A 55986-nucleotide genomic window follows, 5' to 3' on the forward strand; every position below is an offset into this window, starting at 1 on the left:
GTAATAAGGAGGTCAAGAATTCGTTAGGGGCTCGAAGCAACGGAATAGTTGCCCGAGCGCACGGGGTTCACCATGCACGCATCCCGCACGGATCACGTATCACCCCCTGCTCTCTGCTGCCCTGGAGGCTCCACCCAATGACCCAGACAACGACGGACCACCGCACGCGAAGGCCGAGCGGCAGCGGAATCGTCCCGGTACTGGCCTTCGCGGGCATCGTTGTCGCGGTGATGCAGACCCTGCTCGTGCCGGTCATCAAGGACCTGCCGGAGCTGCTGGGCACCTCGCCCAGCAACGCCACCTGGGTGCTGACCTCGACCCTGCTCGCGGGCGCCGTGGCCACGCCGATCATGGGACGCCTCGGTGACCTCTACGGCAAGCGGCGGATGCTGATCCTGAGCCTGACCGTGATGGTCGTGGGCTCGCTGATCGCCGGTTTCACAAGTGAGTTGCTCGTGATGATCGTCGGCCGCGCCCTTCAGGGCTTCGCGATGGGCGCCATCCCTCTGGGTATCGGCCTGATGCGCGACGAGCTGCCGCGCGAGAAGCTCGGCTCGGCGATGGCCCTGATGAGCTCCTCGATCGGCGTCGGCGGCGGTCTCGCTCTCCCGGTCGCCGCCCTGGTCGCGCAGAACGCCGACTGGCACGCGCTGTTCTTCCTCTCCGCCGGCCTCGGCGCCCTCTCGATCCTGCTCACCGTCCTCGTCGTACCGGAGTCCAAGGTCCGCGCCGAGGGCACCTTCGACGTCCTGGGCGCCCTCGGCCTCTCCGCGGGACTCGTCCTCTTCCTCCTGCCCATCACCAAGGGCAGCGACTGGGGCTGGACGTCGGGCACCACGCTCGGCCTGTTCGGCGCGGCCGCGGTCGTCCTCTTCCTCTGGGGCGTGATGGAGCTGCGGATCAAGGCCCCGCTGGTCGACCTGCGCACCACGGCCCGCCCCGCGGTGCTGTTCACCAACCTCGCCTCGATCATGGTCGGCGTCGCCTTCTACGCCGTCTCCCTCGTCCTGCCCCAGCTGCTCCAGCTGCCCGTCTCGACCGGTTACGGCCTCGGTCAGTCGATGGTCGTCGCGGGCCTGTGCGTGGCACCGCTCGGCCTGACGATGATGTTCACGGCGCCGGTGTACGCCCGGATCTCCGCCAGGTACGGCCCCAAGGTCACGCTGATGATCGGCATGCTGATCATCGCGATCGGTTACGGCGCCGGACTCGGCCTGATGAGCGCCGCCTGGCAGACCGTCGTCATCGCGGTCGTCCTGGGCGCGGGCATCGGCCTCGCGTACTCCTCGCTCCCCGCGCTGATCGTCGGCGCCGTCCCGCCGTCGGAGACCGGCGCGGCCAACGGCCTCAACTCGCTGATGCGCTCGATCGGCACGTCCGTGTCGAGCGCCGTCATCGGCATGGTGCTGGCGAACACGGCGAACAACGTGAACGGCGTCGCGATCCCCACGATGCACGGCTTCCGCGTCTCGTTCCTGATCGCCACGGGCGCGGTCCTGGTCGGCCTGCTGTTCGCGGTGTTCCTGCCGAGCCAACGGCAGGCGACCAAGCCTCGGCTGCGCGCCGCCAGCGAGGAGGACGCAGCGGTGGAGCGCGCGCACGAGGTGCTCGGAGGCTTCCGCGGCCGGGTCCTCGACGCCGAGGGCGGACCGATCGCCCGTGCCAAGGTCACGCTGATCGACCGTCGCGGCCGCCAGGCGGGCGCGACGCTCTCGGCGGAGGACGGCAGCTACGCGCTCGCCGTGCCCACCGATGGCGCGTACGTCCTGGCCGCCAGGGCCACCGGCCACGGCCCGCGCGCCTCGTCGGCGACGCACGCCGGCGACGACCGTCCGGTCGAGGTGGACCTGGCACTGCCGAGCGAGAAAGCAGGCGTACCCGCCTGACCGAACGGCGCCCCGCCTGACCGAACCTGCCCCTTCAGCACCCCCGCACGCACCCCCGCCGCCGACGCCGCGGGGGTGCGGTGCACCATGGGTCCCCACAGCCTCGAACCCGACGGAGGAACCCCATGCCCGCGGCACCCAAGCCGGAGATCCTCGCCGCCTTCGAGGCCGCCAAGGGGTTCATGCCCGTGGGCGAAGGGCTCGCGCTGTACGAGGCCGCCGTCGAGGCGGGCCGGCTGGGATTGCCGCTCCTGGAAGTGGGCACGTACTGCGGCCGCTCAACGATCCTGCTCGCCGACGCGGCGCGCGAGGCCGGGGTGACGGCGATCACGCTCGACCACCACCGCGGCAGCGAGGAGCAGCAGCCGGGCTGGGAGTACCACGACCCCACGACGGTCGACCCCGAGCTCGGCGCCATGGACACGCTCCCCACCTTCCGCCGTACGCTCCACAAGGCGGGCCTGGAGGACCACGTGGTCGCGATCGTCGGCCGCTCACCCCAGGTCGCCGACTTCTGGACCTCCCCCCTGGGCTTCGTCTTCATCGACGGCGGCCACACGGACGAACACGCGACCGGCGACTACGAGGGCTGGGCACCCCATGTCGCCGAGGGCGGCCTCCTGGCCATCCACGACGTCTTCCCGAACCCGACGGACGAGCTGACCGGCCAGGCCCCGTACCGGGTCTACCTCCGGGCCCTGGAGTCCGGCGCGTTCACCGAGATCTCGGCGACCGACTCGCTGCGTGTGCTGCGGCGAACGGGGGCGGGGATCTGAGCGCGCCGTTAGAGTCGCAGACGTGTCATACGTCGGCCCCGACTTCGATCCTTCCCGCACCCCGCGCCGCACCCTGCGCGGCCGCGGCCCGCTGACCGTCGCCGTCGCCGCGCTCGTGCCGGGCGCGCTGGCGGGCTGGCTGGTGTGGCAGGCGGTTGGGGACTCCGGTGGGGACGGTGACGGGCCGTCGGTGGCGCAGTCGGCGTCATCGTCCGGTGAGGCGGCCGGGTCCGGTGAGGCGGCCGGGTCCGGTGAGGCGGCCGGGTCGCCGAGTACCGCGGACGATGGCAAGGAGCCGAGCAAGTCGTCCTCGCCCTCCCCCTCGGCCGCGACATCCCGCCCCGCGGCCTCGGGCCCCCTCAAAGGCAAGGTCGTCGTCATCGACCCCGGCCACAACCCGGGCAACTTCCAGCACACGACCGAGATCAACCGCAAGGTGAACATCGGCACGAACTGGAAGGAGTGCGATACGACAGGCACGTCCACCAACGCCGGTTACACAGAAGCCCGGTTCACCCTCGACGTCTCGCGGCGCCTGCGCACGCTGCTCGAACAGCAGGGCGCCACCGTGAAGTTCACGCAGGACGGCGACCGCACGTGGGGCCCGTGCGTGGACGAACGGGCCCGGATCGGCAACAAGGCGGACGCCGACGCCGTGGTCTCGGTCCACGCGGACGGCTCGGCGAACGGCAACCGCGGCTTCCACGTGATCCTGCCCGGCTCGGTGACCTCCGGCGCCGCCGACACCCGGCCGATCGTCGCCCCCTCCCGCGAACTCGGCGAGCGCATCGCCGGCAACTTCGTCCGCGTCACCGGCAGCGCGCCCTCCAACTACGTCGGCGACGGCACCGGTCTCGACGTCCGGAAGGACCTCGGCGGTCTCAATCTGTCAACGGTTCCGAAGGTGTTCATCGAATGCGGCAACATGCGCGACAGCAAGGACGTGCTGCTGCTCACCAGTGAGGCCTGGCGACAGAAGGCGGCGCAGGGAATCTCTGCGGGAATCGTGAGTTTCCTGCGCGGGTAGTGATCAGCGGGTTCATCCGGGCGGACACCCGTGTGGGCCGGACGATAGTGTCCTTCCTACGATGAGGGGCCACCCCCGCGCTTCACACGGCGGCCTGACGGCGACATGGTGACAGCGATGCCTCCACCGATGACGAGACGACTGACGAAGGACGACCTGAAGTGAATATCCGCTCCCTCACTCGAGGCGACGGCGTGGTGATCGGAGCAGCGGTATTGCTGTTGATCGCGTCGTTCCTCGAGATCTATTCCGTCGACGGGGCCTCTGACAGCGCCGACATCCCGAGCGCCTGGGGCAGTGGCCCGGTCCTCATGAGCGTCACCCTGGCCGGCGTCATCGGCGCCGCGCTGATCGTCGTCTCCCACGGCCTGCCGCAGGTGCCGAAGGTCGCCGGTCTCGACCTCGGCCAGTTCGGCACCGCGTTCACGGTCTTCGCCGCGTGGAGCGCACTCGGGAACATCTTCGACCCGGCCGGCGGCTTCGACAACAACGGTGCGCCCGACACGATCGGCGCCGGCATGGGCCTCATCCTCAGCCTGATCGCCACCCTGGTCCTCGCCGGCGCCGCGATCGCCGCCCCCTTGGTCCCGGCCCTGAAGGGCCCCCTCCTCCCCGCCCCCAAGCCCCCCACCCTCCAGCCCTACGGCGGTCAGCCGCAGGGTGGTTACGGCTACCCGGGCGCCGGCGCCCAGCAGCCGGGTCAGCCTGGGCAGCAGTCCTTCGGCGGCCAGCCTCCCTTCGGCGGTCAGCCGCAGCAGGGGCAGCCGTTCGGTGCCCAGCCCGGTGGTCAGCCGCAGCAACCGCAGGCCCCCCAGGCGCAGCAGCCCGCCGGGGACTTCTCGCCGTTCTGGTTCGCCGTGCCGGTGCCGCGTCCGCTGTTCGCGGAGGACGGTTCGCCGACGCCGATCGCCGAACTGGCTCCGGGTACCTGGTACTTGGCCGTCGAGCAGCGCGGCCCGAGCCTGGTGGCGCAGACGCAGGACGGCCGCCGGGGCGTTCTTCAGGACACGAGCGGTATCCAGCGCGGCTGACGCCCCAGCTTCCCGTTCTCACGGCCCCTCACTTCGGAGCTCTTCCGAGTGGGGGGCCGTTCCCATACAGTCACCCGGATCCGGTCCAAAGTCTGACGATGCGTCAGGAGGCTTGCATGCGACTAGGTCTCGCACTCGGCTATTGGGGACGCGGCCCCTCCGCGGACCACGTGCCGCTGGCGCAGGAAGCCGAACGGCTCGGCTACGACTCCGTATGGACCGCCGAGTCCTGGGGCTCCGACGTCTTCACACCGCTCACCTGGATCGCCGCCCAGACGTCAAGGATCAAGCTGGGCACGGCGATTGCCCAGATGGCGGCCCGCTCCCCCACCACGACCGCGATGCACGCTCTCACCCTCGACCATCTCTCCGGCGGGCGCGTGATGCTCGGCCTCGGGCTCTCCGGCCCGCAGGTCGTCGAGGGCTGGTACGGGCGCCCGTTCCCGAAGTCGCCGCTGACCGCGACCCGGGAGTACGTCGATGTCGTACGCCAAGTCCTCAGGCGCGAGGCCCCGGTCGAGCTGGACGGACGCTTCCACTCGCACCCGTACCGAGGAGCGGACGGGACGGGACTCGGCAAGGCACTCAAGCCGATCACCCACCCCCTCCGGTCCCAACTGCCCGTACTCCTCGGCGCCGAGGGCCCGAAGAACATCGCGCAGACGACGCGGATCGCGGACGGCTGGCTGCCGCTGTACTGGTCGCCGCTGCGCACCGATGTGTACGAGGCCTCGCTCGACGCCGCTCCCGACGGCTTCCTCGTCGCCCCCATGGCCCAGGCCCGGGTCTGCGACGACGTCGCCGAAGGGCTGCTCCCCGTGAAGGCGATGCTCGGCTTCTACATCGGCGGCATGGGGCACGCGGCCCGCAACTTCCACGCCGACCTGATGGCACGGATGGGCTTCGAGGAGGAGGCCCGCCGCATCCAGGAGCTCTTCCTCGCGGGCCGCCGCGAAGAGGCCGTACTCGCCGTGCCCGATGCCTTCGCCGACGAGATCTCCCTCGTCGGCCCGCGTGAACGGATCGCGGAGCGGCTGGAGTTGTGGCGGAAGGGGCCGGTGACGGATCTGCTGGTGCTGTCTCCCGACCCGCACACGCTGCGCGTACTGGCCGAGCTCAACTCCTAGCCGCTCTCACGCTCGCGATCCCCGGTGGGTTTCATCCGGGATTCAAGGGCTACTCGCAGGGCATGTCCCCTCGATATCGCAATGGTGCAAACCAGGCCGGCTCGGTCATCGCCATCGTCGCCGACATCATGGCGGTCATCCTCGGCCTCTGGATCCTGATGTACCTGCTGGACGCCAACCGGGGCAACGACTTCGTCCAGTTCATCCAGGACGCGGCCCGCTGGCTGGCCGGTTGGTCACATGACCTGTTCACGTTCGACGAGGCCTGGGCACGCGTCGTCGCCGGCTACGGCCTCGCCGCCGTCGTGTACCTCTTCGTGGGGCACGCGATCGCCAACCGTGTGCACCGCCACTGACGTCGGCGCATCCCTACTGGCAGCAGTCCGGGTCCAGGCCCGTCGGCAGGCGGTCGCCGCCGAACACCGCGCAGGTCGCCTCGTCCCCGCCGAGCGCCGCGACGGCGAGGAGGAGGGAGCCGGCGGTCCAGGAGGTGAGTTCCTCGGGCCACATCGCCCGGTCGTCGAAGACGTAGCCCGTCCAGTACAGGCCGGTGTCCGGGTCGCGCAGACACTGGATCCACTGGAGGATCTCCAGGGCCCGGTCGGACTCGCCCACGACCCAGAGCGCCAGGGCGAGTTCGGCGGACTCTCCGCCTGTGACCCACGCGTTGGGGACGACGCACCGTACGCCGACTCCGGGGACCACGAAGCGGTCCCAGTCCTTCTCGACGCGGGCCTTCGCCTCGGCGCCCGTCAGCGCGCCGCCGAGCACGGGGTAGTACCAGTCCATCGAGTAGCGGTCCTTGTCCAGGAACCGCTCCGGGTGGCGGCGTATCGCGTGCCGCAGCGCGCCGACCGCCAGCTCCCAGTCGGGCTGCGCCTCTTCGCGCTGCTCGGCGATGGCGAGGGCGCAGCGCAGGGCGTGGTGGATGGAGGAACTGCCGGTCAGCAGGGCGTCGTTGACGGGCGTCCCGTCGTCCTCGCGCTTCCAGCCGATCTGCCCGCCGGGTTGCTGGAGTTCCAGGACGTACTCCACGGCCGCGTACACCGTCGGCCACATCCGGTCGAGGAACGTGTCGTCGCCGGTGGCCAGGTAGTGGTGCCAGACGCCGACGGCTATGTACGCGCAGAAGTTGGTCTCACGGCCGCGGTCGGTGACGTCGTGGCAGTCGCCGTCGGCGTAGGCCGCGTACCAGGAGCCGTCGTCGTTCTGGTGCCGGGCCAGCCACTCGTACGCCCGCCCGGCGGCCTCGTGCTCGCCGGCCGCGTCCAGCGCCATGGCGGCCTCGGTGTGGTCCCACGGGTCGAGGTGGTGCCCGCGGAACCACGGTATGGCGCCGTCCTCGTGCTGCACGTCCAGGATGCCCCGGACGGTCTGCGCGGCCTCTTCCGCGGTGAGCACCCCGGTCAGGACGAGGTGTTCCGTACGAGGGGTCGTCACGAAGCGTCCACCGAGGCGTCGGTCGAGGTGTCGGCGGCCGCGTCGGCCAGGCCCAGGCTGCCGGGCAGGTGCGGCTTGGTCGCGTACGCCACGAAGCTCTTGCCGATCAGCGGGTTGAGCGCCTGCTCGGCGACCTTCGTCGCGAGGGGCTTCTTCATGATGTCCCAGACCAGGAGCTTGTGGTACGCCCGCACCGGCAGCGCCTTGTCGTTGTCGACGCCGAACGCGCACTTGAGCCACCAGTAGGGCGAGTGGAGGGCGTGCGCGTGGTGGGTGCCGTACGGCCGCAGGCCCGCCTCGCGGATCTTGCCGAGCAGTTCGTCCGCCTTGTAGATGCGGATGTGGCCGCCCTCGACCTCGTGGTACGCGTCCGACAGCGTCCAGCAGACCTTCTCGGGCCCGTAGCGCGGGACGGTGATGGCTATTCGCCCGCCCGGCCTGAGCACGCGGACCATCTCGGCGAGTACGCCCTTGTCGTCCGGGATGTGCTCCATCACCTCGGAGATGATGACGACGTCGAACGACTCGTCGGGGAAGGGGAGTTGGAGTGCGTCGCCCTCCATGGCGGTGGCGGTGGCGCCCTCCGGGGCCTCACCCGCCTCCTTCATCGCGGCGAACCACTTGGCGACCTCGCGGATCTCCTCGGCGTTCTGGTCCAGTGCGACGACCTGGGCGCCACGCCGGTAACACTCGAAGGCGTGTCGGCCGGCCCCGCATCCGAGATCCAGCACACGGTCCCCCGGGGCGAGCGGGAACCGGGAGAAGTCGACGGTCAGCACGTGGCCCTGCTTTCACGGTGGGGGGTGTCAACTGCGGTGTCGGCAGTGTCAACTGCGGTGTCAGCGGTGGCAGTCGGTGCGGCGACGCCCATGTCCGGAGAGGCCGCGGGGCGGCTCGGAGCCCCGCCCGCGCCGGAGGACGCGATCGCCTCGCGGTACCGGGCCACAGTGCCCTCGGCGGCCTTGGCCCAGGTGAACCGTTCCAGCACGCGTGCGCGCCCGGCGGAGCCGAGCCGTACTCGAAGTGCCGGGTCACCGAGCAGCCGGCTCAGCCCGGTGGCCAACGCCCCCGCGTCGCCGGGCGGGACGGCCAGGCAGGTCTCGCCGTCGGGTCCGGTGACCTCCGGGATGGCCCCGCCGGTCGTGGCGACGAGGGGCGTGCCGGTCGCCATCGCCTCGGCGGCGGGCAGCGAGAACCCCTCGTAGAGGGAGGGGACGCAGGCGACTTCGGCTGACCGTATGAGGTCGACGAGCTCCGCGTCCGAGATGCCCTTCACGAACTCGACGGCGCCTTCGAGGCCGTACCGCTCGATGACCTGGGCGACCGGCCCGTCCTCGGCGCGCTTGCCGACGACGACGAGGTGCGCGGCCGGGTGCTCGGTGCGGACCTTGGCGAGCGCCTCGACGAGGAAGACAAGCCCCTTGAGGGGGACGTCCGCGCTGGACGTGGTGACGATCCGCCCCGGGATCTGCGCCACGGACGGATCCGGCGAGAAGAGGTCGGTGTCGGCGCCGATGTGGACGACGTGGATGCGGTCGTCTCGTACGCCGAGGTGGTCGATGATCTCCTGGCGGGAGGTGCCGGAGACGGTGAGGACGGAGGGGAGGCGGGGCGCGACCCGCTTCTGCATGCGGGTGAACCCGTACCAGCGCCGTACGGACGCCCGTTTCCGCCAGTCCGTCGCCGCGTCCAGCTCCAACTGCCGGTCCACGGTGATGGGGTGGTGGATGGTGGTGACGAGCGGGGCGCCCATGTCCCCCAGCAACCCGTATCCGAGCGTCTGGTTGTCGTGCACGACATCGAAGTCACCGCGCCGGGCGCGAAGATGGCGGCGGGCACGGAAGGAGAACGTCATCGGCTCGGGGAAGCCGCCGGTCCGCATCGTCCCGTACTCGACGGCGTCGATCCAGTCGCGGTACTCACCGGCCTTCGGGTTCCGAAAGGGGTCCGGGTGGCGGTACAGGTCGAGGCTGGGCAGTTCGGTGAGGGAGAGCCCGTCGAGGCCCTCTCCGGAGTCGAGCACCGGATAGGGCTGGGAGCCGATGACCTCGACCTGGTGACCGAGGCGGACGAGTTCACGCGAGAGGTGTCGTACGTAGACGCCCTGGCCGCCGCAGAACGGGTTCCCTTTATAGGTGAGGAGCGCGATGCGCAGCGCTCGGTCGCCGTCGGCGGCCGAGCCCTCCTCGGGGCCGGTCTCCATGGCCTCATGGGTCACTCTCGGCCCCCTTCTTCCAGCATGTTCCCGCGAGATTACTTCGGGACGGTAATCTAGAACAAGTTACAGACTTGATCGTTCAGGGAGCACTGAATGTACCGGCAGGTAGCCCCCATGTGAGCGGTGGATCAGGTGATTCACGCCACGACGAGGCCTGCTCTGCGATCACCCCATCCGCCCCACCAGCCCCAACCGACCGCTGTTGCACGAACGTCACGGAACGGGACCCATGCCTGCGGAAGCGAAGACTGCGGCGAAGGCCGCGCAGCCGGCGGTACGGGCCGCACAGCCGGCCACTCCCCCGCTCACCGAGCGTCAGGAGGCGCGGCGGCGGCGCATCCTGCACGCGAGCGCACAGCTGGCGAGCCGGGGCGGCTTCGACGCGGTGCAGATGCGGGAGGTCGCGGAGTCCTCGCAGGTGGCCCTCGGCACGCTCTACCGCTACTTCCCCTCCAAGGTGCATCTGCTGGTCGCGACGATGCAGGACCAGCTCGCGCACATGCACGGCACCCTGCGCAAGAAGCCGCCGGCCGGTGACACGGCCGCCGAGCGCGTCGCCGAGACCCTGATGCGGGCGTTCCGCGCCCTCCAGCGCGAGCCGCACCTCGCCGACGCGATGGTGCGCGCCCTCACGTTCGCGGACCGCAGCGTCAGCCCGGAGGTGGACCAGGTCTCCCGCCAGACCACGGTGATCATCCTGGACGCCATGGGCCTCGACGACCCGACTCCCGCCCAGCTCTCGGCCGTCCGCGTCATCGAGCACACCTGGCACTCGGCCCTCATCACCTGGCTCTCGGGCCGCGCCTCGATCGCCCAGGTCAAGATCGACATCGAGATGGTGTGCCGTTTGATCGACCTGACGGACCCGGACACACAGAGTTAGACCCTGTCGCCAGGAGTGCCACTGCGACAGGGCCGGACACGCGAAAAAACCACGAGACGCACGCGAAGCGCCGACCGGCGCACGCGAAGGACCTACGAGACGGGTTCCCTTCGCCGGCATTACCCGGATCAGGTCACTGGGGGTCGCCTTCCAGTCTTCCGACCTTTCGGTCTTCCGACCTTCCAGCCTCTCAGCCCGACCGTCGACGTCGGCCCCAGCGGATGCCGAAGCGTCTCGCCAAAGTCGGCTACTCCGGTCGAACTCCCTCACTCGTCCCGTAGGCCACTTCCCATAATAGGACATTTGCCCGTGGATGAAACCCCCTGAATAGTGATTTTTTACGCGCTACTCCTCGGGCGGGAAGACCGCCTCCCCGCTCCCCAGCAGCGCGATCGTGATCGCCTCCACCGGGCAGCCCTCCGCCGCCTCCAGGATCTTCTCGTTGGCGTCCGTTTCGGGGTCCACCGGGTGGGACTGCATGGCGGAGTCGAGGCGGAAGGCGTCGGAGGCGTGGTGGGTGCACTGGGCCGAGCCGATACAGAGGGAGCGGTCGACCTCGACGTGCCAGCGGTCGCCCATTCCGCTACGCCTCCCAGCCCGCGGGGAGATGGATCATCTTGTGTTCCAGGTACTCGCCGAAGCCCTCGGGACCGAATTCCCGCCCCAGGCCGGAGTTCTTGTAGCCGCCGAACGGGCCGAGCATGTCGAGGCTGAAGGTGTTGACGGAGTACGTGCCGGTGCGGACCTGGCGAGCGACGTCGATGCCGTGGGCCACGTCCGCGGTCCAGACGCTGCCGCTCAGGCCGTAGTCGGAGTCGTTCGCGATCTTCACCGCCTCGGCCTCGTCGCCGTACGGGAGCAGGCAGATCACCGGGCCGAAGATCTCCTCCCTCGCGATCCGCATGGAGTTGTCGACGTCACCGAAGAGCGTCGGCTCGACGTACCAGCCGCGGTCCAGGCCGGGTGGGCGGCCGCCGCCCGTGAGGATCTTGGCGCCTTCCTCCTGCCCGATGCGGATGTAGTCGAGGTTGCGCTGCTGCTGCCGCTTGGCGACCAGGGGGCCGACCTGCGTCGCCGGGTCCAGCGGGTCGCCGACCACCAGCGCGCTCGCCGCCGCGGCGAAGGCCTCCGCGAACTCGTCGTAGCGCGAGCGGGGTACGAGGATGCGGGTCTGGGCGACGCAGGCCTGGCCGTTGTTCATCCAGGCCGCGGAGGCGATTCCCGGGACGGAGGTCTCGATGTCCGCGTCCGGCAGGACCACCGCCGCGGACTTGCCGCCCAGCTCCAGGGTCACGCGCGTGAGATTGCGGGACGCGACCTCCATGACGCGCCTGCCCGCGGCGACCGAACCGGTGAAGGAGACCTTGTCGATGCCGGGGTGCCCGACGAGGTACTCGCTGACCTCGCGGTCCGCCGGCAGGATCGACAGCACGCCCTCCGGCAGCCCGGCCTCCTGCGCGATCTCGCCGAGTATGTACGCGTCCAGAGGCGACTCGGGCGAGGGCTTGAGCACGACCGTGCAGCCGGTCAGCAGGGCCGGCGCGAGCTTGGCAGCCGCCACGAACTGCGGGACGTTCCAGGGGACCACGGCCGCCACGACTCCCACCGGCTCACGCCGGACGAGGATGCGGCCGAGCACTCCGTCGCGCGTCTCCTCGTACGTGTAGTCGCGTGCGACCGTGATCGCCGCGTCCCACACCATCATCGCGCCGAGGGCCTGCGCGAGGACGCTCCAGGAGTACGGGGAGCCGTTCTCGGAGGAGATGACGCGGGCGATCTCCTCGTGACGTACGGCGATGGCGTCCTTGATCCGGGTGACGACCTCGATGCGCTCGTCGAGGGACATCCGTGGCCAGGGGCCCTCGTCGAACGCGGTCCGCGCGACGGCGACGGCGCGGTCGACGTCCTCCCGCGAGGCGTGCGGCACCCGGCCGATGACCTCTTCGGTGTGCGGGGAGATCACCTCGATGACGTCGTTGCCCAGGGGAGCGGCCAACTCCCCGCCGATGAACAGTTGTCCGTGTTCCACGAGATCGGTCATGACCGACTGCCTCTCCGGGGAGACTCTCTGAATTCTCTGGTCGCTGGTTCTCTGGTTCTCTGGCTTCTCTGGTTCCCAGGTCTTCCTGACGGTGCATCAGGCACTGGCACTGAAACTGATACCAGTTCTAGTTGGAGGAGTCCACGGACCTCACACCAGTTCGCCTGGTTGACTTGGGCTTCCAATGGAACTGGTTCTAGTTATAGTGGCGGGAGGCCGGCGACAGGGGAGCCCATGGCACAGGTGACCGACCACGGTGGGGGCGTACGATCCATCGAGGTCCCCATCCCGGACAATCCCCTCGGGTACACGCTCGTGTACGTCGTGGACACCGATCGCGGGCCGGTGCTGATCGACACGGGCTGGGACGACCCGGCGTCCTGGGACGCGCTCACCGAGGGGCTGGTCGCGTGCGGTACGTCAGTCGGCGAGATTCACGGTGTGGTGATCACCCATCACCATCCCGACCACCACGGCCTGTCGGCCCAGGTGCGGGAGGCGTCCGGCGCGTGGGTGGCCATGCACGCCGCCGACATCTCGATCGTGCGGCGGGCGCGTGAGACGAGGCCCGAGCGCTGGTTCGCGTACATGGCGGTCAAGTTGACCGCGTCGGGCGCGCCCGAGGAGCATGTCGCGCCCCTGCGCACGGCCCGCTCCCGCAACCTGCCCGGCCTCTCCCCCGCACTCCCCGACCGTGAGATCGTCCCCGGCGAACTCCTCGACCTCGCGGGCCGCCGTCTCCGCGCGATCTGGACACCGGGCCACACGCCCGGCCACGTCTGCCTCCACCTGGAGGAGACCCACCCGGACCAACTGCGGGGCCACGGCCGCCTGTTCTCCGGCGACCACCTGCTCCCGAGGATCACCCCGCACATCGGCCTCTACGAGGACCCGAACGACGACTCGGTCCCGGACCCCCTCGGCGACTACCTCGACTCCCTCGAGCGGATCGGCCGCCTCGGCCCGGCGGAGGTCCTCCCGGCCCACCAGCACACGTTCATTGACGCACCGTCCCGCGTACGGGAGTTGCTCACGCACCACGAGTCCCGCCTCACCGATCTCCTCTCCCTCCTCACCACCCCGCTCACTCCCTGGCAGCTCGCGGAACTCATGGAGTGGAACCGCCCCTGGGACCAGATCCCGTACGGCTCACGGAACATCGCGGTCTCGGAGGCGGAGGCCCACCTGCGCCGACTGGTGAAGCTGGGGCGGGCGGAGGCGGTGACGGGGAGCGATCCGGTGACGTATGTGGCGGTGTGACGGGGCACCACGCATGTGTTCCGCGCGATCTTGGTGACATGCAGCGGAACGTCGGTAAGCGTGCTGGTAACACTTCGCGTTCAGGGATACGAATTCGACGCGACGCCCATTCAGCGAGCGTCCACCCCTGGACGCCGGAATCTTTCATCGGATCGGCGCCTCTACGTCGCCGTCAACGCGGCGACCAACTCATCCAGGCTCTTTGGGCGCCAATCGAAGGTGTCGGTCCTCTTCGGAGGATCCCCACCTGGTCGCTGAACGTAGGCGGTTCGCATTCCCACCGCATGAGCTGCGCGAAGGTCCCAGGCGTGGGCGGCGACCATCAACACGCGCTCTGACGGACATCCTGCCGCGTCCACCGCGAGCTGGTAGACCTCCGGTGCGGGTTTGTAGGCCTGAGCGTCTTCGGCGGACAAGGCCTGGTGCCAGCGCAGCCCGGCGTATGCGTTGAGACGGAGCAGCGTCGCGCGACTGGCATTGGAGAGCCCCAGTACGGGAAATCGCCGCGCGAGGCGCGTGAGTCCGGCGATGGAGTCGCCCCAGGGCTTGAGGCGCCGACCCGCGGTAGCCAGTCGCTCGATGGCCACCGGGTCGGTGAGCCCGGCACAGTCGGCTACGCGCTGAGCTGCCTCGCGGTCGATGATCTCAGTGTTGGCGTATGCCCGGCCTTCCATCTCGATGCGTTGTTGCGCGTGCTCGACATGCTTTTGCCACACCGTGAGCAGCTGGTCGACAGACGCATCGTCGGACGCGGGCACAGCCTCGCGAACGGCCGCTCGAAGTCCACCTGGCTCGTCGACCACCGTTCCGAGAACGTCAAAGACGACAACTTCGATGTCACATGCCTCGGCCATCCGGTCTCCCAGTCCTAGTCGCGTCGCCGGTTCAGCAGGTGACGATTGTCGCTCGACCTAACATCACCGGTCAAGATGGTGACGCAGCATTCGCATTCGTGAGTGGCAACCCAGATCGGCGGGGGCGGCTTTGAGCAGCAGCTCAAACCACTCGAAACAGGGAACGCCGGGCCAGTTCGAAACACCCCTAGGACAACATGCCGCATATCAACTGCTCGGCGTCACCCAGGACTTCGAGCTCCCGTGCCGTCATGGTCCGATTGGCGGCCCGCCGCAGGCGTGCCTCTACTAGGCCCTCCTCCGTCACCTCGTGCGCGTTGCCGTCCAACAGTGCGGCGAGCATCGCTCCGGCCGGCTCCGCCAACGGTTCGTCGCCGACCGCGACCTGGGCGAGGATCACAGCCGACGTGCCCCAGTCCAGACCGGGCGGGCCTTCCTCGGAGTTGTCCCAGTCGATCACGTGGGGGCCGTCCGGGGTGAGCATCACGTTGTCCGGGTGCAGGTCGAGGTGGAGGACCCGGACGGCGGGATCGGTGGAGAGCCGGGCCGGCAGCGCGTGCAGGTCACGCAGCAGGCGGGCGAGCGTGGCTCCGGCATCCCGGGGCCCGAGCCGACCACCGCCGAACGCCTGCAACATGGTCGGCCCGGACAGCCGCTCCATCACCAGGTCCGTGCCGCGCGTGTCCGCCGACCGCACGCGCGGTACCGGGTAGCCGTGGCCGCGTACGTGCTCCATGACGGCCGCCTCGGCGCGCGCGTCACCGTAGCCGTCGTCCCGGTACCGGCGGAGCACCCAGCCCTCGTCCGCGTCGTCCGCGTCGCCTTCCAGGGCGTAGACATCAGCCGTACGGCCCGATCCGAGTAAGCCGCCGACCCTTAGATGGCCTAGATGTCGGTCTGGATGGCCGTGATGACTGCCCATGACGCGAAGTTACCGGCCCTCACAGCCGGGACTCAGCGTCCTGGCTACGGACCAGTAGAGTGAACAGGTCGTCATCACACCCGTACGGGGGGAAGCCGGTGCAAATCCGGCGCTGACCCGCAACCGTGTGCCGCCCGCGGTCCTGTAGCGGGCGGTGAGCCGGAATGCCCCGTGCGGACGTGACCGGCTCGCGTCACCGGGACCGCCGGTGACCGGCACCGTCGAGGCACACGGAGCCGAGCCGCCCGGGCATCTGGGCTGCCCGCTCCCCGCAGGGAGGCATCCGCCGATCATGTTTGTCCGCCGCAGCGCCGCGGTACTGGCCGCCACCGCCGTGATCGGCTCGGCGTTCGCGTCGGCCGCCCTCGCCGACGAGTCCCCCGGCGCGGCCCCTTCGCAGGCGATTCCCTCGGGCCTTTTCGGCAGCACCGACCCCACGTACGACGGCGTCTGGCGGCAGTCGCTCGCGCTGCTCGCCCAGCACACCGTGGGCGTGAACCCCGCCGCGAAGGCCGTCGACTGGCTCGTCGGACAGCAGTGCGCGAACGGGGCCTTCGCGCCCTACCGCGCCGACGCGACCGCGAAGTGCGACGCCAAGACCATGGTCGACACGAACGGCACCGCCGCCGCGGTGCAGGCCCTGGAGGCGCTCGGCGGGCACGACTCCGTGACCGGCGCGGCCGTGAAGTGGCTGAAGTCCGTACAGAACGAGGACGGCGGGTGGGGGTACGCCCCCGGCGGCGCCAGTGACGCCAACTCGACGTCGGTCGTGATCGGGGCCCTCCAGGCGGCGGACACCGACCCGGAGGACGTGCCGTCGAAGGGCGACAACACACCGTACGACGCGCTGCTCGCGTTCTCCGTCCCGTGCGACGAGGACGGCGGCGGCGCTCTCGCTTTCCAGCCCGACAAGAAGGGCGGGCTCGCGGCGAACGCGGACGCCACCGCGGCGGGTGTGCTCGGCGCGCTCGGCAAGGGGCTCGTCACGGAGGCCGGGGACGCCGGGGACACTTCGTCCGCGGACGAGTGTGCCGGCGGCGGCTCCCTCACGCGTGAGGACGCGGCGGCCAACGGTGCCGCGTACCTCGCCGACTCGCTCGCCAAGGACGGCTACCTGAAGTCCGCCCTCGCCGGTGCCGAGGACCAGCCCGACCACGGCAACACCGCCGACTCGGTCGTCGCGCTCGCCGCCGCGGGCCGGCCGGCCGGCGCCGGGAAGCCGCTGGCCTGGCTGGAGAAGAACTCCGGTACCTGGGCGGCGAAGAGCGGCCCGGCCGCGTACGCGCAGCTGATCTTCGCGGCGCACGCCACAGGCACGGACCCGCGTGACTTCGGCGGCGCCGACCTCGTGAAGCAGCTGGGCGCGACCGGCCCCGCGGGCCGGACATCCGACTCCACCTCCGACTCCTCGGCCGTCCCGAGCGACCAGGCGAAGGACGAGGAGGAGGACGACGACGGCGGGGTCAGCGTCTGGTGGATCATCGGCGTCGGCCTCGTCGGCGGCATCGGCGTCGGTTTCCTCATCAGCGGCCGCAACAAGAAGCAGCAGCCGTGACCCGCCACCGCCGCCGCCCGGCTCTGCTGGTCCTGGCTCTTCTGCTCGCCGTACTCGGAACGACGGCCGCGGCGGGGCAGGCCCAGGCGGCCGGCTACCGCTACTGGTCCTTCTGGGAGCGGGATTCCGACAGCGGTTCAGGAACAGGTACGGGTACGGGTACGGGTACGGGTACGGGTACGGGAGCGTGGGTGTACGCGACACAGGGGCCGTCGACCGCACGGCCCTCGGACGGTGACGTCCAGGGGTTCCGGTTCTCGGTGAGCGAGGACTCCAAGGACTCGGCGAAGCCTCGGGGCGAGGCGGACTTCGCGACGATCTGCGCGAAGACGCCCGCGCGGGACGGTTCGAAACGGGTCGGCCTTGTCCTCGACTTCGGCACGGCCTCGGACGCCCCGTCCGGCGAGACGCCGCCCCGTCCGCGTACGGCCTGCGCCCGCGTCGCCGCCGACGCGACGACGGCGGACGCGCTGGCCGCGGTCGCGAAGCCACTCCGGTACGACTCGAACGCTCTGCTGTGCGCGATCGCCGGTTACCCCCGCACGGGCTGCGGCGAGCCGGTCTCGGCCGACGAGCCGAGGGCCACCGCGTCGCGCCAGGGGGAGGGCGATTCCGGTGGCAGTGAATCCGGGAAGGGTGAGTCCAGGGAGGGTGGTTCCGAGGATCGTGGGCCGTCGGCGGGGTTGGTCGTCGGGGTCGCGGCGGTGGCCGCGCTCGGCGCGGCAGCGATCTGGCAGGCGCGTCGGCGCCGAGGCTGACGGGACCACCGCGATGACCCCCGACACCAACGGTCAGCCCGCCGCTACTGCCGTGCCCACGACTCCGGCCACCGTTTCCGACAAGGCCCAGCGAAAACTCCGCGCCCCCGAGGCCATCCGCTCCAACGCCCTGCACTCCGGCGCCTGGTGGCTCTGGGCCCTCGGCCTGGGAACGGCCGCCTCCCGCACCACGAACCCCCTCCTCCTGGCGCTGCTGATCGGCGTGGCCGGATACGTGGTGGCGGCCCGCCGGACAGCAGCCCCCTGGTCCCGCTCCTACGGTGCCTTCGTCAAACTCGCCCTCGTCGTACTCGTCATCCGCCTCGCCTTCGCCGTCCTCCTCGGCTCGCCCATCCCCGGCACGCACATACTTGTCACCCTGCCCGAACTCCCCCTCCCCGACTGGGCCCAGGGCATCCGCATCGGCGGACGGGTCACCGCGGAAGGCCTCGTCTTCGCCCTGTACGACGGCCTGAAACTCGCCACGCTCCTCGTCTGCGTGGGCGCGGCGAACGCCCTCGCGAACCCGGCCCGCCTCCTCAAATCCCTCCCAGGAGCCTTGTACGAGGCGGGAGTCGCCGTGGTCGTCGCGCTCACCTTCGCCCCGAACCTCATCGCGGACGTCCAGCGCCTGCGTGCCGCGCGCCGTCTGCGCGGCCGTCCCGACAACGGCATGCGCGGCCTGCTCCAGGTCGGACTCCCGGTCCTGGAGGGCGCGTTGGAGCGGTCTGTCTCCCTCGCGGCGGCGATGGACGCGCGCGGCTACGGCCGCAGCGCCGACGTACCGCCCACCGTCCGCCGCACCACCGCCGCGCTCACGCTCGGCGGCCTGGTCGGGGTCTGCGCGGGCACGTACGGCCTGCTCACCGCGGAAGGCGGCAGCTACGGCCTGCCCGTACTGCTCACCGGACTCGCCGCGGCCCTCGCCGGACTGTGGCTCGGCGGCCGCCGCTCGCTGCGCACGCGGTACCGGCCGGACGCGTGGGGCGTCCGCGCGTGGCTGGTCACCGCGTCCGGCGTGGCGGTCGCGACGACGCTGATCCTGTACGCCTCCTACGACTCCGCGGCCCTGCACCCCGGCGTCGTCCCCCTGACCGCGCCGACCCTCCCCCTCTGGCCCGCGGCGACGATCCTGCTCGGTCTCCTCCCTTCCTTCGTCGCCCCGAACCCGAACCCCAGCCCAAACGCCAGCCCGACCCCTGCCCCGCCCCCGCCCCTGAACCCCAAGGAGCAGCCCTCATGATCCGCTTCGAGGACGTCTCCGTGACGTACGACGGGGCGGCCGGACCCACCGTCCAGGGCATCGAACTCACCGTGCCCGAGGGCGAGTTGGTGCTGCTGGTCGGACCTTCCGGCGTTGGGAAGTCGACGGTGCTGAGCGCGGTGAGCGGACTGGTCCCACACTTCACGGGCGGCACCCTGCGCGGACGCGTGACGGTCGCGGGCCGTGACACGCGGACGCACAAGCCGCGTGAACTCGCCGACGTGGTCGGCACGGTGGGCCAGGACCCGCTGTCGCACTTCGTGACGGACACGGTCGAGGACGAACTCGCGTACGGAATGGAGTCGTTGGGCCTGGCTCCGGACGTGATGCGCCGCCGCGTCGAGGAAACCCTGGACCTGCTCGGCCTCGCCGACCTTCGCGACCGCCCCATCTCCACGCTCTCCGGCGGCCAGCAGCAACGCGTCGCGATCGGCTCGGTCCTCACCCCGCACCCCAGAGTCCTGGTCCTCGACGAACCGACCTCGGCCCTCGACCCGGCCGCCGCGGAGGAGGTCCTCGCCGTTCTCCAGCGCCTCGTCCACGACCTCGGCACGACGGTCCTCATGGCCGAACACCGACTGGAACGCGTCATCCAGTACGCCGACCAGGTCGCCCTCCTCCCCTCCCCGGGCGCCCCGCTGGTGCTGGGCACACCGTCCGAGGTCATGGCCGTGTCTCCGGTGTACCCGCCGGTCGTGGCCCTGGGCCGGCTCGCCGAGTGGTCGCCCCTGCCGCTGACGGTGCGGGACGCGCGGCGGCGGGCGGCGGCGTTGCGGGAACGGCTGGAGGGGGTCCCGTACGAGGCTGCGGGCTCGGGCATGGGCGCGGGAGCGGGCACGGAAGGAGGCGGAACGGAGGACGTACGCGGAACAGAACACACCGCCCCGTCTCCCCGCCGCACGCGACTCTTCCGTAAGCGCACTCCCGAGTACCCCCCAGCCCCAACTCCCCTGCGGCCGGCGGTGGTCGACAACCTCGCCGTCCGCCGAGACCGCACCGAGGTGCTCCACCACGTCACCCTCGCCGTCGCCCCCGGCGAGACCGTCGCCCTCATGGGCCGCAACGGCGCCGGGAAGTCCACGCTGCTCTCCGCGCTCGTCGGCCTGGTCGCGCCCGCGGCGGGATCCGTACGAGTCGGTGGCGTCGAGCCCCATCGCACGGCTCCCCGTGACCTCGTCCGCCGCGTCGGCCTCGTACCCCAGGAGCCCCGCGACCTGCTGTACGCGGACACGGTGGCCGCCGAGTGCGCGGCGGCCGACGGTGACGCGGGCACCGAGCCGGGCACGTGCCGGGCCCTGGTGTCCGAGCTGCTTCCGGGCATCGAGGACGACACGCACCCGCGGGACCTCTCCGAGGGGCAGCGGCTCGCGCTGGCGCTGGCCGTCGTCCTCACGGCCCGCCCGCCGCTGCTCCTTCTCGACGAGCCGACCCGCGGCCTCGACTACGCGGCGAAGTCCCGCCTGGTCACGGTCCTGCGGGGCCTGGCGGCCGAGGGTCACGCCATCGTCCTGGCCACCCACGACGTGGAACTGGCCGCCGAGCTCTCCCACCGGGTCGTCATCCTCGCCGACGGCGAACCCGTCGCCGACGGCCCGACGGCCGCGGTCGTCGTCGCCTCCCCGTCCTTCGCGCCCCAGGTCGCGAAGATCCTCGCCCCGCAGAAGTGGCTCACGGTGACCCAGGTACGCGAGGCGCTCCGCGCGCCCGGACGGGAAGAGGGAGCGAACCTGTGAGTCGGCCTCAAGCACCGCTGATTCAGCCCCAAGCCCGTCCGAGTCAGCCCCAAGCCCGCCCCATCCGCCTGGGCCCCCGCTCCCTCGCCACCCTCGCCCTCGTCAGCGCCATCGGTCTGGCCGCACTCACCTGGCCCTTCTTCAGCGGGCCGACCTCCCAGGTCGGCGCGCACTCGAAGGACGCGCCATGGCTCTTCGCCGGGCTGCTCGTCCTGCTGGTCGGGGTCGTCTCGGCGGCGATCTCCGAGTCCGGGCTGGGTCCGAAGGCCGTCGCCATGCTCGGTGTGCTCGCCGCGACCGGTGCCGCGCTGCGGCCGATCGGGGCCGGGACGGCGGGGATCGAGCCGATGTTCTTTCTGATGGTGCTGAGTGGGAGGGTGCTGGGGCCGGGGTTCGGGTTCGTGCTCGGGGCGGTCACGATGTTCGCGTCCGCGCTGCTCACGGGCGGGGTCGGGCCGTGGATGCCGTTCCAGATGCTGTCCATGGGCTGGTTCGCGATGGGCGCGGGGCTGCTGCCGGGTCCCGACCGGCTGCGGGGCCGGGGTGAGCTGGTCCTGCTCGCCGCGTACGGATTCGCGGCCGCCTTCGCGTACGGCACGTTCATGAACCTGGCCGGCTGGCCCTTCATGGACGCCTTGGCGTCGAACGTCGCCTTCGACCCGCACGACGGCGTGGACACCAACCTGGCCCGCTTCGTCGCGTACTGCCTGGCCACCTCCCTCGGCTGGGACCTGGGCCGGGCGGTGGTGACCGTCGTCCTGACCCTCACTCTGGGCGCGACCGTCCTCAAGGCGCTGCGCCGGGCCACGCGGAGGGCGGCTTTCGAGACCCCGGTCACGTTCGAGCCGAGCTGATCCGCGGCCCGCGTCACACGCGGGCAGACAGTTCGCGCACGCCCTCGCACGGTCCGTTACGAGAGGCGTGAAGCACCCCACAGGACGTGGATCACATACGAAGCCGGATCGTAGACCCATGAGCGTGGCATGTACGCGCCCGCACCCACTCTGACCTGCGAATTGAGACGCGCATCACAAACTCGACTTTCACCCCACATGCGACCACAACTAGTAAAAGGGGTGATTGCGGACGCGGCGCGAGCCTGTTTCTCTGGAGGAGTCGCAAGGCGCCGACGTGCCCACCCGGGCCTCGGCGCCGACGCATGCCGGGCCCGTGTCACGAGCCCATGTCACGAGTCCGTGTCACGGCGTACGAGCGGCCGCCCCGTCCCCGAAGAAAAGGTTCTACGTGTCCATCTCCACCCGCGTCCGCCGCATCGCCACTCCGAAGAAGGCCCTCACCGGTGCCGCCGTGGCCGCCGCCACCGCCGGCATGGTGCTCGCGGCGGCCCCCGCCGAGGCCGCGACCCCCACGGCGGCCTCGGCCTCCTCCACCTCGGCCAAGGCGATCGCGCACAAGATGATCCCGAACGCCGCGCAGTTCGCCGCGTTCAGCAAGATCGTCGAGCACGAGAGCGGCTGGGACGTCGACGCGACGAACTCCTCGTCCGGTGCCTACGGTCTGGTGCAGGCGCTGCCCGCGTCGAAGATGGCTGCGGCGGGCTCGGACTGGAAGACCAGCGCCGCCACGCAGATCGAGTGGGGCCTGGACTACATGAACGACCGCTACGGCAGCCCGATCGGCGCCTGGAACTTCTGGCAGGCGAACGGCTGGTACTGACCGGCCCGCACGGCACCGCACACGCGAAGGCGGCGGCCCCCATCCCGGGGCCGCCGCCTTCACCGTATGAGAGGGCAAATTTTTCCAGGCCTTCATGATGGTGCGGTCAACCACCTTTCCTCGTCGTCCCGTTGTTGTTCTGCAACCGCCGATTCACCAACTGGGCGGGCGCGCCGGCAACCGGCTCCGCTGCCCTTCCGCCGTGGTGGCCTGAATTTCCGGACTGCCAGTCAACCCTCCGCCTTTAATTCAGACTTCGTCGTCGGCCGCGAAATTTGGTCCGTCATCCATCCGGTAGCCCCTGGCTGTTGGGACGATGGGGAGACCGGGATGTGCGCATCGAGGAGGCGACCCGGGCCGCCGCCGCCCGGGGCTCGCGGTATCCGCGGCGCGGTGCCCGCCGCCAGGCAATGTATCGCGGGTGGGGCCAGATCGGCTTACGCGGGCAGCGTGCGCATGGCGAAGCTGGACGCGATGGTGACACCGGCGATCCAACTGGCCGTCAAGGCCTCGTTCATCGTCGTGCTGCTCATCGGCGGCATACGGGTCGCCGACCGGCAGGGATCGATCGCCGATCTCGCCGCCTTCCTGCTGTACATGATCTATCTGGTGGAGCCGATCGGCACGCTGTTCCAGTCCCTCAGCACCATGGAGCAGGGCATGGGCGCATACCGGAGGGTGATGGAAGTGCTGGACCTGCCCACGGAGCAGGACGCCGCATCCGGATCGGGGGCTCAGGCGTCGTACCGAGCTGACGGCAGCGGCGGGCGGCCGCGGGAACCCGCACTGGAGTTCCGGGACGTGTGGTTCGGCTACGAACCGCGACGCCCCGTCCTGCACGGCGTGACCTTCGCGGTGCAGGAGCACTCCCATGTCGCTCTGATCGGCAGCTCAGGGGTCGGAAAATCCACCGTCTTCGCACTGATCGAGCGGTTCTACGACCCGGATCGCGGCCGGATTCTCTTCGACGGCCGTGACGTACGAGCGATCGGCCGAGCGGACCACCGGGCCCGGGTAGGCCTGGTGGAGCAGCATGCCCCGGTGCTGTACGGCACGCTGCGGGAGAACCTGACGTACGCCGTCCCGGACGCCGGACAGGACGAGCTGGACCGGGTGGTCGAGCTGGCGCACCTCACGGACCTGATCGACCGTCTGCCACAGGGCCTGGACACCGACGCCGGGGAGCACGGCATGGCGCTCTCCGGCGGCGAACGCCGGCGGATCGCGATCGCCCGTGCCCTGCTGACCCGGCCGCGCCTGCTCCTGCTCCTGCTGGACGAGCCGACGGCCCATCTGGACGCGGTCAACGAAGTGGCGCTCCGCAGGTAGATCCGGGAGACCACGGCGGAGTGCACGCTGCTGGTGATCGCGCACCGCATGTCGACCATCCGCGCCGCGGACCTGATCATCGTCCTCGACGCGGGCCGGGTCGTCGCCACGGGCACCCACTGGGATCTCGTCGACACCAATGAGCACTACCGGTCGCTCGTCAACGCCCAGCGGACTGGAGACGTTCGCGTGCCGCGCACGTCCTGAGCCGCCACGTCCTGAAGGCTGCCGACAGGCCACGTCGCAGTGATCGGCGGCCCCGGCGCCGGCAAGTGCCCCGCCGAGCCGGAATCGGGCTACTGACGCAGTTCGAGGGAGATGTGCGGGGACAGCGCGCGGAGGAAGTCGGGCGCGTCGAAGATCTCACCGGCGGAGGCCACGCCCACCGTCCTGGTCTGTCCCGTGAGGACCCGGTGGACCGCTTCCACGACGAGCGGGGCGGTGACGGCGTAGATGTCCTGGCCCCTCGCCACAGCGCGCCGTTCCTCGTCACCCGAGCGCACGACGACGTCGACGAGGAAGGTCTGCGTGGACCGCCCGCGCTCGTCGACCGTGGTGGGCGCCGGTGTCTCCGGGGCCGACACGTCCCTGGCCGCCTCGACCGTCATGTACGTGCGCACCTCAGGGATGGACAGGTGGCTGGGGACGGTGACGACATCGGCCATGGTGAACTCCCCGATGACGGCCCGGACGCCCATCGGGTCGGGGAAGGCCCACTTCAGGGTCGGCGGGGCGTCGTCGCGGTACTCCAACTGTCCGTTCGTGTAGCGGACGCGCCGGCCGTTCCGCCGCTGTCTGGCGACCTTGCCCGTGGTGCGCGTGCCGGCGGTGGGGTGCCAGTTGTTCAGCCCGTACGCGATGTGCGCCTCGTCGGCCGCGGTCCAGTCGCCCATCGCCGCGGTGACCAACAGGTCGCCCAGGCCGCCGTAGAAGGCCATCGCGGGGACGATCACAGTTCCCGCGGCGCGGGCGCGGTCCGTGAAGTGCGCGAACGTGTCGGCGTTGACCTCGATCTCGGCTGCCACATCCACATACGGGATCCCGGCGCGCAGTGCCGCCTCGATCACCGGGGCGGCCGTCGCCTCGAAGGGCCCGGCGCAGTTGATCACGGCTGCCGCGCCGGCCAGCGCACGGTCCAGTGAGGCCGGGTCGTCCGCGGCCGCCGGCCGGGTTTCGAGCCCCGGATGGGACGCCGCCAGTGCCCCCAGCTTGTCGGCGTCGCGGCCGGAGAGAACCGGGACGAACCCGCGATTCCGCAGCTCGGCCACCACAAAGCGCCCGGTATGCCCGTACGCGCCGAACACCACTACCGTCTGAGCCGATCCCATCAGTTCCCCCAGTTCCCCGCCGTGCTCGAATGATCCGCTGTGGACATCCTGACGATGTCGGCCGACCAGCACGAGTGTCCGGAACGCCATGGCCCGTACAATTTCGGACATGGGCACTGTCGCACTGGCCGTCACTGACGGAATGCTGCACTTCGAACTGTCCCTGGCGTACGAGGTGTTCGACGCCGCGCCCGTCGGCGTGACCGTCCCTTGGTACGACGTCGCCGTCTGCGGGTCGGGCGCCGCGCGCGTCGGCCGGTTCCGGCTGGAGCCCGACGGCGGGCTCGACCAGCTCGCGCGCGCCGACACCGTGATCGTCCCCGCGTGGGCCGATGTCGACGAGGACCCGCCCGCCGACCTGGTCGACGCGGTGCGCGCGGCCCACGAGGCAGGCGCGCGCGTGGCCTCCCTCTGCACGGGCGCGTTCGTACTGGCCGCCGCCGGCCTGCTGGACGGTCGGCGCGCGACCACGCACTGGGCGCACACCGAGGCCCTGGCCGCCCGCTACCCCCGGGTGGAGGTCGACCCGGACGTGCTCTACGTGGACAACGGCCGCGTGCTCAGCTCCGCAGGCAAGGCCGCGGCGATGGATCTGTGCCTGCACCTGGTCCGCCTCGACCACGGCTCGGCGGTCGCCAACGCGGTCGCCCGCCGGCTGGTCGTGCCACCGCACCGGGCGGGCGGCCAGGCCCAGTTCGTCACCACTCCGGTGCCCGCCCGGGACGACCACCCGCTCGCCGCACTGCTCCCCTGGGTGATCGAACGCCTTGAACACCCGCTGACCGTGGAGGACCTGGCACGCCAGGCACGGATGAGCTCGCGCAACCTGGGCCGTCACTTCAGGGCGGCGACCGGCACCACCCCTCTGCGATGGCTGCTGACTCAACGGATCCGCCGCGCCCAGGAGTTGCTGGAGGCCACCGACGCGAGCGTCGACGCCATCGCGGAAGCCACCGGCATGGGCACGGCCGCGACGCTGCGCCGACATTTCAACCGCACGGTCGGCGTACCCCCGGACACGTACCGCCGCACCTTCCGTTCCAGGGGAGACAGCGAGCCGATTCCTCCGTCCCGGTAGTAGGGAAAGCCGGTGCCGGGCACCCTTGCAGGGCAGCGGTAGTGGCGTCAGGGGAAGGGCACGGGGACAAGGATGCGCACGGGGACGCGGCAGCGCGGCGCCGTTCTGGGCATGGCGGCGGTCGCGGTCGCGATGCTGTTGTCCGGCCGCCGGTGATCGTGGACGATCAGATGGGGCCGGTGGCGGCGGCCTGTTCCTGGCGAGAACCATGCACCTCCGTGGTGGACTTGAGTGCACCGGGCGCGTCCCGCTGCCCGGAGGCCCACGTCGGTCGGTCACTACGTCACCGCGTACACGATGCCGTTCACGCTGCTGATGTAGACCGCTCCGTCAGCGAAGGCCGGCGTCGCGTTCACGGGGCTGCCGGTGCGGAATTTCCACTGCTGTTTGCCGGTGCCGGCGTCCACGGCATACAGGTGGCCGTCCCCGCTGCCCACGTAGGCCACCCCGTCGACGACCGTCGGCGCGCTCACGAACTCGGCTTTGCCGATGCGGCTTTTCCATCGCTGCTTGCCGGTGCCGACGTCCACGGCGGACAAGTGGCCGTCCCCGCCACCCACGTAGACCGTCCCGTCGACGACCGTCGGCGCGCTCACGTATTTGTCGGTGGCGAATTTCCATCGCTGCTTGCCGGTCGCGGCGTCCAGCGCGTACAGGTTGCCGTCCTCGCTGCTGACGTAGACCACGCCGTCGACGACGGCCACGGCTGCGGTCAGCAAGCCGCGGGTGGTGAATTTCCACCGCTGCTTGCCGGTGCCGGCGTCCACCGCATACGCGGTGCCGCTCACACTGCAGGCATAGACCACGCCGCCGACAACGGTCGGCGGCTCCTCGACTCGGCTGGGGGTGGTGAACTTCCACCGCTGCTTGCCGGTGCCGGCGTCGACCGCGTACACATAGCCCTCTTTGTAGTCGCTGCCGAATCCCTCGGGGCGGGACGTGACGTCGACCCCACCGCCCACGTACACCACACCGTCGACGACAGTCGGCGACGAGCTGCCGTTCTTGCCGGTGAGGAATCTCCACCGTTGCTTGCCGGTGCGTGCGTCCACCGCGTACAGGTAGCTGTCCACACTGCCCACGTAGACCGACCCGTCGGCGACAGCCGGCTCCGAATACACGTCCGCACCGGTGGTGAACGCCCACCGCTGATCGCCGGTCAGGATGTCCAGCGCGTACAGCTTGTCGGTGCCGCTGCCGATGTAGACGACGTCGTCGGCGACGATCGGTGACGCGTACACGAGGCCGCCCGTGACGAAACTCCACTGCGCCACGCCGACCACGGTGGCGCGAGTGGGTGTGGGCGTGGGTGTGGGCGTAGGGGATGCGCTGGGTCTTCGGCCGGAACCGGGCGGGGCCTCGGATTCCTTGGCGGAGGAGTCACGGTCGCTGAACTTCCAGCCGGCGAAGCCCAGTCCTGCGGCGGCGGCCCCGCCGAGGCCGAGCAGGGCGCGCCGACGGGTCAGGCCGGCCGGGAGCCCGGCCGGGCCGGCACCGGTTACTGCCACCTCCGGGCTCTTGGGCGCGGGCTCGGATTCGGGTGTCTCGGATTCGGGCGAGACGGATTCGGATGAGGCGGATTCGGGCGAGGTGGGTGTCTCGGATTCGGGTGTCTCGGTCAGTGCCGGAGCCGGAGCCGAGGTGGGAGCCGGTACGGGAGCGGGGTCGGGCTGCCGTGCTGGTGCTGGTGCTGGTGCTGGTGCTGGTGCTGGTGCTGGTGCTGGTGCTGGTGCTGGTGCTGGTGCTGGTGCTGGTGGGACCGTAGGCCCGTGCGTGGTGGTGCGTGAGTGCAGGGTCGCGGCGACCGGTGCGGGGAGCCAGCCGGGCTGGGTGGGTGTATGGGTGACGGCCTCCCCGGAGGCGGCCCCTCCGGCGGCCTCAGCCTCCCCGGTCTCCTCAGCCTCCCCGGTCTCCTCTGCGGCAGCCTCCGCCAGCTGTTCCAGCAGCGTCGCCACCGTCGGGCGCCGGTCGGGTTGCTTGGCCAGGCAGCGGGCCACCACGGACCGCAGAGCGGGCGGGAGTTGGTCCAGGTCGGGTTCCTCGTAGACGACGCGGAAGCTCAGGGCATGCCCCGAGCCAGTCCCGAACGGCCCCGATCCCGTCGCGGTGAACGCCAGCACCGCCCCGAGGGAGAAGACATCGCTGGCGGGCCCGATGGGCTTACCGGTCAGCTGCTCGGGGGACATGAACCCCGGCGTGCCCACCACCATGCCGGTTCGGGTCAACGCGCTGGCCTCATGAGCCACCGAGATCCCGAAATCGATCACCCGTGGTCCGTCCGCCGCGAGGAGGATGTTCGACGGTTTGAGGTCCCGGTGGACCACATCGGCCGCGTGGATCGCCTCCAGCGCCTCGGCGAGGCCGGCGCCGAGCGCCAGCACCGGGCCCTGCGGCCAGGGCCCGTGCGCGGTCACGGCATCGCCCAACGCGACGCCCGGCACATACGCCGTCGCAAGCCATGCCGGCGACCCGTCCGGATCGGCGTCCACAACACCGGCGGTGAACATCCCGTTGACTCGTCGGGCGGCGGCCACCTCCCGGGCGAACCGGCGCCGGAACTCGCCGTCCTCGGCCAGTTCGGAGCGCACCACCTTCACCGCCACCGCCCGGCCGCCGGGCGAGCGCCCCAGATACACCCGGCCCATTCCGCCCGCACCCAGCCGCGCCACGATCCGGTACCGCCCGACCTGCTCCGGATCCCCCGCTTCCAGCGCCTCGAACGCCTCCACCCGCAACCCCCTGCCCTGCCCCACGCCCCGGGGGCCCTGCCGAAGATCCCACATCATCCCCGACTCGCCCGTCCCCCGCACTACCGTCAGCCGCTGTCGTCACCCCGGCACTGGAACCACACCGTCCTGCCACCCCCGGCCTCCGGCCACACTCCCCACTTGGCGGCCATCACATCGAGCAGGACGAGCCCGCGTGCGCCCTCCCACTCCCACGACAAACCGGCTGGGACGAAGGGCAGTTGGGGCGAAGCCATCCGCGACCTCCATCCGAATCCCCGCCGACTGCCGTAGCAACAGCAAGTCGCAGCGCGGGTCCGGGACATGGCGTACGACATCGGTGACCAGCTCGGTCACGCCCAGGACCCCGGTGCTTCGCCGCTCGACTACGACGGGTTCGAGCTGCGCCGACACCTGAGGCGGCCGGCCTGACGCAGGAACAGCTGGGCAGCGTCATCAACTACACGGGCTCGATGGTCGGACAGATCGAGACGGCACGGAATGAAGCTGCCGACACCGGAGTTCAGCGAGCGTACGTGACACGGGCGGCGACTGCACCGAATGCGCGCCCCTCGGCCCCCCCTGGGGCAAGTCGACGTAGAGCGGCGGCACAGGCGGCTCGTGCGTAGAGATCGCCGAAACCCCCAACGCCCACCAACGCCGTACGCGACTCAAAGAACCCGGCGGGGCCTCACCTCACCCTCGGCCCCACCGCCTTCACCGCGTTCGTCGGTGCCGCCGCGCGTGGCGACTACAGCCGCTGAATGATGGTGCCGGTGGCCAGCCCGCCACCGGCACACATCGTCACCAGCGCGAACTCCTTGTCCGCCCGCTCGAGTTCGTGCAGGGCGGTCGTGATGAGCCGCGCTCCCGTGGCACCCACCGGGTGCCCCAGCGCGATCCCGCCCCCGTTCACGTTCACCTTCTCCAGGTCCCGCTCGAAGACCTGCGCCCAGCTCAACACCACTGAAGCGAACGCCTCGTTGATCTCCACCAGGTCGATGTCCTTCAGCGACATGCCGGCCTTCCCGAGTACGGCCTTCGTCGCGTCGATCGGTCCGTCCAGGTGGAAGTGCGGGTCCGCGCCGACCAACGCCTGCGCCACGATCCGCGCCCTCGGCCTCAGTTTCAGCGCCCGAGCCATCCGTTTCGAGGCCCACATGATCGCCGCCGCGCCGTCGCTGATCTGCGACGAGTTGCCCGCCGTGTGTACGGCCGTCGGCATCACCGGCTTGAGCTTCGCCAGTGCCTCCATCGACGTGTCGCGCAGCCCCTCGTCCCGGTCGACGAGCCGCCACATGCCCTGTCCGGCCCGCTGTTCGTCCTCCGTCGTGGGCACCTGAACGGCGAACGTCTCGCGCTTGAAGCGTTCCTCGGACCAGGCGATGGCGGCCCGCTCCTGGGAGATGAGGCCGAGCGAGTCGACGTTCTCACGGGTCAGACCTCGATGGCGCGCGATCCGCTCCGCCGCCTCGAACTGGTTGGGAAGGTCCACGTTCCACTCGTCGGGGAACGGCTTCCCGGGCCCGTGCTTGGACCCGGATCCCAGCGGGACCCGCGACATCGCCTCGACCCCGCAGCTGATCCCGACGTCGATCACCCCCGCCGCGACCATGTTGGCCACCATGTGTGAGGCCTGCTGCGAGGACCCGCACTGACAGTCCACGGTCGTCGCGGCCGTCTCGTAGGGCAGGCCCATGGTGAGCCAGGCGGTGCGCGCGGGGTTCATGGACTGTTCGCCGGCGTGCGTCACGGTGCCGCCGACGATCTGCTCGACGCAGTCGGCCTGGATGCCCGTGCGGCCGAGGAGTTCTCGGTAGGTCTCGCCCAGGAGGTAGGCGGGGTGCAGATTGGCGAGCGCGCCACCGCGCTTGCCGATGGGGGTGCGTACGGCTTCGACGATCACGGGTTCCGCGGCCATGGGGAGTTCCTCTCCTCGGGTCACCCGCGCGGCGCGGGCGTCCCGGCCCACCCGCCACGCAGAACTAGTACGCGTTCTAGTTCTCCTTGCAGTCTGCTGACGAGTCGCCCGTCTCCGCAAGGGTCATGCAGCCTCCGAACTTGTGATCTGCACGAATCCCGCACGCAATTCGACCCGTCGCGCCTCTTGCCACTTGTAGAACCCGTTACTACCTTCACGGCAATTCCCGGTTCCTGATGGGCCGTCAGAAGCAGACGGCCAGAAGCAGACCGTCAGAACCGCAGGCGTCAGACCTGGAGTTGCCGATGCCCTGTCCAGCGCTGCCCGACGGGTTCGATTTCACCGACCCCGACCTGCTGCACCACCGCGTGCCTCTCCCGGAGTTGGCCGAGCTGCGCCAGGCCGAACCGGTCCACTGGATTCCTCAGCGGCCCGGCATCGCCGGATTCCAGGACGAGGGCTACTGGGCCGTCACGCGGCACGCGGACGTCAAGTACGTCTCCACGCACCCGGAGCTCTTCTCCTCCTACCTCAACACCGCGATCATCCGCTTCAACGAGCACATCCCGCGCGACGCGGTCGACGCCCAGCGGCTGATCCTGCTCAACATGGACCCGCCCGAGCACACCCGGGTCCGCCAGATCGTGCAGCGCGGCTTCACCCCCCGCGCCATCCGCGCCCTCGAAGAGAACCTGCGCGCCCGTGCGGGCCGGATCGTCGAGACCGCACTCGCCGGCGTGGGCCCCGGCGGTTCCTTCGACTTCGTGACGCAGGTCGCCTGCGAACTGCCCCTTCAGGCGATAGCCGAGCTGATCGGCGTCCCGCAGGAGGACCGGACCAAGATCTTCGACTGGTCCAACAAGATGATCGCGTACGACGACCCGGAGTACGCGATCACCGCGGAGGTCGGCCAGGAGTCGGCCACCGAGATCCTCGCCTACGCGATGAACATGGCCGCCGACCGCAAGCAGTGCCCGGCGAAGGACATCGTCAGCACCCTGGTGGCCGCCGAGGACGAGGGCAACCTCACCTCGGACGAGTTCGGCTTCTTCGTACTGATGCTGGCCGTCGCCGGCAACGAGACGACCCGCAACGCCATCACCCACGGCATGCACGCCTTCCTCACCCACCCCGACCAGTGGGACCTCTACAAGCGGGAGCGCCCGGCGACCGCCGCCGAGGAGATCGTCCGCTGGGCGACCCCGGTCTTCTCCTTCCAGCGAACGGCCACCCAGGACACCGAACTGGGCGACAAGCTGATCAAGAAGGGTGACCGCGTAGGCATTTTCTACTCCTCCGCGAACAACGACCCCGCGGTCTTCGACGCCCCGGAGGTCTTCGACATCACCCGCGACCCGAACCCGCACCTCGGATTCGGGGGCGGCGGCCCGCACTTCTGCCTGGGCAAGTCCCTCGCCACCCTGGAGATCGACCTCATCTTCAACGCGGTCGCCGACGCGATGCCCGACCTGCGACTGACCGGCGATCCGCGCCGGCTGCGCTCGGCCTGGATCAACGGCGTCAAGGAACTACAGGTCAGCGCCGGCTGACCCGGTAGCCGGTGCCGCTTGATCTGTCATTGATCTGCGTTGATCCGTCGTTGATCTGCGTTGATCTGTCGCGCGGGAGGCAGGGGCATCCCCCCTACGCTCCGCCCCTGCCTCCCCCGGGACCCAAGGCAGTCGAAAGCCGAAACCCGGTGAACGTTTCTGAACCGTTTCGCGTCTTCACAGGTGGCACAGCCAATTCACACCTTCGAAGACTTCGAACGGATACGCCGAGCCGTGGTCACTGCCGACCTGTCCGACCCGTCCCTCACCCGGCCGGACCACACGGCCGGGCCCCGGAAGCGGGACCTCCGCCCGGTTTGGGTACGTCACCGCGTTCCGCTCCTCGCCACCCTCCCGACGGTTCCGCTGTACGTGGTGTGGTGGCTGCTGCTCGCCACCGGCGGCGGGGACCTCGCGGCACAGGAGGCATGGGCCGACTTCGCGTCCCGGCACGGCGGTTCGGCGTACAGCCTCTTCTGGTACGGCGGCATGCACACCGCCAACTACAGCCTGATCTCCCCCTACTTGATGGCCGCCTTCGGCGTGCGCACGGTCACCGTCGCGGCCGGGCTGCTCGCCGCCTGGCTGGCCTCGGTCCTCATCGTCCGTACGGGGATCCGCCATCCGCTGGGCCCGGCGCTGCTCGCCTCGCTCGCGCTGTGGTGCAACGTCGCGTCGGGACGTACGACGTTCGCACTCGGTGTCGCCCTCGGGCTCGCGGCCTGTGTGCTGCTGACGCGGGAACGGCGCGTACCGCTCGCGGTGGCGTACGCGGCGCTCGCGACCATGGCCAGCCCGGTGGCCGGGCTGTTCCTGGTCGTCGCGGGCGCCGGGTACGCCCTCGTACGGGACCGGGCGCGGGCCGCCGCGCTCATCGTTCCGCCGTTCGTGGTGGTGGGCGCGACAACGCTGCTGTTCCCGTTCACCGGCGAGCAGTTGATGCCGGCGGCCCGGATCTGGCCGCCCGTCCTCATCGGCGTCGTCGTGCTGACCCTCGCGCCGCGCGGCTGGCGGGTGCTGCGCTGGGGCGCCGTCGTGTACGCGGCCGGGACGGTCCTCACGTACCTGATCCCCTCGCCGGTCGGCACGAACGTGGAGCGGCTCGCGGAACTGTTCGCGCCCGCCGCGCTACTGGCGGCGCTGCTCGCGGTGCCGGGTCGGTCGCGGCACACCGCGGAGCCGCAGGGGCGCGCCGGGGGCGAGGGGAGATGGGGGTCCCCACGCTCATGGGGGTCCCCCCGCTCGATCGAGGCCGAGAGTGGGGGAGAAGCCGAGAGTGGGGAAGCGCGGAGGCCCGAAGGGTCGAGCACGGTCGTCCCCTCGCCCCCGGCTGAGGCGCCCCGGAGGCACAGCAATCAAAGACGCGTCGCGCTCATGATGGCGCTGGTCTTCTCGGTGGGGTGGGTGGGCAAGAAGACGGTCGACGACCTGGCGGTGTCGACGCGGGTACCGGCCTGGGCCGCCGACACGACCAGTGTCGTACGCGCCCTGGACCGGCTCGGCGCCGACCGCGCCCGCGTCGAGGTGGTCCCGGCCCGCAACCACCGCGAGGCCACCGCGCTGGCCCCGCACGTGAACCTGGCACGCGGCTGGAACCGACAGCTGGACATGAAGCGGGGCCGGCTCTTCTACGACGGGACGTTCTCGGAGACGACGTACCGGGCCTGGCTGGACCGGTGGGCGGTCGGCTACGTCGTGCTGCCCTCGGGGAAGCCGGACGGGTTCGCGGAGGACGAGGCACGCCTGGTCAGGAGCGCGCCCGCGTGGCTGGACCTGGTGTGGCAGGACGCGAACTGGCAGGTGTACCGGGTGGGCGACGCGGTACCGCTGGTGTCGCCGCCCGCCGCTGTCGTCCATGCCGACAGCGCCGAGGTCGTCGTCCGGGTCCCGCGGGCCGGCTCGGTGACCGTGCGCGTCGCCTTCTCACCCTGGCTGTACGCCGAGGGCGGCTGCCTGGAGAAGCAGGGCGAGTTCACGCGGCTGACGGTGACCGAGCCGGGCGAGTACCGGATCAGCTCGGGGTACGGTCCTTCGCCGGGGCCGGCTCCACGATGCTGATCTCGGCCTCGGCGTCGACCTTCGCGTCGACCTTGGCCTCGATCTCCGCGTAGCCATCGGCCTTGGCCTCGACCTCGGCGTCAGCCTCCAACCTGGCCGGTTTCGCGAGCGACCGGGGGCGCGGCCCCTGCAGCAGGTAGGTCAGCGTGAAGCCCGCGCCGACGACGGCCGCGCCGCCCGCCGCGTCCAGGATCCAGTGGTTGGCGGTCGCGACGATCGCGGAGACCGTGAACAGCGGGTGCAGCAGGCCGAGGGCCTTCATCCACCACTTCGGGGCGAGGATCGCGATGACGAGCCCGCACCACAGCGACCAGCCGAAGTGCAGCGACGGCATCGCCGCGTACTGGTTGGTGAGCGCGGTCAGCGTCCCGTAGTCCGGTTTGGAGAAGTCCTGCACGCCGTGCACGGTGTCGATGAAGCCGAGGCCCGGCATCAGCCGCGGCGGCGCCAGCGGGTAGAGCCAGAACCCGACCAGCGCGAACAGCGTGGCGAAACCGAGCGCCGCGCGGGCCCAGCGGTACTCGGCGGGGCGCCGGACGTAGAGGACCGCGAGGACGCTCAGCGGCACGACGAAGTGGAACGACGTGTAGTAGAAGTCGAAGAAGTCCTGCAGCCAGCCGGTCTTCACCACGGCGTGGTTGGCCCAGCGCTCGATGTCGATGTGGAGGAACTGCTCGATCGAGTAGATCTGGTCGCCGTGCTTCTCGGCGGTGGCCCGACCCTCCGTGTTGCTGCCACCGGTCGCGGCGAGCCTGACCTGCTGGTACGCGGAGTAGCCGACCCGGATCAGCAGCAGTTCGAGCAGCAGGTTCGGGCGGGTGAGGACCCGGCGCAGGAAGGGGAGGAGGGGGACGCGGCTCCAGCGGGTGGGGACCGGTTCCGCGTACCGCGTGGGGACCGGCGACTGGTAGTACTCCGACGTACGGGACAGGAACGGGACGACGGTGGCGGCGGCGAGGGCGGCGAGCAGGACGACGTTGTCGCGCAGCGGGTAGAGCGCCGCCATGTTCGGCAGCATCATCTTCGCCGGGAGCGTGATCACCAGGATGACGGCGACCGGCCATACGTACCGGTCGCCCGCCTTCTTCCCGACCCGGCCGACCAGCGCGAGCAGTACCCACAGGAGCTGGTGCTGCCAGGTGGTCGGGGAGACGGCCACGGCGACACAGCCGGTGATCGCGACGGCGAGCAGCAGCTGTCCGTCGCGCGCGTAGCGCACGGCGCGGCGCAGGCCGAGGACGGCGACGGCCGCGCCCAGCGCGAGGAAGAGCGCGATCTCCAGCGGCCCTTCGAGGCCGAGCCGCAGCAGCGCGCCGTGCAGGGACTGGTTGGCGAGGTCGTCGGCGGGTCTGCCGAGCCCGACTCCGGCCATGTGGTGCACCCAGTACGTGTACGAGTCGTCCGCCATCGCCGCCCAGGCGACCGCGGTGCAGGCGGCGAAGGTGATCCCGGTGGATACGGCGGCCCGGCGCCGGCCGGTGAACCACAGCAGCGGCGCGAAGAGGAGCACGGTGGGCTGGAGGGCCGCCGCGAGCCCGATGAGCAGCCCGCTCGCCCGCTCCCCGCGCACGGCGAAGCAGCCGAGGAGCACCAGCAGCACGGGAATGACGCTGGTCTGGCCGAGATGAAGGGTGTTGCGCACGGGCAGCGACAGCATCAGCAGGCTGATCGCGACGGGCGCGGCGAGCAGGGCCGTACGGCGGCTCACGGGCTGTGGCAGGGCGCGCGCGGCGACCAGGCCGAGGGCGACGACCAGCAGTAGCGTGCCGAAGGTCCAGCCCCAGCCGAGAGCCTGCTCGGCCGCGCGCGTGAGGGGTTTGAGGACGAGTCCCCCGAACGGAGTGCCCGTGAAACGCGTCGAGTCGTACAGCGACCCGTTCACGTGCAGCACACCGTTGGGACCGACCCACGTCTCCAGATCCGTCAGCCGCTCCCCTTTCGGGGTACTCAGGACGACGGCCACCTGCCGTACCGCCAGGACGGCGGCGATCAGCCAGAGGCCCGCGCGGACCATTCCCAGCCGCGCCTTCGCCGTCCCGGGCGCCGCCGCCCCGAAGGCATCCCCTGGTCGTCCACCGTGCTCCACGTTCGCCACGCGCCGTCGGCCCTCCCGCCCCGTTCGTCCCCTGTTGTCCCATGGGGTCTCGTGCGTCTGTTTCCTGTTTGAACCCTAAGAGGCTCGCACCCCCTTCGCGGTGAGACGCAGGCAACCCCCTCTTCACCTGACGTCCTTCAGCCTTTCGTCGGGCTTTTGTCGGGATGGAGGTGTTGTCAGACCTGTGTGGTTCCACTGTGTCCTGGAAACGAGCGCCCAACCAACCGAATACAACGAGCGAACCAAGCGGTAACGGGTTATATTCGACAGAACTAGTTAGCTCACCTAACTAGGCAGACGAAAGGTATACGGCATGACCGAGCCGCAGCTCTGGCACGACGTGGACGACTACTTCACCGACCTCCTCGCCCCGCCGGACGCCGCACTGACCGAGGCGCTGCGCGACAGCGACGCCGCCGGACTGCCGCACATCAACGTCGCCCCGACCCAGGGCAAGCTGCTCCACCTCCTCGCCGTGATCCAGGGTGCGACCCGCATCCTGGAGATCGGCACCCTCGGCGGCTACAGCACCATCTGGCTGGCCCGCGCCCTCCCCCAGGACGGCCGGCTGATCACCCTCGAGTACAGCGAACGGCACGCCGAGGTCGCCCGCCGCAACCTCGCCCGCGCCGGCCTGGACAAGATCACCGAAGTCCGCGTGGGCCCGGCCCTGGAGTCGCTGCCGAAGCTGGCCGACGAGCACGACGGGAAGACGGCCGCCCCCTTCGACCTGGTCTTCATCGACGCGGACAAGGTGAACAACCCCCGCTACGTGGAATGGGCCCTCAAGCTCACCCGCCCCGGCAGCCTGATCATCCTCGACAACGTCGTCCGCGGCGGCGCCGTCACCGACGCCACCACCGACGACCCGAACATCCGGGGCACCCGCGAGGCCCTCGAACTCTTCGCCGCCCACCCCAAGGTGACCGCCACGGCGATCCAGACGGTAGGCGGCAAGGGCTACGACGGGTTCGCGCTGGCGCGCGTGCTGCCGTAGCCCTCACACGTCAAGGACATCGGGCGTTCGGAGTATCCGGGATATCGGAGGTATCGGAGGTCGGGAGCTCGGGGGTATCCGGGGCCCTCACACCTCGTGATACCAGGGCTCTCACGCCTCGTGATAAAAGCCCACATTCACGCTCCGCGGCCCCGTGCGGTCCTGGATGACCAGCTCGCCGGCACCGCCCAGGGGCAGCCTCGCGGTCCCGCCGTACGGGAGTGTCTGCGGGGCCCCGCCGACCAGCGCGAGCCGCACCTGCGACGACGGGTCGTCGTGCGAGCCCCGCAGCCAGGTCACCTGCCAGGTCCCCTCGGGCCCGCACAGGAATTCCAGGTGCACCCGCGAGACGAACAGCCAGTCGTCGGGCGTCGCGAGGCGGCACGCGCCCCGGTCCCGCCCCACCCGCAGCACGGCACCCGGCTCGCTCGGCGCGTCGGCGAGCTGCATACCGGCCGTCGCCCCCGCGTCCGACCCGGACACCGTGGCCATGGTGAGTTCGAGCACGTGCGCTCCTTCGTTCCCGCGCGTTCCCGCGGTGCCAATTGTCCCGCGCCAGGATGTGGTTGCCGCCCCAGCGACGTATCGCCGCCGAATAATAAGGCGCCCGGACGGCTGACGGGTCACGCGGCCGCATATCGTCCGGCACAGTCACATACCGTCCGGCACAATGGACTCATGACCGAGCGCAAGCCACCTGGTGTCAGCTTCGAGTCCTGGGTCGACAAACAGATCCGTGAGGCGGAGGCCCGCGGCGACTTCGCCGAACTCCCCGGTGCGGGCAAGCCGTTGCCGAGCGGTTCCGACACTCAGTACGACGAACTGTGGTGGATCAAGCAGAAGATGGCCCGAGAGGGTCTGTCCGTGCTGCCGCCGACCCTCGCCCTGCGCAAGGAGGCGGAGGACGCGCTGGCGCGAGCCGCCGAGGCGCCGTCGGAGCGGGTGGTGCGGCAGATCGTCACGGAGATCAACGCGAAGATCCGCGAGATGATGTTCAAGCCGCCGCCCGGCCCGCCGCTGGGCCTCAAGCCGTACGACGTGGAGGAGATCGTCAGGGAGTGGCACGAGCGCCGCGCCCGCTGACGCGCCGCCGCATCTCCCTCGTCGTATGACAGTCGGCGGTCGTGAGACGTCGTGAAGCGGGGCCCTGTCCCGGGACAGGGCCCCGCTTCACGACGTCTCACGACGCAAGTCGCCTATCGCGTACGCGAGTTCACATTCGCAGCATCCGCTCCGCCAGCTCACGGTAGTCCCGGAGCACCAGCCGCAGCTGCTCGGTGTCGGCCTTGTCGTCGCCGGCGGTCTGCCAGGACGTACGCAGGGTGCGGCGCCGCTGGGTGACGGCGTCGGAGAACCTCTCCGTGACCTCCTGGAGCACCTGGTCGGCCTCTTCGACCGACTCCCGCGGTCCGTCGACGAACCCGGCGACCGCGTGCTGCAAGCGCAGGGTCCACTTGTCACCCTCGTCGCGCGACATCAGCCGCCCGCCGGGGCCTCCGGCGCCTCCGGTTGCACCGATTCCTCCGGCGCCTTCACGAGCCGCCGCGCCCTGACCGCTCGGGAGGACGTCCTCACGCGCACCCGAGGCCGACCGGACCGGGACGCCTTCGGGAGCCCGTGAGCCCTCGGCGCCTTCGCTCGTGCCGAAGCCTTCTCCACCTTCGCGTGTGCCGCCGAAGCCTTCTCCGCGGGCCTCGCTCTCACGGCCTGGCTCGCTGCCGCCGCGCCTCTCCATCGGCTCCGTCGGCTCCATCGGCCGCCCGGCCGCCGCCTTGTCCGGCATAGGTCTCAACTCCCCTTCGCGTGGTGGCGCCTGTTGAACGCCAACGGCGAGTGCAGGCGGCCGCGGGAGCCGTCGGCCCGGGCGTTGGCGGGCGCTTCCTCGGTGTCCGTCCTGCGGGCCATCGCCCGGTCCTCGCGCCCGGGTGCCGTCAGGTCCTCGAAGAGCGCGCGGGCTTCGACCAGGGCCTCGCGCAGTTCCTCCGTACCTGCCGCGGTCGCGTCGGCGGCGGTCGTCGGCGCGTGCGCGGCCCGGTGGATGCGCCGGTAGCCGTGGACGTGGTGGGGGTGGTGCACGGAGAGTGCGGCGAGCTGCTCGTCGTAGTGGCCGCTGTCGGGGAAGCCGCGGGCGCCGGCCAGTTCGCCGAGGAGTCGGTCCGCCTCGATGACGGCCTCGCGCGGCTCGTCGACGAACCGCTCCTGGACGGCGGTCCAGCGCGCCGAGTACGCCTCGCGCTCCGCGGGTTGCAGCGGTCGTGCGCGCAGCGACCCGTGCCGCTTCACTCGCTCGTCGAGCTCGCGTTCGGCGGCCCTGGAGTCGCCGTCGTGCCGGGCGACCGCCCGGTCGTACTCGGGTCCGAAGCGCCGCTTCAGGCCCCGGCCGCCGCCCGCCCCGCGGGCCATCACGAACCTTGCGACCACGGCTCCGATGATGAGCACCGCGACCACGATCAGAACGATGATCAAGCCTGTGGACATGGAATGCCTTCCGGGTTCTGGGCCCAGTGGGCCGTTTCACCGGCCGAGTTGCCCGCAGGACGGCGCCCAAACTGCGCCCGTGTCATCGGTGGGGCAGCAGGTCGCCGGTACATCGCTTGCGGACGGCGTACGGATCCTCGTGACAATGCCCGTCATGACCACCCCTACGACCCGTACGACCCGTACGCCGCCATCCCCTGGGCCGTCGCCCCTGAGCCCTTCGCCTCCCCGGCCGCGGCCGCCCTCTGGCGCGCGTACTACACGGAGGTGAGCGACCGCTGGTACCGGCTCCACCGCGGACACGCCACCGGCCCGCCGACCTGGAACGCGAGATCGCCGCCGACACCGGGTCCGAACTCGCCCCGCCCACCAGGGCCTTGTTCATCGCTCGGTACGACTGCGAACCGGCCGGCACGGCAGGCGTACGGCTCCGGGACGCGACCACGAGCGAACTCGGGCGGGTCTTCGTACGCGAGGACCCGCGCGGCAAGGGCGGCGGCGCCGTCCTCCTCGCGGCGGCCGAGGCGGCGGCGCGCGAACTCGGCGCCGGGCGGCGATCGGCCGCGTCCGACTAGGCCACCCTGCCGACGACCGGCTTCGGCACCCGCTCCTTACGGGGCATCTCCGTGTCGGAGCCGCACATCTCGGCGTTCAGCTCCTCGACGAGGTGGGCGAGGTCGGTGGGCCGGTCCGGGCCCCACCAGTCGCCGAGGAGCTCGGCGAGGGACTCCTCGCGGGCCGTGGCGAGTCTCCCGGCGGCGACGCGGCCCTCCTCCGTGAGGACGAGGTCGAGGCCCTCGCGTACGGCGAGGTGCCGCTCCTCGACCTGGCGGGCGGCCTCGATGACGACCTGCAGGGGCACGGTGATGCGTTCGGCGAGGACGGCGGGCTCGGCCCAGCCGTAGCGCCTGATACGCAGCAGCAGCCAGCTCGCGGCGGGCAGCAGGTCGTACCCGGCACGCTCGGTGATCTTCTCGTAGATCTCCCGCCGCCCCTCCCGCGTGCCGAGCACGGACAGCGCGCGGCACACCTCGTCGTACGAGGAGCGTTCCACGGGATTGCTGGCCAGCGTCTGCGTCGCGTCGGGGGCGGTGACCGAGCCCCGCAGCTTGTCCTCGCGCAGGAACCAGGCCAGCACGAAGCCGACGAGGGCGACCGGGGCCGCGTACAGGAAGACGTCCGTGATGGACGTGGCGTACGCCTCGATGACGGGCGGCCGCAGCGCCACCGGAAGTTCGGCGATGGTCTTCGGGTCGGACTCCAGCGCGTCCGTGCCGAGGTTCGGCGGGAGCTGCTGGCCGGCGAGCGCCTCGGTCAGCTTGTCGCCGAGGCGGCTCGCGAAGACCGTGCCGAAGATGGCGACGCCGAACGAGGCGCCGATGGAACGGAAGAAGGTGGCACCGGAGGTCGCGACACCGAGGTCCTCGTACGAGACGGCGTTCTGCACGATCAGGACGAGGACCTGCATGACCAGGCCGAGACCGAGGCCGAACACGAGGAAGTACGCGCTCATCTCGAGCGTGGGGCTGTTCACGTCGAGTTGGTGGAGCAGGAGCAGGCCGAGGGCGGTGACCGCCGTGCCCGCGACGGGGAACACCTTCCAGCGGCCCGTACGGCTGACGATCTGTCCGGAGACGGTCGAGGAGAGCAGCAGTCCGGCCACCATCGGCAGCATGTGCACGCCCGACATGGTGGGCGAGACGCCCTGGACGACCTGTAGGAACGTCGGGAGGTACGTCATCGCGCCGAACATCGCGAAGCCGACGATGAAGCTGATCACCGCGGAGAGGGTGAACGTGCGGATCCTGAACAGCTTCAGGGGCAGTACGGGTTCGGCGGCCCGGCGTTCGACACCCACGAAGACCACGGCCAGCGCCACGCCCAGCACCGCGAGACCGATGATCTGGGGTGAGCTCCAGTCCCAGGTGGTGCCACCGAGCGAGGCGACGAGGACGAGGCAGGTGGCGACGGACGCGATCAGGAACGTACCGAGGTAGTCGATCGTGTGCTTCTGGGAGCGGACCGGGATGTGCAGAACGGTGGCGATGACGGCGAGCGCCACGACCCCGATGGGGAGGTTGATGTAGAAGACCCAGCGCCAGCTCAGATGCTCGGTGAACAGGCCGCCGAGCAGCGGGCCGAGAACGCTGGTCGCGCCGAAGACCGCGCCGAACAGGCCCTGGTACTTGCCCCGTTCGCGCGGCGAGACGAGGTCGCCGACGATGGCCATCGACAGCACCATGAGCCCGCCGCCGCCGAGGCCCTGGATGGCGCGGAAGCCGATCAGCTGGGGCATGTTCTGCGCCATACCGCAGAGCGCGGAGCCGATGAGGAAGATCGTGATGGCCGTCTGGAAGAGCTTCTTGCGTCCGTACTGGTCACCGAGCTTGCCCCAGAGCGGAGTTGCGGCCGTGGCGGCGAGGAGATACGCCGTGACGACCCAGGACAGGTGGTCCATGCCGCCGAGGTCGCTGACGATGGTCGGCAGCGCGGTCGACACGATCGTCTGGTCAAGTGCGGCGAGCAGCATGCCGAGCAGCAGGGCCCCGATGGAGACGAGGACGCCGCCCTTCACGTGTTCCTGACCGGCGGCGGCGCCGTGCGAGTGGTCCCGGGCGTAGCGGGCTGTCTTCCGTACGTCCGGACCACTCACACCGCCTGAACCACCCGAACCATCCGAACTGCCCGAACCGCCCGTTCCCTCCGCACCTCGTCCTTCACCTTGCGCTTCCTCGGTCATGAAGACCTCCCGGCCGCGAGGGTCCCATTTCTCTTCCATCCTGGTCGGTGTGACCGGTTATGGCCTGTTGAATCCGCCACTGAGCCCGGGATTCCGGGGGTAACCCGGAGATTCTGTGGAGGGGGTCTGCATAATCGCTGGAGTTCGTACGGAGAGGGATCCAGGAAGTGAGCGACCGAAGCGGGTACGTCTGCCCGGAATGCGGGGCACCCCGGGAGGCAGGGGGCTCACCGACGTGCGGCTGCGCCCGCCGGGCGGCTGACGCACTCCTGGAGACCCGCTCCGCGGAGGCGGCCGCGGCGGAGGATTTCAATCCGCTGCGCATACGGCCGTACGTGGATTTGGGGGCGACTGAGGGGCCGGAAGGAGCCGAGGGGGCCGAGGGAGCCAAGACGGCGGAGGACGCCGGGACGGCTGCCGGGGCGGGCCTCCATGACGGGTCCGTCTCTGACGGGTCTGTCTCTGAGGGGTCTGTCTCTGAGGGGTCTGTCTCTGAGGGGTCCGGCTTCGACGCGTTCGGGGGTGCGGAAGCGCCCGCGTCCGACGGACTCACGGGCCCGGACGGCACCGCGCCAACGCCCACCCCCACGGCTATACCTGAATCACCGAGCACACAGGGCGCATCCGGGACAACGAGCACGCCCGGGCCAACTCAGCCCTCGGGCAATCCCGATGCGCCCGGGGCACGCGGCCTGTCCGGCCGGCCCACGGCGCCCGCCGCGTCTCCGACACCCCGCACACACGCGGCGACCGACACCCCCGAGCCACCCATCGACGCGACCCTCGCCGCACCGCTCCCACCACTCTCACCGCTCTCACCACCGCACCCCACGGCAACACCGCCGGACACCACCACCAACCGCCTCTTCGAGGCGCAGGACCTGGCTCAGGACCCGGCCCTCCTCGCTCAGGAGCCCGTCGAAAAGGGCAGCCGGAAGCGCCGCATCGCGCTCGCCGCCGCCGGGGTCGCCGCCGTGGTGGTGGCTGCCGCCGGGTTCGCGGGCGGACTGTTCTCGTACGAGACGCCGTCGCGGGACAGCGCGGTGCCGGACGACATACGTGCGAGCGTGCCGGACGCGTCGGTGTCTGAGAGTTCGTCGGCGTCCGAGTCGCCCACACCTTCGCCGTCGGCCACACCGTCCACGTCGAGTGCCGTCGACGCCTCGCCGACGGCCGTCGAGTCGACCGCCCCGTCCCCCACGCCGTCCCGCTCGGCCACGGCGACGCGCGTCCCGTCCACCCGCCCCACCGAGTCGACCCGCCCCACCACCGACCCGCCGGAGAAGACCGAGCCGGTGGTGCTGCGCCGCGGCGACAACGGTCCCGAGGTCACCGAACTCCAGCAGCGCCTGAGCCAGTTGGGCCTCTACGCGGGAAACGCCAACGGCGACTTCGACGGCCAGACCGAGAACGCCGTACGCAGCTACCAGTTCACCCGAGGCATCGACGAGGAACAGGGCGTATACGGCAAGGAGACCCGCGAACGCCTGGAGGCGGAGACGGCGGAGCCGTAAGACGCGTGGGCGGCCCAACCCGCGCCCGGTCCGGCCCGCCTCCCCCGCGGACGACCATCACCTGACGTCAAGCCACCTCACGCACTCACGCACGTCAAGGCACCTCACGTCCGCCACCTCACGCCTGTCCGCCACCTGACGCTCCGTCACGCATGTGCCACGTGACATCAGCCGACGTGCACCCGAACCGCCCCGCCCCCCAAAACACCGCCCCCCAAAGCCTCGACCCGCACCTGCCGAAGATCCCGCACCACGGCATCCGGCCGATGAAACCCGGCCCGCGGCCCGACCCCGACGACTCGCATCCCCGCTGAGCGCCCCGCCGCGATCCCGGCCGCGGAGTCCTCGAACACGACACAGTCCTCGGGCGCGACCCCCAACTCGGCCGCCCCCTTCAGGAATCCCTCGGGATCCGGCTTGCTCGCGCCCACGGACTCGGCGGTGACCCGCACCTCGGGCAGCTTCAGCCCCGCGGCTCCCATGCGCGCGGTGGACAGCGCCACGTCCGCGGAGGTCACGAGCGCGTGCGGCAGCCCGTGCAGGGAGGCCAGGAACTCCGCGGCCCCCGGGATCGCGACGACGCCGTCCATGTCGGCGGTCTCCTCGGCGAGCATCCGGGCGTTGTCGGTGTGGTTCTGCTCCATGGGCCGGTTCGGCAGCAGCACCGCCATGGACGCGTACCCCTGCCGCCCGTGGACGACCTTCATGACCTCGTCCGCGTCGAGCCCGTGCCGGTCGGACCAGCGGCGCCAGATGCGCTCGACGACGGCGTCCGAGTTGACGAGGGTGCCGTCCATGTCCAGCAGCAGGGCACGGGCGGTCAGCACGGTGGTGGCCGTCATCGGCATGCTCCAAAGCGTGGAAGCCAGGCGTGGAAGAGGGGGCCGTGCGCGGCCCCGAGAACAAGGTGGCCCCGCCCGCCGGTCAGGGAGTACGGGCGGGAGCCACTTTGTTCCTACACGGTACAAAACAACGGCCGATCCCGCCACCACCCCCGCGTAACGGCTGGGCACGTGACAACCGGGCACGCAACAGCTGGGCGCCGGGGACCGAAACTCCCGTCACACCCCTTGTTGTGTCATGCACACGTCATTAGGTTCTCACCTGACGCACATCTGCCGGAAACGCGGCCCCGCAAGCATGTGGTCGCTCGCACCGCAACTGCCCCATCCCCCGAGGGAGTTCGCATGTCAAAGGTCTACGCGCGTCGACGCCTCAGTGTACTCGCCGCCATGACGGGTCTGATAGCCATGGCCGGGCTTTTCAACAGCCCGGCCGCCTCCGCTGCCCTGCCCACCCCCGTGAGCGCCGCCACCGCCCGCACCTACCTCGCCTCGCTGACCGTGGCGACCGAGGACCGCACCGGCTACAACCGCGATCTGTTCCCGCACTGGATCACCCAGTCCGGCACCTGCAACACCCGTGAGGTCGTCCTGAAGCGCGACGGCACGAACGTCGTGCAGGACTCCGCCTGCGCGGCCACCAGCGGCAGTTGGTACTCCGTCTACGAAGGCGCGACCTGGACCGCGGCGTCCGACGTGGACATCGACCACCTCGTCCCGCTGGCCGAGGCCTGGGACTCCGGGGCCGACAGCTGGACCACCTCGCGGCGCCAGTCGTTCGCCAACGACCTGACCCGCCCGCAGCTCATCGCCGTCACGGACAACGTGAACCAGTCGAAGGGCGACCAGGACCCGGCGACGTGGATGCCGTCGCGCACCGCCTACGCCTGCACCTACGTCCGCGCCTGGGTCCAGGTGAAGTACTACTACGACCTCTCCGTCGACTCCGCGGAGAAGAGCAAGCTCACCTCGGTCCTCAGCGGCTGCTGAAACGGCTACTGAAGCGGCCACCGAAACGGCTGCTGAACAGCTGCTTGAACAGCTGCCGAAACGGCTGCTGATCAACTGCACTGTGCACGGAACCTCCCCGCTCACCTCCGTCGTTCCGTACCGTACGGGGCGACGGAGGAGAGTGATCACGTGGCGAGACTGCGCCTGGGGCCGCTGCTGAGGTACGTAGACGGCTCGTCCGCGACCGTCTGGGTCGAGGCGAGCCGTCCGTGCACGGCCGAGGTGCGCTGTCCGGACGGCTCCGGCGGCGAGGCCCGCACCTTCCAGGTCGCGGGCCATCACTACGCGCTGGTCCCTGTCACCGGACTCACGCCGGGCACGTCCTCCCCGTACGAGGTGCTGCTGGACGGAGCGACCGTGTGGCCGCTCCCCGACGCGGGCGTTGTTGGGGGTCCCGGTGGCTTCCCGCCCTCGGTCATCCGCACTCCGGCGGACGAGCACGAGGCCGTACGGGTCGCCTTCGGCTCCTGCCGCTGGGCCGCGCCGCCCGCCGGCGAGAAGGACCCGGTGGGCCCCGACGCCCTGGACACCCTCGCGGCCCGCATCGCCGCGGACCCGGACGGCGAACGCCCCGACGTGCTGCTGCTGTTGGGCGACCAGGTGTACGCGGACGAGGTGTCCAAGGGCACGCGCCGCTGGCTGGAGGCCCGCCGCGGCCTCGACGAACCGCCGGGCGCCGAGGTCGCGGACTACGAGGAGTACACGCACCTCTACTACGAATCGTGGCTCGACCCCGAGGTCCGCTGGCTGCTCTCCACCGTGCCCAGCTGCATGATCTTCGACGATCACGACGTCATCGACGACTGGAACACCAGCGCGGCCTGGCTCACCGACATGCGGGCCACCCCCTGGTGGCGCGAGCGCGTACTGAGCGGCCTGATGTCGTACTGGGTCCACCAGCACCTCGGCAACCTCCCGCCGGACCGCCTCGCCGACGACCCGCTGTACGAGGCCGTCCGCGCCACCCCGGACGGCACGGACGCCCTCCGCGCCTTCGCCGCCGACGCCGACCACGACCCGGCCTCGGTCCGCTGGAGCTACCGCCGCGACTTCGGCCGCGTACGCCTCCTGATGGTCGACACCCGAGCGGCCCGCGTCCTCGACGAGCAGAACCGCTCGATGCTCGACCCGGAGGAAGCGACCTGGCTCCGCGAGCAGGTGCTGGAGGGCCGCGGCCCGGGCCCGACGACCACCGATCCGACCGCGCCCGTCCCCTACGACCACCTCCTCATCGGCACCTCGCTCCCCTGGCTGCTCCCTCACCTCGTGCACGACGCCGAAGGGTGGAACGCCGCGCTGTGCCGGGGAGACAGGGGCGCGCGGTGGGCGCGGTTCGGGGAGGATCTGCGGCGGCGGGCCGATCTGGAGCACTGGGCGGCGTTCCCGGCGTCGTTCGACGCGCTGGCGGAGCTGATCGCCGAGGCCGGGTCGGGGCCGGGGGCACCGGCGACGATCTGCGTACTGTCCGGGGACGTGCACCACGCGTACATCGCCGAGCCGACGTGGCCCGAGGGCTCGCCCGGGCCCGACGCCCGGGTGCTCCAGCTGACCTGCTCCCCCGTCCACAACTCGATCCCGCTCTCCATCCGGCTCGGCTTCCGCTTCGGCTGGAGCGGCATCGGCCGCGCCCTCGGCCGCCGCTTCGCCGGCCACGGCGGCTCGCCGCGCCCGCCCGTCGACTGGCGCAAGACCGGCGGCCCCTGGTTCGGCAACCAGCTCATGACGCTGACCCTGCGCGGCCGTTCGGCCCGGCTCCGACTCGACCAGGCGCGGGAGGAGCGCGGCGGAAAAGCCCGGCTGAGGACGGTCGTCGAGTCCGAGCTCAGCTGAGCGCTCCGCTGGGAGAACGGTGACGCTGTGTCGATTGCGGCTCCGCCGCGGGCGCGGGCCGGTGGGGGCTGGTCGCGCGCCGCGGCGGAGCCGCATATGTCACAGCCCCGCGCCCCTTACGGGGCGCGGTCACGACGCCGCCACGAGGGTCACGGGGGCGGCCGATTGCATACGTTTATTGCGTACGTTGCCCGTGTACCGCCCAGTTGCCCATCTACTACCTCGTTGCCCGTGATGCTCGTGACGCATCCCACAACCGGCCCGGATGATCCGCTCAAGGGCTCGGCTCCCGTGGCCCGCGACGGCATGATGAGGCGGACCGTCCGCTTCCAGTGGGTGGTTTGCTGCCCAACGCCCCACCTGTTCGGGAGTCACACCTTTGTCTGCAGCGAGCGCGGATCCGACGGAGCCGACGGAATCGACAGAGCCGACGGAGACCACCGAGTCCGCACCCTCCGCCACACCCGTAGCCTCCGTAGCCCTGGTCGGCGCGGGACCGCGCGGTACCAGCGTCCTGGAACGCCTCTGCGCCTCCGCTCCCGAACTCCTCGCACCCGGCACGCGTTTGACCGTCCACGTCGTCGACCCGTCGCCCCCAGGCCCCGGCCGTGTCTGGCGGACCGCCCAGCCGGCCGAGCTGCTGATGAACACCGTGGCCTCGCAGGTGACCCTCTTCACCGACGACAGCGTGGACTGCTCCGGCCCTATACGCCCCGGCCCGAGCCTGCACGCATGGGCAGCCGGCGAGCCGGACGGCGAGTTGGGCCCGGACGACTACCCGACCCGCGCCCAGTACGGCCGCTACCTGGAGTGGGTCTTCGCCGAGGTGGTCCGCGAGGCACCGCCCGCGATACGGGTCGAGACACACCGGGCGCGCGCGATACGCGTGGAGGACACGGCCGACGCGGCCGAGGGGATCGACACGGCCAACGGCCACCAGGCCCTCGTACTCGACAACGGCCGCACCCTCCCCGACCTGGCCGCCGTGGTCCTGGCCCAGGGTCACCTGCCGGCCGTGGCCGACCGGACGCAGCAACGCCTCTCCGCGTACGCCGACCGCCACGGCCTGCGCCACGTCCCGCCCGCCAACCCGGCCGACCTGGACCTCTCCGCCCTCGCCCCCGGCGAACCCGTCCTCCTCCGCGGCCTGGGCCTCAACTTCTTCGACCACATGGCCCTGTTGACGACCGGCCGCGGCGGCCGCTTCCTCCGCGCACCGGCCGGTCTGCGCTACCTCCCCTCGGGCCGCGAGCCCCGCCTCCTCGCCGGCTCCCGCCGCGGCATCCCGTACCAGGCCCGCGGCGACAACGCGAAGGGCCCGTACGGCCGCCACGTCCCCCTCGTCCTCACCCCGGACACCATCGCCCGCTTCCGCAAGCGCGCCGACTCCGGCGAGGCGCCCGACTTCCTCACGGAGATTTGGCCGTTGGTGGCGAAGGAGGTCGAAACGGTCTACTACGAGACATTGTTGGGACGGAATCCCAGGGTGGTCAGGGCCTTCCGTGAGCGGTTCCTCGCCCTCCCCCACCGGGATCCACAAGAAGCCCTGATCCTCGACGAGTTCGGGATCGCGGACGCCGAACGCTGGTCCTGGGACCGTATTTCGCGGCCGTACGGCGGTCGGATCTTCACCGGCCCCCGTGACTTCCGGGAGTGGCTGCTCGACCACCTCCGCGAGGACGCCGCGCAGGCCGCGCTCGGCAATGTCGACGGCCCGCTCAAGGCGGCTCTCGACGTGCTGCGCGACCTGCGCAACGAGTTGCGGCAGATCGTCGATCACGGCGGGCTCGCGGGGGCCTCGCGCCGGGAGCACCTGGACCGCTGGTACACGCCGCTCAACGCGTTCCTGTCGATCGGCCCGCCCCGGCGCCGTATCGAGGAGATGACCGCGCTGATCGAGGCGGGGGTACTGGACGTACTGGGCCCGCGGCTTGAGGTGCGGGCCGAGGGCGGGGCCTGGCTGGCGCACTCTCCCGACGTGCCCGGATCGGCCGTGACGGCGACCACGCTCATCGAGGCGCGGTTGCCGGAGCCGGATCTGCGGCGGACGGCCGACGAGTTGCTCGCCCGGCTGCTGAAGACGGGCCAGTGCCGCCCGCACACGGTAGACGGTTACGAAACCGGAGGACTGGACGTAACACAGCGCCCCTACCGTCTGATCAACCGTCAGGGAAGCGCGCACCCCCGGCGGTTCGCGGTCGGCGTGCCCACGGAAGGTGTGCACTGGGTGACTGCGGCCGGGGTCAGACCGGGTGTGGACTCGGTGACCCTGTCGGACGCCGACGCGGTGGCGCGGGCGGTTCTGCGGACGGTCGCTGCCCAGACAGAGCAGCGGTCGGAGCACGATCCGACAGCGGAACCGTGGCCAAAACTTGAACTTGAAAGCATTGGTTAGGCCGACCTAGCGTGGAGCACTCACTCGGTTCGTCCCCCCGAGCGGTCCCCCGCGGGACCGCTTCAGACCGAAGGAGCTCCCCCCATGACCGGACGCCTCAACAGCGCCCAGCCGTACGCCATCGGCCTGTTCCGCATAGTCGTCGGCTTGCTCTTCGCCTGCCACGGAGCCTCCAAGCTCTTCGGCGTCCTCGGCGGCGGCCCGGCCCTCTCGGTGGGTGCCTGGCCCGACTGGTACGCGGCCGTGATCGAGCTCGTCGGCGGCGGCCTGGTCGTGCTCGGCCTCGGCACCCGCGTCGCGGCGTTCATCTCGTCGGGCGCGATGGCCTACGCGTACTTCAAGGTCCACCAGCCGAACGCGCTGTGGCCACTCCAGAACGACGGTGAAGGCGCGGCCCTGTTCTGCTGGGCCATGTTCCTGCTGATCTTCACCGGCTCCGGCGCGCTCGGCCTCGACCGGCTCTTCGCGAGCCGCTCCTCCTCGGCCACCGAGGAGAAGCAGAAGCGCTCCTCGGAGCCAGTCGCGGCCTGACGCCCGTACCCGCACCAGACCGGCGCCCGCCCTGCGGCAATCGGGGCGGGCGCCCGCGCCCCAAAGGGGCGCGGGGAACTGCGCGACCAGCCCCAACGTACCCGCGGACTACGCACCGGCCCTCCAGCGGAGCGCTCACGCGGCCCACCCGATGAAGGGCACGGTGAAGCAAGCCAGCCGCGCGCCGTAGTTGCCCGGCTCGCTGTGCAGCACGACGGAGGCGGCCTCGCCGCCCCGGAAGTGCCAGTCGTGGTGCGCGCTCGCCGCGCCCGCGCCGTCCGCGTCGGCGGTGAAGTCGAGCCACACCTCGTTGTCGGCGTTCGCGTCGGCCGGGTCCGAGGACGGCCGGTGCTGGTAGTGCCCGCCCGAGTCGGCCGGATCGGCGCCGCACTGTTTCTGGTGCACATGCGCGCCGTACACGTGCCCCGGCGTCATCCCCGTCACCCGCAGCGTCACCGTCATGCCGCCGGGCGCCGCGCCGAGCTGAGTCACCTCGATCCACGAGCCCGCGGGCACGAGGTTCGTGTCATAGGTGACGGCCGCCGTCGGGATGGGTGAGCCGGGCGGCGCGAAGCGGCCTTCCATCCGCATCCGGTAGCCGGGCGTGTCGTCGGCGCCCACCGTGTCACCCGTGCCGCCGTCGCCGGTGGCGCGGTACTCAACGCCCGCGTCTGTCGCGCCGTAGGCACCGCCCGCGCCCGTCACGAGCACGACCGATGCCAGAGCCCCGATCACGATCCCTGATATTCCCGCTGTTCCTGCCACCATCGCCGGTTCCGCTCCTCACACCGATTGTCGGCCCCTTTCCGTTGTTACGGGACGCGGAGCCCGTCCGCTCCCTGGGAAACGGCAGCCGGGTGAACATGGCCTGGCGAACACACGAGCCCCCGTGGACCTGATGTCGGACCCGAGGCGTACGCTGTATGGCTGTCACAGGCCGCTCCTGCCGCTCCCCCGCGACATCGCGACATCGCGACATCGCTGCGTAATGGCACGGTCGGGGCCTACGGGGGAGACACAGGGGAGTAAGGGTGCTTGAGAGTGTGGGGGCGCTGTCCGGCAGCTCTTGGATCTACAGCCAATGGATCTATGCCGTGGTGGCGGTGTCGGTCCTGCTCGACGTCTTTCTGCCGGTGCTGCCCAGCGGCGTGCTGGTCATCACGGCGGCGACGGCGGCCGCGGCCGGTACGAGTGCGGCGACCGCGCACGTGCCGGACATCCTGTCGCTGACGCTCTCCGCCGCGACCGCGTCGGTCCTCGGCGACATGGTGGCGTACCGGCTGGCCTGGCGCGGCGGCGAGCGTCTGGACCGGGCCATAGCCCGCTCCCGCCGCCTGAGCGGCGCGCAGGAACGTCTCGGCGCGGCCCTCGCGCGCGGCGGCGGTGCCCTGGTCGTCCTCGCCCGTTTCGCGCCCGCCGGCCGCTCGGTCGTCTCGCTCGGCGCGGGCGCCGCCCACCGCCGGGTCCGCGAGTTCCTGCCCTGGTCGATCCTCGCGGGTCTCGCCTGGGCCGCGTACAGCGTCGCTCTCGGCTACTTCGGTGGCCAGTGGCTGGGCGCGACCTGGCTCGCCGCGGGGGTTTCGCTGGTGGCGCTGTTCGGGGCGGGCGCGGGCGCCGCGTTCCTGATGCGCCGCCCGTCTCCGGCCACGGTGCCGCAGACGGGCCCGAGCGTCTGAGGCACGGCCCCCGGTCAGCCCGCCCGACGGGCGGCAGCCGTCTGCCCCCGCACCTCGAGTCCCGCGAGCAACTCGGCCGTCGCCTCCGCGACAGCGTCGACCGCTCGGTCGAAGACTTCTCGGTTGTGGGCGGCCGGGGCACGGAAGCCGGAGATCTTGCGGACGTACTGGAGCGCGGCGGCGCGAATGTCCTCCTCGGTGGCCTCTTCGGGAAGTACGGGCGGTCGGAGAGTCTTGATGCTGCGGCACATACGTCCAGTCTCGCGCGTGCCACTGACATCGGGGCCGGAAAAACCCATCGCCTGCCGTCCGGAAACGGCGAACCCCGGCGCGAGACGCACGCGCCGGGGTTCGACCACAGGCTCAGTACCGCGTGGGGAACAGCTGGAGCTTGGCCTTGCCCCCGGAGACCGACTTCACCCAGACCTTCAGGTTGTTGAACTGGACGGTGCCGCCTTGTTGAACTGGACGGTGCCGCCCGGGCTGGTGCTGCCGGTGAGACTCCCGCCGACGGCCGACATCCTCACGGACCGGGAGCTGATGCTCGTGATCTTCAGCGTGACGCTGACGATGGCGGGCACATGTCCTGAACCGGCGAAGCTTCACCAACTGTCTTCACCAGCTGATTCCGGCCGCCACCGGTAGGTGGTCGCTGCCGGTGGCCGGCAGCACCCACGAGCTCGTCGGCTCCAGGCCGCGGACCAGGATCTGGTCGATCCGCGCCACCGGGAACCTCGCCGGCCAGCTGAAGCCGAAGCCGTCCCCGGCCGCGTCCTGGACCGAGCGCAGCTGCGCGGTGATGCCGGCGAACGCGCGGTCGTCCATGGTGCCGTTCAGGTCGCCGAGCAGCACCACCCGCTCGTTCTGCTCGGCGGCGATGGCTTTGCCGAGCGCCTGCGCGCCTCTGTCCCGCGAGTCCGTCCAAAAGCCCGCCCGCGGATTCACGCGTACGGACCCCAGGTGAGCCACATACACCGCCAGCGGACCCTGGTCCGTGGCCACCGTGGTGCGCAGCGCCCGGTTGTAGGCCATCTTGACGTCGGCCGGCTTGGTGTCCCCCAGCGGCCCGACGTCCTGCTGGATGTCGACCGGCCGGGTGTCCGACAGCGGCAGCCTGCTCCACAGCCCGACCGTGCCCTGCACGGTGTGGTGCGGGTACGCCTTGGCCAGCTCCTTCTCGTACGTGCCCCGGGCCTGCTGGGTCAGTTCCTCCAGTGCCAGCACGTCCGCACCGGAGGCGGCCAGCTCGCGGGCGGTGCCGGCCGGGTCGGGGTTGTCGGCGCCGACGTTGTGGCCGGCCACGGTGAGGTCGCCGCCCGGGTCGGACTTGTCGCTGAGCAGTCCGCCGAAGAGGTTCAACCACACCATGACCGGCAGCAGCAACGCGGCCACCGCCGAGGCGGAGCGGCGCCAGAGCGCCCCGGCCAGCAGCACCGGGATGAACAGGCCGAACCACGGCAGGAAGGTCTCCGCCAGGCTGCCGAGGTTCCAGATCCGGTTCGGGATCTGCGCGTGCAGCAGCATGAACAGGCCCAGCAGCAGTGCCAGCGCCGCGAGCACCAGGCCGCGCTTCCAGGGCCCCGGCCGGGAGCCGGTGCGGATCGCCAGGCGGATGCGCGCGCGCCAGGCCCCGGCGCCGGTATCGCGGCGGAGGCCCGCGTGCCGGGTACCGGAGCCGGTATCCCGGCGGCCGTCGCCGCCCTGTCCGGTCTCCGCCGTGTCCACCCGCGCCGTCGTCAGTTCTCGCTCAATGCCGGTCACTGCTGAATCCTCGGGTCGTGGGTGGGGTCGGCATACATGCGCGGGCAGTCCCGATCGATCGCATTGGTGCGCAGTTCGTAGTGCCAGGGTTCGTTCCTGTAGATCTGGCACAGCCCGTACTCGGCGCCATGTTCGGACAGCCACTCCGTCGCATCGGAGCGCCCGACGTCGACCGCGTCCCCCGACACGTGAGGAGACGTCGCCGCGGTGGCCACCCATCGGGCGGCCTCGTCTTCAGACCCGTACTTGGAGACCGCCTCGCGAAGAAGCTGATTCTGGTACTCCGGGGAACGCCAGCCGCTATTGACGTAGAACTCGATTCCGTCATGCGCGGCATCCGTTGCGGCCTGGCGGAAGGCCTTGAGTAAATCCGGGTCGAGGTTGGCCACAGCCGGAATCGCGTCATCGAAGATCGTCATGCCGTCGGGGACGACACCGTCAGCCTCGCCGGGTTTACCACGGTGCTCACTGCGAAGAGTATTCAAGGGTGATACTGCCGAGGAGGACGAGGACTCCGACATCTGACAGCCGAGAGCCGCGGTGATCACTGCCAGGACCACCAGCAGCGCGACGACGAGGAGCCGGCGGATCCGGCGGTTCGTTGTTCGTGCCAAAGGTGGAGTCCGAGTCATACCGCCAGTCAAGGCAGCGCTGCGTTGCCGACACGTATCCGCTTTTCGATATACCGACGATATGCGTCGGCTCGTAGCCTCGGAGCATGCGTGTGCTGATCGTCGAGGACGAACCGTATATGGCGGAAGCCATCCGCGATGGCCTGCGCCTGGAAGCGATCGCCGCTGACATCGCGGGTGACGGCGACACCGCTCTGGAACTGCTGAGCGTCCACGCCTACGACATCGCCGTCCTCGACCGCGACGTCCCCGGACCGTCCGGTGACGAGATCGCCGAACACATCGTCGCCTCGGGCAGCGGCATGCCGATCCTCATGCTCACCGCAGCCGACCGTCTCGACGACAAAGCCTCCGGGTTCGAACTCGGCGCCGACGACTACCTCACGAAGCCGTTCGAGCTCCGGGAGCTCGTGCTCAGGCTCAGAGCACTCGACCGCAGACGCGCCCACCACAGGCCACCCGTGCGGGAGATCGCAGACCTGCGCCTGGATCCGTTCCGCCGTGAGGTCTACCGCGACGGCCGATACGTCGCACTCACCCGGAAGCAGTTCGCCGTGCTCGACGTCCTCGTCGCCGCCGAAGGCGGTGTCATCAGCGCCGAAGAGCTACTGGAGCGGGCGTGGGACGAGAACGCCGATCCGTTCACCAACGCCGTGCGCATCACCGTCTCGGCACTGCGCAAACGCCTCGGAGAACCCGGGATCATCGCCACCGTGCCCGGCGTCGGCTACCGCATCGACACAGCAGCCGGCACCGGACGTGAGGGAGCGGACCGTGGATAGGAAGCCAGGGTTGAGCGTTCGCCTCAAACTCACCCTCAGCTATGCCGGGTTCCTCATGGTCGCAGGCGCCTTGCTGCTCGCGGCGGTGTGGGTGTTCCTCCTGCGTTACGTCCCCAATCGCGCGATGCTCACCAACGCCGATGAAGACACGCTCACGAATGGTGTTTTCCCCATCCGGTCCGTCCTCCTGGAAGTTTTCGCTCCGAGAGCAGCCGCAGTACTGGCGTTCCTGCTGTTTTTCGGTCTCCTGGGAGGGTGGC

The 55986-nt window shown here is 70.7% G+C and carries 52 protein-coding genes, 3 pseudogenes and 1 riboswitch (1 of these 56 only partly in view); of the genes and pseudogenes, 32 read left to right on the forward strand and 23 right to left on the reverse strand.

Annotation, left to right across the window (positions count from 1 at the left end):
• The first annotated feature begins 137 nt into the window (after nucleotides 1-137).
• The 6 genes from ACTWQR_RS28010 to ACTWQR_RS28035 all read left to right on the forward strand — a co-directional run bounded on the left by ACTWQR_RS28010 (nucleotide 138) and on the right by ACTWQR_RS28035 (nucleotide 6203).
• Nucleotides 138-1886, forward strand: a complete 1749-nt coding sequence (locus ACTWQR_RS28010; RefSeq protein ID WP_443229950.1) for an MFS transporter — start codon at nucleotides 138-140, stop codon at nucleotides 1884-1886.
• Nucleotides 1887-2011: 125 nt separating this feature from the next.
• On the forward strand, nucleotides 2012-2662 hold the full coding sequence (locus ACTWQR_RS28015; RefSeq protein ID WP_443229951.1) for a class I SAM-dependent methyltransferase: 651 nt from the start codon (nucleotides 2012-2014) through the stop codon (nucleotides 2660-2662).
• 22 nt (nucleotides 2663-2684) lie between these two features.
• Nucleotides 2685-3689: an N-acetylmuramoyl-L-alanine amidase gene (locus ACTWQR_RS28020; protein ID WP_443229952.1), complete on the forward strand. Its 1005-nt coding sequence runs from the start codon at nucleotides 2685-2687 to the stop codon at nucleotides 3687-3689.
• Nucleotides 3690-3850: 161 nt separating this feature from the next.
• Nucleotides 3851-4720, forward strand: coding sequence for a hypothetical protein (locus ACTWQR_RS28025; protein ID WP_443229953.1), 870 nt, complete (start codon nucleotides 3851-3853; stop codon nucleotides 4718-4720).
• Between the two features lie 116 nt (nucleotides 4721-4836).
• Nucleotides 4837-5847, forward strand: coding sequence for an LLM class F420-dependent oxidoreductase (locus ACTWQR_RS28030; RefSeq protein ID WP_443229954.1), 1011 nt, complete (start codon nucleotides 4837-4839; stop codon nucleotides 5845-5847).
• Between the two features lie 62 nt (nucleotides 5848-5909).
• Nucleotides 5910-6203: a hypothetical protein gene (locus ACTWQR_RS28035; protein ID WP_443229955.1), complete on the forward strand. Its 294-nt coding sequence runs from the start codon at nucleotides 5910-5912 to the stop codon at nucleotides 6201-6203.
• Nucleotides 6204-6216: 13 nt separating this feature from the next.
• Here ACTWQR_RS28035 and ACTWQR_RS28040 read toward each other — a convergent pair whose 3' ends face one another.
• Genes ACTWQR_RS28040 through ACTWQR_RS28050 form a run of 3 tightly spaced genes read right to left on the reverse strand, consistent with a single transcriptional unit; the run spans nucleotide 6217 to nucleotide 9505 of the window.
• Entirely contained in the window at nucleotides 6217-7287 is a 1071-nt protein-coding gene (locus ACTWQR_RS28040; RefSeq protein ID WP_443229956.1) for a prenyltransferase, read from the reverse strand.
• A complete protein-coding gene (locus ACTWQR_RS28045) occupies nucleotides 7284-8066 on the reverse strand; it encodes a class I SAM-dependent methyltransferase (RefSeq protein ID WP_443229957.1) in 783 nt (260 codons plus the stop codon). The genes ACTWQR_RS28040 and ACTWQR_RS28045 overlap by 4 nt, the downstream gene beginning before the upstream one ends.
• Nucleotides 8060-9505, reverse strand: coding sequence for a glycosyltransferase family 4 protein (locus tag ACTWQR_RS28050; protein WP_443229958.1), 1446 nt, complete (start codon nucleotides 9503-9505; stop codon nucleotides 8060-8062). Before ACTWQR_RS28050 ends, ACTWQR_RS28045 begins: the two co-directional genes overlap by 7 nt.
• Before the next feature lie 229 nt (nucleotides 9506-9734).
• Between ACTWQR_RS28050 and ACTWQR_RS28055 the strand changes: the two genes are divergently transcribed.
• A complete protein-coding gene (locus ACTWQR_RS28055) occupies nucleotides 9735-10388 on the forward strand; it encodes a TetR family transcriptional regulator (RefSeq protein WP_443229959.1) in 654 nt (217 codons plus the stop codon).
• Nucleotides 10389-10733: 345 nt separating this feature from the next.
• Here the strand turns inward: ACTWQR_RS28055 and ACTWQR_RS28060 are convergent, their stop codons facing one another.
• Nucleotides 10734-10967, reverse strand: coding sequence for a ferredoxin (locus ACTWQR_RS28060; RefSeq protein ID WP_443229960.1), 234 nt, complete (start codon nucleotides 10965-10967; stop codon nucleotides 10734-10736).
• Nucleotides 10968-10971: 4 nt separating this feature from the next.
• Nucleotides 10972-12429: an aldehyde dehydrogenase gene (locus ACTWQR_RS28065; RefSeq protein WP_443229961.1), complete on the reverse strand. Its 1458-nt coding sequence runs from the start codon at nucleotides 12427-12429 to the stop codon at nucleotides 10972-10974.
• Between the two features lie 234 nt (nucleotides 12430-12663).
• On the opposite strand from ACTWQR_RS28065, the gene ACTWQR_RS28070 reads away from it, so the two are divergent.
• Nucleotides 12664-13689, forward strand: a complete 1026-nt coding sequence (locus ACTWQR_RS28070) for an MBL fold metallo-hydrolase (RefSeq protein ID WP_443229962.1) — start codon at nucleotides 12664-12666, stop codon at nucleotides 13687-13689.
• Between the two features lie 161 nt (nucleotides 13690-13850).
• Here the strand turns inward: ACTWQR_RS28070 and ACTWQR_RS28075 are convergent, their stop codons facing one another.
• Together ACTWQR_RS28075 and ACTWQR_RS28080 are read right to left on the reverse strand one after the other, a co-directional pair.
• Entirely contained in the window at nucleotides 13851-14543 is a 693-nt protein-coding gene (locus ACTWQR_RS28075) for a haloacid dehalogenase type II (protein WP_443229963.1), read from the reverse strand.
• Nucleotides 14544-14730: 187 nt separating this feature from the next.
• Nucleotides 14731-15465: a phosphotransferase gene (locus ACTWQR_RS28080; RefSeq protein ID WP_443229964.1), complete on the reverse strand. Its 735-nt coding sequence runs from the start codon at nucleotides 15463-15465 to the stop codon at nucleotides 14731-14733.
• 88 nt (nucleotides 15466-15553) lie between these two features.
• A riboswitch (cobalamin riboswitch) is annotated at nucleotides 15554-15635 on the forward strand.
• Between the two features lie 122 nt (nucleotides 15636-15757).
• Here ACTWQR_RS28080 and ACTWQR_RS28085 point away from each other — a divergent pair.
• The 8 genes from ACTWQR_RS28085 to ACTWQR_RS28120 all read left to right on the forward strand — a co-directional run bounded on the left by ACTWQR_RS28085 (nucleotide 15758) and on the right by ACTWQR_RS28120 (nucleotide 23988).
• Nucleotides 15758-17020, forward strand: a complete 1263-nt coding sequence (locus tag ACTWQR_RS28085; RefSeq protein WP_443230037.1) for a prenyltransferase/squalene oxidase repeat-containing protein — start codon at nucleotides 15758-15760, stop codon at nucleotides 17018-17020.
• On the forward strand, nucleotides 17017-17778 hold the full coding sequence (locus ACTWQR_RS28090; RefSeq protein ID WP_443229965.1) for an SCO2322 family protein: 762 nt from the start codon (nucleotides 17017-17019) through the stop codon (nucleotides 17776-17778). The genes ACTWQR_RS28085 and ACTWQR_RS28090 overlap by 4 nt, the downstream gene beginning before the upstream one ends.
• A 13-nt stretch (nucleotides 17779-17791) precedes the next feature.
• Entirely contained in the window at nucleotides 17792-19021 is a 1230-nt protein-coding gene (locus ACTWQR_RS28095) for an energy-coupling factor transporter transmembrane component T (protein WP_443229966.1), read from the forward strand.
• Entirely contained in the window at nucleotides 19018-20775 is a 1758-nt protein-coding gene (locus tag ACTWQR_RS28100) for an ABC transporter ATP-binding protein (RefSeq protein ID WP_443229967.1), read from the forward strand. Before ACTWQR_RS28095 ends, ACTWQR_RS28100 begins: the two co-directional genes overlap by 4 nt.
• Entirely contained in the window at nucleotides 20772-21629 is an 858-nt protein-coding gene (locus ACTWQR_RS28105) for an ECF transporter S component (protein WP_443229968.1), read from the forward strand. Before ACTWQR_RS28100 ends, ACTWQR_RS28105 begins: the two co-directional genes overlap by 4 nt.
• 391 nt (nucleotides 21630-22020) lie before the next feature.
• Nucleotides 22021-22452 carry a transglycosylase SLT domain-containing protein gene (locus tag ACTWQR_RS28110; RefSeq protein ID WP_443229969.1) on the forward strand — a complete coding sequence of 144 codons (432 nt, stop codon included), beginning with the start codon at nucleotides 22021-22023 and terminating at the stop codon, nucleotides 22450-22452.
• Nucleotides 22453-22908: 456 nt separating this feature from the next.
• Nucleotides 22909-23781: an ATP-binding cassette domain-containing protein gene (locus tag ACTWQR_RS28115; protein WP_443230038.1), complete on the forward strand. Its 873-nt coding sequence runs from the start codon at nucleotides 22909-22911 to the stop codon at nucleotides 23779-23781.
• Between the two features lie 48 nt (nucleotides 23782-23829).
• Nucleotides 23830-23988, forward strand: coding sequence for a hypothetical protein (locus tag ACTWQR_RS28120; RefSeq protein WP_443229970.1), 159 nt, complete (start codon nucleotides 23830-23832; stop codon nucleotides 23986-23988).
• Nucleotides 23989-24077: 89 nt separating this feature from the next.
• Here the strand turns inward: ACTWQR_RS28120 and ACTWQR_RS28125 are convergent, their stop codons facing one another.
• Nucleotides 24078-25109, reverse strand: coding sequence for a saccharopine dehydrogenase family protein (locus ACTWQR_RS28125; RefSeq protein ID WP_443230039.1), 1032 nt, complete (start codon nucleotides 25107-25109; stop codon nucleotides 24078-24080).
• 109 nt (nucleotides 25110-25218) lie between these two features.
• Here ACTWQR_RS28125 and ACTWQR_RS28130 point away from each other — a divergent pair, with 109 nt between their 5' ends.
• Entirely contained in the window at nucleotides 25219-26187 is a 969-nt protein-coding gene (locus ACTWQR_RS28130) for a helix-turn-helix domain-containing protein (protein ID WP_443229971.1), read from the forward strand.
• A 278-nt stretch (nucleotides 26188-26465) separates the two neighbouring features.
• Here the strand turns inward: ACTWQR_RS28130 and ACTWQR_RS28135 are convergent, their stop codons facing one another.
• Together ACTWQR_RS28135 and ACTWQR_RS28140 are read right to left on the reverse strand one after the other, a co-directional pair.
• Nucleotides 26466-28940, reverse strand: coding sequence for an outer membrane protein assembly factor BamB family protein (locus ACTWQR_RS28135; protein WP_443229972.1), 2475 nt, complete (start codon nucleotides 28938-28940; stop codon nucleotides 26466-26468).
• 62 nt (nucleotides 28941-29002) lie between these two features.
• Nucleotides 29003-29170 (reverse strand): hypothetical protein, encoded by a 168-nt coding sequence (locus tag ACTWQR_RS28140; protein WP_443229973.1) that lies wholly within the window; start codon nucleotides 29168-29170, stop codon nucleotides 29003-29005.
• A 67-nt stretch (nucleotides 29171-29237) separates the two neighbouring features.
• Here ACTWQR_RS28140 and ACTWQR_RS28145 point away from each other — a divergent pair.
• Together ACTWQR_RS28145 and ACTWQR_RS28150 are read left to right on the forward strand one after the other, a co-directional pair.
• Nucleotides 29238-29447: pseudogene (locus tag ACTWQR_RS28145) on the forward strand (helix-turn-helix domain-containing protein); the annotation flags it as partial.
• A gap of 158 nt (nucleotides 29448-29605) precedes the next feature.
• Nucleotides 29606-29677 (forward strand): annotated as a pseudogene (locus ACTWQR_RS28150) (hypothetical protein); the annotation flags it as partial.
• Here the strand turns inward: ACTWQR_RS28150 and ACTWQR_RS28155 are convergent.
• The gene (locus ACTWQR_RS28155) at nucleotides 29665-30834 is read right to left on the reverse strand and encodes a steroid 3-ketoacyl-CoA thiolase (protein WP_443229974.1); all 1170 of its coding nucleotides are present in this window, start codon (nucleotides 30832-30834) and stop codon (nucleotides 29665-29667) included. The pseudogene ACTWQR_RS28150 and the gene ACTWQR_RS28155 sit on opposite strands and share 13 nt — an antisense overlap.
• A gap of 305 nt (nucleotides 30835-31139) precedes the next feature.
• Between ACTWQR_RS28155 and ACTWQR_RS28160 the strand changes: the two genes are divergently transcribed.
• Together ACTWQR_RS28160 and ACTWQR_RS28165 are read left to right on the forward strand one after the other, a co-directional pair.
• Nucleotides 31140-32384, forward strand: a complete 1245-nt coding sequence (locus tag ACTWQR_RS28160; protein WP_443229975.1) for a cytochrome P450 — start codon at nucleotides 31140-31142, stop codon at nucleotides 32382-32384.
• A gap of 234 nt (nucleotides 32385-32618) precedes the next feature.
• Complete coding sequence (locus tag ACTWQR_RS28165) at nucleotides 32619-34442, forward strand: hypothetical protein (RefSeq protein ID WP_443229976.1); 1824 nt, start codon at nucleotides 32619-32621, stop codon at nucleotides 34440-34442.
• On the opposite strand, the gene ACTWQR_RS28170 is transcribed toward ACTWQR_RS28165, so the two are convergent.
• Nucleotides 34396-36537 carry a bifunctional glycosyltransferase 87/phosphatase PAP2 family protein gene (locus tag ACTWQR_RS28170; RefSeq protein ID WP_443229977.1) on the reverse strand — a complete coding sequence of 714 codons (2142 nt, stop codon included), beginning with the start codon at nucleotides 36535-36537 and terminating at the stop codon, nucleotides 34396-34398. The two genes, ACTWQR_RS28165 and ACTWQR_RS28170, sit on opposite strands and share 47 nt — an antisense overlap.
• Nucleotides 36538-36850: 313 nt before the next feature.
• Between ACTWQR_RS28170 and ACTWQR_RS28175 the strand changes: the two genes are divergently transcribed.
• A complete protein-coding gene (locus tag ACTWQR_RS28175) occupies nucleotides 36851-37534 on the forward strand; it encodes an O-methyltransferase (protein ID WP_443229978.1) in 684 nt (227 codons plus the stop codon).
• A gap of 111 nt (nucleotides 37535-37645) precedes the next feature.
• Here ACTWQR_RS28175 and ACTWQR_RS28180 read toward each other — a convergent pair whose 3' ends face one another.
• Nucleotides 37646-38041: a hypothetical protein gene (locus tag ACTWQR_RS28180; protein ID WP_443229979.1), complete on the reverse strand. Its 396-nt coding sequence runs from the start codon at nucleotides 38039-38041 to the stop codon at nucleotides 37646-37648.
• 171 nt (nucleotides 38042-38212) lie between these two features.
• Between ACTWQR_RS28180 and ACTWQR_RS28185 the strand changes: the two genes are divergently transcribed.
• Nucleotides 38213-38617, forward strand: a complete 405-nt coding sequence (locus tag ACTWQR_RS28185) for a J-domain-containing protein (RefSeq protein WP_443229980.1) — start codon at nucleotides 38213-38215, stop codon at nucleotides 38615-38617.
• 130 nt (nucleotides 38618-38747) lie between these two features.
• On the opposite strand, the gene ACTWQR_RS28190 is transcribed toward ACTWQR_RS28185, so the two are convergent.
• Nucleotides 38748-39317, reverse strand: coding sequence for a hypothetical protein (locus ACTWQR_RS28190; protein ID WP_443229981.1), 570 nt, complete (start codon nucleotides 39315-39317; stop codon nucleotides 38748-38750).
• Between the two features lie 5 nt (nucleotides 39318-39322).
• Complete coding sequence (locus ACTWQR_RS28195; protein ID WP_443229982.1) at nucleotides 39323-40012, reverse strand: hypothetical protein; 690 nt, start codon at nucleotides 40010-40012, stop codon at nucleotides 39323-39325.
• A gap of 192 nt (nucleotides 40013-40204) precedes the next feature.
• On the opposite strand from ACTWQR_RS28195, the pseudogene ACTWQR_RS28200 reads away from it, so the two are divergent.
• Nucleotides 40205-40566: pseudogene (locus tag ACTWQR_RS28200) on the forward strand (GNAT family N-acetyltransferase); the annotation flags it as partial.
• A 17-nt stretch (nucleotides 40567-40583) separates the two neighbouring features.
• On the opposite strand, the gene ACTWQR_RS28205 reads toward ACTWQR_RS28200, so the two are convergent.
• Nucleotides 40584-42542 (reverse strand): DHA2 family efflux MFS transporter permease subunit, encoded by a 1959-nt coding sequence (locus tag ACTWQR_RS28205; RefSeq protein ID WP_443230040.1) that lies wholly within the window; start codon nucleotides 42540-42542, stop codon nucleotides 40584-40586.
• A gap of 1117 nt (nucleotides 42543-43659) precedes the next feature.
• Nucleotides 43660-43992, reverse strand: a complete 333-nt coding sequence (locus tag ACTWQR_RS28210; protein WP_443229983.1) for a hypothetical protein — start codon at nucleotides 43990-43992, stop codon at nucleotides 43660-43662.
• 55 nt (nucleotides 43993-44047) lie between these two features.
• Here ACTWQR_RS28210 and ACTWQR_RS28215 point away from each other — a divergent pair, with 55 nt between their 5' ends.
• Entirely contained in the window at nucleotides 44048-44266 is a 219-nt protein-coding gene (locus ACTWQR_RS28215) for a peptidoglycan-binding domain-containing protein (RefSeq protein ID WP_443229984.1), read from the forward strand.
• 167 nt (nucleotides 44267-44433) lie between these two features.
• On the opposite strand, the gene ACTWQR_RS28220 is transcribed toward ACTWQR_RS28215, so the two are convergent.
• Entirely contained in the window at nucleotides 44434-45114 is a 681-nt protein-coding gene (locus ACTWQR_RS28220; RefSeq protein WP_443229985.1) for an HAD family hydrolase, read from the reverse strand.
• Nucleotides 45115-45453: 339 nt separating this feature from the next.
• Here ACTWQR_RS28220 and ACTWQR_RS28225 point away from each other — a divergent pair, with 339 nt between their 5' ends.
• From ACTWQR_RS28225 to ACTWQR_RS28240, 4 genes are all read left to right on the forward strand, one after another.
• Nucleotides 45454-46098, forward strand: a complete 645-nt coding sequence (locus tag ACTWQR_RS28225) for an HNH endonuclease family protein (protein ID WP_443229986.1) — start codon at nucleotides 45454-45456, stop codon at nucleotides 46096-46098.
• Between the two features lie 150 nt (nucleotides 46099-46248).
• Complete coding sequence (locus tag ACTWQR_RS28230) at nucleotides 46249-47949, forward strand: alkaline phosphatase D family protein (RefSeq protein WP_443229987.1); 1701 nt, start codon at nucleotides 46249-46251, stop codon at nucleotides 47947-47949.
• A 481-nt stretch (nucleotides 47950-48430) separates the two neighbouring features.
• On the forward strand, nucleotides 48431-50344 hold the full coding sequence (locus ACTWQR_RS28235) for an FAD/NAD(P)-binding protein (protein WP_443230041.1): 1914 nt from the start codon (nucleotides 48431-48433) through the stop codon (nucleotides 50342-50344).
• Nucleotides 50345-50428: 84 nt separating this feature from the next.
• Complete coding sequence (locus tag ACTWQR_RS28240; protein ID WP_443229988.1) at nucleotides 50429-50875, forward strand: DoxX family protein; 447 nt, start codon at nucleotides 50429-50431, stop codon at nucleotides 50873-50875.
• A 135-nt stretch (nucleotides 50876-51010) separates the two neighbouring features.
• Here the strand turns inward: ACTWQR_RS28240 and ACTWQR_RS28245 are convergent, their stop codons facing one another.
• Nucleotides 51011-51643 (reverse strand): superoxide dismutase family protein, encoded by a 633-nt coding sequence (locus ACTWQR_RS28245; protein ID WP_443229989.1) that lies wholly within the window; start codon nucleotides 51641-51643, stop codon nucleotides 51011-51013.
• Nucleotides 51644-51906: 263 nt separating this feature from the next.
• Here ACTWQR_RS28245 and ACTWQR_RS28250 point away from each other — a divergent pair, with 263 nt between their 5' ends.
• On the forward strand, nucleotides 51907-52551 hold the full coding sequence (locus ACTWQR_RS28250; protein ID WP_443229990.1) for a DedA family protein: 645 nt from the start codon (nucleotides 51907-51909) through the stop codon (nucleotides 52549-52551).
• A 14-nt stretch (nucleotides 52552-52565) separates the two neighbouring features.
• Here ACTWQR_RS28250 and ACTWQR_RS28255 read toward each other — a convergent pair whose 3' ends face one another.
• From ACTWQR_RS28255 to ACTWQR_RS28270, 4 genes are all read right to left on the reverse strand, one after another.
• A complete protein-coding gene (locus ACTWQR_RS28255; protein ID WP_443229991.1) occupies nucleotides 52566-52802 on the reverse strand; it encodes a DUF2277 domain-containing protein in 237 nt (78 codons plus the stop codon).
• Nucleotides 52803-52979: 177 nt separating this feature from the next.
• Nucleotides 52980-53132 carry a hypothetical protein gene (locus tag ACTWQR_RS28260; protein WP_443229992.1) on the reverse strand — a complete coding sequence of 51 codons (153 nt, stop codon included), beginning with the start codon at nucleotides 53130-53132 and terminating at the stop codon, nucleotides 52980-52982.
• 34 nt (nucleotides 53133-53166) lie between these two features.
• Entirely contained in the window at nucleotides 53167-54159 is a 993-nt protein-coding gene (locus ACTWQR_RS28265; RefSeq protein WP_443230042.1) for an endonuclease/exonuclease/phosphatase family protein, read from the reverse strand.
• Between the two features lie 149 nt (nucleotides 54160-54308).
• Nucleotides 54309-54944: a M15 family metallopeptidase gene (locus ACTWQR_RS28270; protein ID WP_443229993.1), complete on the reverse strand. Its 636-nt coding sequence runs from the start codon at nucleotides 54942-54944 to the stop codon at nucleotides 54309-54311.
• Nucleotides 54945-55030: 86 nt separating this feature from the next.
• Here ACTWQR_RS28270 and ACTWQR_RS28275 point away from each other — a divergent pair, with 86 nt between their 5' ends.
• A complete protein-coding gene (locus ACTWQR_RS28275) occupies nucleotides 55031-55726 on the forward strand; it encodes a response regulator transcription factor (protein WP_443229994.1) in 696 nt (231 codons plus the stop codon).
• A gap of 10 nt (nucleotides 55727-55736) precedes the next feature.
• A protein-coding gene (locus ACTWQR_RS28280; RefSeq protein WP_443229995.1) for a sensor histidine kinase crosses the window boundary here: on the forward strand, nucleotides 55737-55986 show its 5' end (the start). It continues 854 nt past the right edge of the window; the window shows 250 of its 1104 coding nt (coding positions 1-250); its start codon is at nucleotides 55737-55739; its stop codon lies off the right edge, out of view.

Origin of the sequence: Streptomyces sp. 2A115, from assembly GCF_052245575.1 — a bacterium.
In the GTDB taxonomy this organism is placed as follows: Bacteria; Actinomycetota; Actinomycetes; order Streptomycetales; family Streptomycetaceae; genus Streptomyces.

Bases quoted from the DNA above. Each gene is read 5' to 3' on its own strand.
- ACTWQR_RS28085 (WP_443230037.1), top strand. From the start codon at position 15,758: ATGTTTGTCCGCCGCAGCGCCGCGGTACTGGCCGCCACCGCCGTGATC.
- ACTWQR_RS28120 (WP_443229970.1), top strand. From the start codon at position 23,830: ATGTCGACCATCCGCGCCGCGGACCTGATCATCGTCCTCGACGCGGGC.
- ACTWQR_RS28155 (WP_443229974.1), bottom strand. From the start codon at position 30,834: ATGGCCGCGGAACCCGTGATCGTCGAAGCCGTACGCACCCCCATCGGC.
- ACTWQR_RS28125 (WP_443230039.1), bottom strand. From the start codon at position 25,109: ATGGGATCGGCTCAGACGGTAGTGGTGTTCGGCGCGTACGGGCATACC.
- ACTWQR_RS28055 (WP_443229959.1), top strand. From the start codon at position 9,735: ATGCCTGCGGAAGCGAAGACTGCGGCGAAGGCCGCGCAGCCGGCGGTA.
- ACTWQR_RS28065 (WP_443229961.1), bottom strand. From the start codon at position 12,429: ATGACCGATCTCGTGGAACACGGACAACTGTTCATCGGCGGGGAGTTG.
- ACTWQR_RS28225 (WP_443229986.1), top strand. From the start codon at position 45,454: ATGTCAAAGGTCTACGCGCGTCGACGCCTCAGTGTACTCGCCGCCATG.
- ACTWQR_RS28010 (WP_443229950.1), top strand. From the start codon at position 138: ATGACCCAGACAACGACGGACCACCGCACGCGAAGGCCGAGCGGCAGC.
- ACTWQR_RS28030 (WP_443229954.1), top strand. From the start codon at position 4,837: ATGCGACTAGGTCTCGCACTCGGCTATTGGGGACGCGGCCCCTCCGCG.
- ACTWQR_RS28080 (WP_443229964.1), bottom strand. From the start codon at position 15,465: ATGGGCAGTCATCACGGCCATCCAGACCGACATCTAGGCCATCTAAGG.
- ACTWQR_RS28220 (WP_443229985.1), bottom strand. From the start codon at position 45,114: ATGCCGATGACGGCCACCACCGTGCTGACCGCCCGTGCCCTGCTGCTG.
- ACTWQR_RS28185 (WP_443229980.1), top strand. From the start codon at position 38,213: ATGACCGAGCGCAAGCCACCTGGTGTCAGCTTCGAGTCCTGGGTCGAC.
- ACTWQR_RS28075 (WP_443229963.1), bottom strand. From the start codon at position 14,543: ATGGCCGAGGCATGTGACATCGAAGTTGTCGTCTTTGACGTTCTCGGA.
- ACTWQR_RS28190 (WP_443229981.1), bottom strand. From the start codon at position 39,317: ATGCCGGACAAGGCGGCGGCCGGGCGGCCGATGGAGCCGACGGAGCCG.
- ACTWQR_RS28270 (WP_443229993.1), bottom strand. From the start codon at position 54,944: ATGACTCGGACTCCACCTTTGGCACGAACAACGAACCGCCGGATCCGC.
- ACTWQR_RS28095 (WP_443229966.1), top strand. From the start codon at position 17,792: ATGACCCCCGACACCAACGGTCAGCCCGCCGCTACTGCCGTGCCCACG.
- ACTWQR_RS28140 (WP_443229973.1), bottom strand. From the start codon at position 29,170: ATGGCTTCGCCCCAACTGCCCTTCGTCCCAGCCGGTTTGTCGTGGGAG.
- ACTWQR_RS28205 (WP_443230040.1), bottom strand. From the start codon at position 42,542: ATGCTGCTCGCCGCACTTGACCAGACGATCGTGTCGACCGCGCTGCCG.
- ACTWQR_RS28060 (WP_443229960.1), bottom strand. From the start codon at position 10,967: ATGGGCGACCGCTGGCACGTCGAGGTCGACCGCTCCCTCTGTATCGGC.
- ACTWQR_RS28160 (WP_443229975.1), top strand. From the start codon at position 31,140: ATGCCCTGTCCAGCGCTGCCCGACGGGTTCGATTTCACCGACCCCGAC.
- ACTWQR_RS28070 (WP_443229962.1), top strand. From the start codon at position 12,664: ATGGCACAGGTGACCGACCACGGTGGGGGCGTACGATCCATCGAGGTC.
- ACTWQR_RS28195 (WP_443229982.1), bottom strand. From the start codon at position 40,012: ATGTCCACAGGCTTGATCATCGTTCTGATCGTGGTCGCGGTGCTCATC.
- ACTWQR_RS28255 (WP_443229991.1), bottom strand. From the start codon at position 52,802: ATGTGCCGCAGCATCAAGACTCTCCGACCGCCCGTACTTCCCGAAGAG.
- ACTWQR_RS28015 (WP_443229951.1), top strand. From the start codon at position 2,012: ATGCCCGCGGCACCCAAGCCGGAGATCCTCGCCGCCTTCGAGGCCGCC.
- ACTWQR_RS28240 (WP_443229988.1), top strand. From the start codon at position 50,429: ATGACCGGACGCCTCAACAGCGCCCAGCCGTACGCCATCGGCCTGTTC.
- ACTWQR_RS28115 (WP_443230038.1), top strand. From the start codon at position 22,909: ATGGCGAAGCTGGACGCGATGGTGACACCGGCGATCCAACTGGCCGTC.
- ACTWQR_RS28100 (WP_443229967.1), top strand. From the start codon at position 19,018: ATGATCCGCTTCGAGGACGTCTCCGTGACGTACGACGGGGCGGCCGGA.
- ACTWQR_RS28245 (WP_443229989.1), bottom strand. From the start codon at position 51,643: ATGGTGGCAGGAACAGCGGGAATATCAGGGATCGTGATCGGGGCTCTG.
- ACTWQR_RS28175 (WP_443229978.1), top strand. From the start codon at position 36,851: ATGACCGAGCCGCAGCTCTGGCACGACGTGGACGACTACTTCACCGAC.
- ACTWQR_RS28035 (WP_443229955.1), top strand. From the start codon at position 5,910: ATGTCCCCTCGATATCGCAATGGTGCAAACCAGGCCGGCTCGGTCATC.
- ACTWQR_RS28130 (WP_443229971.1), top strand. From the start codon at position 25,219: ATGGGCACTGTCGCACTGGCCGTCACTGACGGAATGCTGCACTTCGAA.
- ACTWQR_RS28275 (WP_443229994.1), top strand. From the start codon at position 55,031: ATGCGTGTGCTGATCGTCGAGGACGAACCGTATATGGCGGAAGCCATC.